The sequence below is a fragment of the Croceicoccus sediminis genome, assembly GCF_007570835.1.
Lineage (GTDB): Bacteria > Pseudomonadota > Alphaproteobacteria > Sphingomonadales > Sphingomonadaceae > Croceicoccus > Croceicoccus sediminis.
This window is the reverse complement of the sequence record NZ_SUNC01000002.1, coordinates 1-57,170: the sequence shown is the minus strand read 5'-3', so window position 1 is coordinate 57,170 and position 57,170 is coordinate 1. Positions and strand designations below refer to the sequence as shown.

Sequence of the window (57,170 nt, the reverse complement as noted above, 5' to 3'; positions counted from 1 at the left end):
AAGAAGGTGCGCGGTCCCCTCGGGCGGCTGGCCGGTCAGGACAGCCAGTGCATTGGTGGCGGCAACCGCCTTCGCCTCGGCGGCGGGAAGCCGCGCGTGCGCCGCGTTCAACGCCGCATCGGCATCGGCGGCGGGGCCGCGTGCGATCTCGCCGGCCTCATAGCTTTGGCGGGCGAGGCGGGCGATCGTTTCGCGCGCGGACAGGTCGGCGGCGGCAAGCGCGCTTTCGGCCTGTGCCTCGCGAAGCTGGACATAGGCGCGCACGGTTTCGGCCACGACGCGCAGGCGCGCCTCGCGCGACAAGGCCTCGGCCGCGCCGACGCGATACCCCGCCGCTTCCACCGCGCGGCGCGTGCCGCCCCACAGGTCAAGCTCCCACGATGCGTCGAAGCCTGCATCGAACAGCGAGAATTCCGGTGCGAAACCCGGAAGCGCGCCCACGGGAAGCTGGCCATTTTCCGAAAGCCGCTGCCGCGTGGCCGACGCGTTGGCGGCCACTTCGGGCACGCGCCCGCCCGCTGCCGCATCAAGCCCCGCACGGGCCTGCCGCAGGCGCGCTTGTGCTTGTGCGATGTCGCGGTTTGCCGCCACCGCCTTTTCGACCAGTTCGGTCAGCACCGGATCACCCAGCGCGCGCCACCCTTCGGCCTCGATTTCGGCACTGTCGATGCCGTCCTGCGACCATGCGCCGACTTGTCCCGTGACATCGGGGCGTTCGTAATCGGGCCCGACGGTACAGGCCGACAGGGCGACAAAGGGCAGGGCAAGGACGAGAAGCTTGCGCAAAGGTCTACTCCATCCGCGAGCGGAACAGCGCCGATGCCGCCCAGAGCGACAGCACGGCCTGAACCGCGAGCGGCCAGGTGTTGGACAGGACGTCGGAGGCCGGCATGGCCTTGAGGAAAGTGCCTTCGGACACGACGAGGAACCATGTCGGCGGATTGAGCCAGGTGATCGCCTGAAGCCATCCGGGCATGTTGTCGACCGGGCTGGCATAGCCCGACAGGATGATCATCGGCACGGTCAGCGCGAACATGCCCAGAAAGGCCTGCTGCTGCGTCGCGGACACGACCGAGATCAGCATCCCGATGCCTGTCAGCGCCAGCAGGTAGAACACCAGCGACAGGTAGAACAGCGGCAGCGAACCCGTCAGCGGTACACCGAAGACCAGCGGGGTCAGGATCACGAACAGCGTCACGTTGAACAGGCCCACGACAATGGGGGGAAACATCTTGCCGATCAGGATTTCATGCGTGCGCAGCGGCGAGACGAGGAGCTGGTCCAGCGTGCCCAGTTCGCGTTCGCGCGCCACCGATTGCGACACGACCGCGATGGACGATACCGCCGCGATGATCGCGATCAGGGCGGGCATGACGAACCAGATGTAATCGAGGTTCGGGTTGAACCAGTTGCGTACCGTGGTGCCGCTGCCGCGCCCGTCCAGCCGGGCCGCGATGGCCGATCCGCGCGGGGTTGCCGGCGATACGTCGCCCACGATGCGCTGCATGTAACTCGACACGATCTGCGCGGCATTGGACCGCCGCCCGTCATAGACCGCGCCGAACGCGGCGGGGCGACCGGCATCGACATCGGCGGAAAATTCCGGCCCGAAGCGCAGGACCGCGATCACGTCCTGCCGGTCTATCGCCTTTTCCAGAGCCGCGTCAGAGCGCATCACGCGAACTTCGCGCACGTTGGGGCTGCCCTCGATCCGCTCCACGATCTCGCGGCTCCACTGCCCTCCGTCGAGGTCGAGTACGCCTATGCGGATGTTGGTGACTTCCATGGTCGATGCGAAGGAAAACAGGAAGAACTGGATCAGCGGCGGGGTGACCAGGATCAGCCGCGCCCGCGGATCGCGCAGGACTGCAAGCAACTCCTTGCGGAAAATGGCGCGCAGGCGCGGACCGATCAACGATTTCGGCAGGAACCGGGGCCAGCGCAGGCTCATGCGATCCTCCGCCGGGTGGAACGGACGCAAAGGCCGAACAGCACCGCGCCAAAGCCGAGCAGGATCGCCATGTTCGGCGCGAACAGGCCCCAATCGTCACCGGCGAGGAAAACGGTCTGGATTTGCGGGATCAGGTAACGTGCCGGCACGATATAGGTCAGCGCCTGGAGCAGTTTGGGCATCGAGGCGATTTCGAACACGAAGCCTGACAGCAGCATCGTGGGCAGGAACGCGGTGAGCAGGGCGACCTGGCTCGCCACGAACTGGTTCTTGAGCGCGGAAGAGATCAGCAGGCCCTGTCCCAGCGCCGGGACTAGATAGACCGCGGCGATCGCGAACAGCGCGAAGACCGACCCGCGAAACGGCACGCCGAACAGGAAGATGGCCAGTAGCGTGCAAAGCGTCATCGATACGATGCCGAGCGCGAAGTAAGGCACGATCTTGGTCAGCAGGAATTCGCCCATCCCGATGGGCGTGGCCATCAGCGCCTCCAGCGTGCCGCGTTCCCATTCGCGCGCGACGACGAGCGCGGTCAGCAGCGATCCGATCATTGTCATGACGATCGCGATGGCGCCGGGGACGAGGAAGTTGCGGCTGGCAAGGGCCGGGTTGAACCAGAACCGGGACAGAACGTCGATCGGCGGGGCTACCGCCATGCCGTGATCGCTGGCCCGCTGTGCTGCCCATGTCGCGCGCACGCCTTCAGCCTGTCCGGCCACGAAGCTGGCGGTATTGGGCAGTGCGCCATCGGTGATGACCTGTATCTCGCCCCCGCCTGCCGCGACCTCCCGCCCGAATTGCTGCGGGATGACGATGATCGCACGGATGTCGCCTGCCACCATCCGGTCGCCCAGTTCCTGCACCGATCCGGTTTCCACCACGTCGAAATAGCGCGATGCGGCAAATGTCCCGGCCAGCGAACCGGCCGCGCCGCTGTCGTCCTCCACCGCCATGCCGACCCGCGTGCTGGTCGCATCAAGGTTCACGCCATAGCCCATCAGGAACAACAGCATGACCGGCAGGACGAAGGCGATGAGGAAGGTCGATGGGTCGCGCAGGATCTGGCGCGTCTCCTTCAGCATCATCGCGGTAAAGCGCGCGGCGCGCGGATGGCGGGCCGGATCGATCATGCCGCCTCCATCTCCTCGCGCCGGGCGTCGGACTGTTCGATGAGGGCGATGAAGGCGTCTTCCATCGGGGCATCGCCAGTGCCTGCCTCCTGCTTCAGGTGATCGGGGCTGCCGGTGGCGATCTGCTCTCCGCGATAGATGAGGGCGATTTCATCGCAGTATTCGGCCTCGTCCATGAAATGCGTGGTAACCAGGACCGAGACGCCGCGTTCGACCAGCCCGTTTATGTGGCTCCAGAATTCGCGCCGCACGATGGGGTCGACGCCCGATGTCGGTTCATCGAGGAACAAGACCGGCGGACGGTGCAGCACCGCACAGGCCAGCGCCAGACGCTGCTTGTAACCGAGCGGCAGCAGACCCGAATCGCTGTCGAGATAGGGATCGAGGCGAAAAGTCTCGATCGCGCTTCCCACTGCCTCTTGCGCCTCGGAATTGTCGAGGCCGTAGGCACCGGCGAAGAAGGCCAGGTTCTGCCGCACCGACAGATCGGCGTAGAGCGAGAACTTCTGCGCCATGTAGCCCAGCGACTGCCGTGCATCGGCGCGCGCGGTGCGCAAGTCGAAGCCGTTGACCGTGCCGGTCCCCTCGCTGGGGGTGAGCAGGCCGCAGAGCATCTTGAAGGTCGTCGACTTGCCCGCACCGTTAGGGCCGAGCAGCCCGAAAACCTGCCCGCGCCCGACCGAAAAACGAATGTCATGGGCCGCGGTGAAATCGCCGAAGCGGCGGGTTAGGCCATGTGCCTCGATCGCGGGCCTGTCGCTGGCGGCAACTTCGGGATAGCGCGCGGCCAGCGCCGACGTGCCGCCCGGACCGCCGCCCAGCAGGTCGACGAAGGCGTCTTCGTATCGCGGGCGCGCCTGTCGCGGTTCGCCCGATGCGCCGATTTCCGACGCGGGCGGTGCCTTGGCCCCGTCCTTGAGCAGCAGGCGGATCGAATCGCCCTGCACCATGCCGTCGATGACGCGGTCCTTGTCCAGAGCTTCGCGCAGGACGCGGCGGCGATCGCTGGCCACCGAATAGCGCACGACGCGCCCCTCCATCCGGCCGGTCAGGTCCCCCGGCTTGCCGGAGGCGAGGATTTTACCCTCGTTCAACAGGAACACCGTGTCGCATTTCTCCGCCTCGTCCAGATAGGCGGTGGACCACAGGATGCCGATGCCTTCACCCGCAAGCTGGCTGACCATGGCCCAAAGCTCGCGCCGGGAAACCGGATCGACGCCGACACCGGGTTCGTCCAGCAAAAGCAGGCGCGGCTGGCGGATGAGCGCGCAGGCAAGGCCCAGCTTCTGCTTCATGCCGCCCGACAATTTGCCCGCAAGCCGGGTCTGGAACCTGGCGAGATCGGTAAAATCGAGCAGGGTGGAAAACCGCTCTGCCCGTTCGCCATGCGGCAAGGCGCGCAGATCGGCGTAGAGGTCGAGGTTCTCGCGCACGGTCAGATCTTCGTAGAGCCCGAACCGCTGCGGCATGTAGCCCAGCGTATTGCGGTCCTGCGCGGTGGCGGGTTTTCCGCCAACGGTGGCCTCTCCCGCGTCTGAGTCGATCAGCCCGGCAAGGATACGGATAAGCGTCGTCTTGCCCGCCCCGTCGGGACCGACCAGCCCGGTCATCTCACCCGGCGCAATGGCGATGGCCACGTCGTCGAGAGCGGGATGGTCCAGCCCGTCGAAACGTTTCGTCAGGCCATGTGCAAGAGCGACCGGATCGGTCATGTCAGTCCGCGGCAGGGCGCGCGGCGGGGATGGCGACAGTGACCGGCTGGCCCTGTCGCAGCCCGTCGTCGGGGTCGTTCACCAGCACGCGGACGCGGTAGACGAGGTCCGCGCGAAGATCCTCCGTCTGCACCGTCTTGGGCGTGAATTCCGCCGTGGGCGCGATCTGGGCGACCGTGGCGTCGTATCGCTTCGGATTGCCGGTGGCGGTCACCACGGCCTTCATGCCGGGGGAAATTCGCGACAGGTCCTCTGCCCCGACATAGGCGCGGATGCGCATGGGGCGGTCGATGGTCAGCGTCAGGACGGTTTCGCCGGGGCCGACGATGGCACCGGGTTCGCGCGCGCGGGTCAGGACGCGGCCCGCGTTGGGGGCGCGCAGGATGCCATCTTCGAGGTCGGTACGGGCGGCATCGCGGCGGGCGCGGGCGGCATCGACTTGTGCGGCGGCGGCCTGCTTGTCTTCGACCCGCGCGCCTTCGCGGGCCAGCGAGAGCGCGGCGGCGGCTGCGCGGGCGTCGGCCTGCGCGGCTTCGTAGCGGGCCTTCGTCGCGTCGAAGACCTGGCGGCTGACCGCGCCGGTTTCGACCAGCCCTTTGCGGCGTTCATAATCGTCGCGCGCACTGGCCAATGCTGCCTGTGCCTGGTTCAGCCTTGCCTGTGCCTGCGCGATTTCCTGCGGGCGGCTTCCCGCGCGGGCCTTGGCCAGTTCGGCGCGGGCAATGCCCCATTGCGCATCGGCGGCGGCAAGTGCGTCGCGCATCTGCGCCATGTCCAGCCGCGCGACGGCCTGCCCTTTCTCGACCGCTTGCCCTTCTTCGGGGCCGATCTGATCGATCCGGCCGCCGTTGCGGAACGCAAGGTCCACTTGCCGCACGTCGACATTGCCATAGAGGGTCAGGCCGCTCGGCTGGGACGCGAAAAGGCCGAAACCGCGCGTGGCGAACAAGACGACGGCCAGGACGATGACGACCGCCGCGATGACGATCTTGCGACGGTTCATGCGTGTTCTCCCGTATTCAGGCTGCGCAGGACGGCGGAAAGATGGACGCGCGCGGCGGCGGCGAGCTGGTGTTTTTCCTCCGCGCCGATCGCCTCCCACCCGCTGAACCGCATGGCCGTGGCGCGGCAGGTGCGGAACATCAGGATCTGGCCCATCAGCATGACGGCCAGCACGCGGGCGCGTTCGGGATCGATCGGCGGGTTCGCCGCGGCGACCAGCAGGCCGGCGATGCTGGTCAGCAGGGGGTTCATCACGCCCTCATAAAGAACGTCGAACGCTTCTGTCGGGGCGGCCTGTTCGCGCAGCATGAACATGGCCACGGTGTCGAGCCGCGGGTCGGTGACGATGGCGACGCCTGCTTCCAGCAAGGGGAGAAGTGCGGTCTCGATCTCTTCGCGCGGTGCACCCAGGGCGTCGAGCGCGTCGATCCCGTTTAGCACCGGCTGGATGCGTTCGCCCAGGATTTCGGCGATATGCCGTGCACAGGCGAGGTACAGGCCCTGCTTGCCGCCGAAGTGGTACGTGATCGCTGACATCGGCTTGTCGCAGGCCGATGCGATGGCGCGGGTGCTGGCCCCTTCGAACCCGGATCGCCCGAACAGGTCGATCGCAGCGTTCAACAGGTCGGCGTTCGGGGCTTCACGAGTCTCGTTCATTCGAACGAATTACGCGCATCGGATGTATTTGGGCAAGCGTGAACTGGGCATGCGGGCCCTTAAACGGGAACGGCCGGGGCACGAATGCCCCGGCCGCCCTTCCTCGTCCCAAGGAAGCCCGTGCTGTTACCAGGCGGCCTGGAAGCCAGCGCGCGCGCCAACCTCGCCGCTATCGAAGCCGATTCCCATCCCCGCGGAGAACGAAGTATTGGTCCCGACCCTGGCTGCGAAGGAGGCGGAGCCTGCGACACGCTCCTGGAAGTAGCCGAAGCCACCCGAGACGCCGAAACTCGTGCCCGGCATCAGCACCGGCGATTCCATCGCCAGCGCCATGGCCACGCCTTCCTGCGCCTTGCGCACCTCGCGGCGGTTCTGATCAGCAAGATCGAACAGCATCGAGGTTTGGCCCTGAAGGTCGACGATCGCTGCCGAATTCGAGGAAATCGAGGCGGAGTTCGCCGCGATGGCCGCGTTGTTCATGGCGATCAGCGTGGAATTGGCCTGCACGTCGTTGAAGCTGGCAAGCCCGTTCAACCCCGCGGTGGTGCTGAGCCCCAGCGTGCCGTTGTTATCGGCGGTGACGACGGCGATCGGCCCGGTCTGCGATGCCGTGCTGGCATCCAGCGATGCGATCACGACCTGTCCGTCGTTCGTGGCCGTGGCCCCGTTGCCGATGGCGACGGAGTTGGTGCCCGATGCGACCGCCTGGTTGCCCAGCGCGACGGAAGTATCGCCAGAGGCGACAGCCGCCTCGCCGACGGCGACGGAGCGAACGCCCGATGCCGTGGCGAGGTGGCCCAGCGCGGTCGCACGTTCGGCGGAAGCGGAGGACTTCCAGCCATATGCGGTCGCGCCGGGGCCCATTGCCTGGGCCTGCCCGCCGACGGCAGTGGTCGATGGTCCGGTGGCGATCGTCTGCAGGCCGTTATCTCCATCGCGGTTGCCGCCGATGGCGATCGAGTCCCCACCCTCGGCATAGGCGGTGTTGCCAATCGCGATGGAATTCGTGCCGGACGCCACCGAATCTTCGCCGCCGGCAAAGCTCTGGTCACCCGTTGCCGCGGCCTGGTGGCCGACGGCGGTTGCCATCATTCCGGTTGCCTCGGCCTGCCAGCCGAATGCGGACGATCCGGGGTTCATGGCAACGGATTCGCCGCCGATGGCCGTGGTCGAATTGCCCATGGCCATCGCGCTGTCGCCAACGGCCAGCGCGTCGATGCCGTTGGCAATCGATTCGTTGCCGATGGCGGTCGCAAAATCGGTCTGCGCATCGGCATTCTCACCCACGGCAAGCGAGCGTTCGCCCGTCGCGGTGGCGAGGTGCCCGAGGGCTGTAGCGCGAGTTCCGGTGGCCTGCGATTGCCAGCCAATCGCGGTCGCGCCCGGCATCGTCGCATCGGATTCCCCGCCGACGGCGACGGTCGAGGGAGCCGTCGCCGTGGCGGGGTCGGTGCCGGCATCATCGCCGCCAATGGCGACTGCGTCCGTGCCGGTCGCCGTTGCTCCACTGCCGACGGCGGTTGCCCCGGCAGCGGTACCGGTGCTGGCGTCCGTGCCGCACTCGGTGGATTCGGTTAGCGGATCATCGTTCTGGTCATTGCACTGCGGGGTGTCATCGGCATGCGCAGCAGCAGCAAGGCCGAGAGTCGCGGTCGAGGCCATGAGGGCCATCGCAATCCGTGTCGTACGAGTATTCATGCGGGTTTCCTTCCTTCGTGGACGAGAAACCGCAGACGGCATCGTTCGCGAGTGAGGCGGGAAACAGACGCATCACGATACTTGTAGCCATGTCCTTCCCCCGTATTCGCTCGCAAGCGATGGTATCGCTGCGGGAAGCCCGTTGCCGGGCGACGGGGGCAGTTACGAAGGCAGGGTGTGATCGGATGCACAGCGGGCGCGAAAAAACTTCGCTAGCCGCGCGCGTGGCAAAAATAATACCCTTTTTTCAGTAATTTAATCTGATAAAAATTATACGCTGTCGAGCGGTCCGGCCACGATGATCGGCAATGTCGGTGCCGCGTGGGGTGCCCCGGTGCTGTTTTCGTACGTCACGGCCAGAAGCGCGCCGGCCCGCAGCAGGTCGGCTTCCTCGCCCGTCAGGTCGCGTTCGAACCGGCCGTCCTGCGGGATCAGGCCCAGCGAGACGGGGGCCCCACCTTCGGGAATGACCCAAAGTTCGGGCGACTTGCCCTGTTCGGGGGCAAGGCCCGCGGCGGTCAGCGCCAGGCGGCGGCCCTCGGGATCGATCAGGCTGGCCAGACGGATCGCGGCATCTTCGGACGCGAGCTGCGCGACGAGCTGGCCTTCGCTGGATGCGACCTGCGTCTCGGTCGGCATCGGAACGGGGACAGGAACCGTGGCAGGCGTCGCGACATAGAGCGCGATGGCCGCCGCCGCCGCGCCAAGTCCGGCCAGCGCGACCCCGATGCTCCACGGAGCAGGGCCGCGCCTGATCGACACGACATTGTCGCCGGTATCGGCGGTGCCTTCCAGCCGCGCGTCGATGGCGGGCCAGACGCTATCCGAAGGTTCGACCGGCGTGACCTGTTCGGCCCACGTGCCGATGCGGTCTTCCCACCACTGGACCTCGCGCACGAATTCGGGGTCGGACAGCAGCCTGCGCCGCGCCTCGGCCAGTTCGTCGCCTTCCAGCACGCGCAGGGCATATTCGCCCGCCAGCATGGATTCGCCCTCGGTGTCGGCCGGATCAGCCACTCAGACATCCCTTCAGGCTTTCCAGCCCGCGCCTGATCCAGCTTTTCATCGTGCCCAGCGGCACGCCAAGTCGGGTGGCGAGTTCGGAATGGGTTAGCCCGTCGAAAAAGGCCATGCGGATCGAACGGCGATGATTGCCCTGCAGCCCTTCGAGGCAATCCTGCACGCGTGCCGCGTCTTCCTTGTCGCAGAGCATTTCGTCGGCCAATGCGCCGTCGTCCTCGATCTCCGGCAGGTCTTCGTCGGCAACCTCGGTCTTGCGCCCGGCACTGCGGCGGGCATCGATCGCGGCATTGCGGGCGATAGTGCAAAGCCAGGTGATCGGGCTGGCGCGGTCGGGGTCGAAGCGACCGGCGCGGCGCCATACCTTGAGGTAGACGTCCTGCAACACGTCTTCGGCGGATTCGCGATCCCGTTCGATCCGGATGATGACGCCCAGCAGCTTTGCCGATGTCATGGAATAGACGGTTTCAAGCGCGACACGGTCCCCGCGTCCGACAAGGCGCAGCGCCCTGACCAGTTCCTGCCGCTTCTGCTGCGGCGCGGAAGTGCTTGTCGTGTTCATCTCCGCGGGCAAAGCTAACCGCAAGAGCTTAACATTACGAGTATAATTGCGCGGGCCTGCCAGAATTGCGGGAAATTCCATACGGCGAAGACGCTTGGGAACACCATTGCATGCTTTACCCGAAAGAGCCCGTCGCCTAGGGGCAGAGGCGCCGCCCGGTGCCCGATTTTGCGGTACGTCGCCGGGAAGATCAGGCCGCTGATCCAAGCGAATGGCAGACGGCAAAACGCGATAGCTGGAATTACGTGATGAAGTCGCAAGACGACGAAACCGTGCAACCCGCCGACAAGGCGCGCTGGATATTCCATTGCGGCATGAAGGGGCTCTGCCCCCGTTGCGGCAAGGGAAAGATGTTCCGCAAATGGCTCAAGCTTCAGGATACCTGCCCGGCGTGCGGTCTCGACTATGCCTTTGCTTCGCCCGATGACGGTCCGGCCTTCTTCTCGCTGTGCATCGTCGCCTTTCCGCTGACGCTTTTCGCGGTCTGGGTCCAGGCAGCTTTCGAGCCGCCTTTCTGGGTGCACCTGGTGACGTCTTTGCCCTTGCTTGTGATCGGTTGCATCTGGCCGCTTCAGTACATCAAGGGCTGGCTGGTCGCGTCGCAATACGTGAACAAGGCGCAGGAAGCCGGGACGGAAAAACTCTGGGCCGAACTCAACGAACGCGAAGCGCAGACGCGAAAGAAGGACGACCGCTGACGGTCCGGGGCCGAGCATGGCCCCGCCCTGTCCGTTTCGCCTGCTCTATCGAACGAGTGCAGGCACAGGGGGGTGGGACGGCGCGACCATCCTTCAGAAAATCACTTCAAATCAGTGCTTTAAGAAGGAAAGTGGCGGAGACGGAGGTGGCAAGTAGGCCGATGCAACCAGTTGTGGTTTAACGGAAATGCGAGGCGTTTCGAGGGCTATTTACCACAATTGTTCCCCGACTTCGCTGAACCGCGATTTGAGCCTCTGACTTTGAGTAACTCTAGGCTCAGTGTCACGAATTTTTGGAAACGTATAATATGTCCCGAACGGGAAAGTGCACCTTTCAAAGCCGCCTTTTGAATGGTAAATGTCCCTTTCGGGAAAAATATCTTGAATTTGATCGACTATCTGCATATATTTCCCGATCGGGAAAGGAAGTGCTCATGCTCGATGTTGCTGCTATCGGCCAAATCATTCGCGAAGAACGCAAGGAGCTTGGTCTGCGACAGGACGGGTTGGCCGCTGCAAGCGGCGTCGGTTTGCGCTTCCTCGTCGAATTGGAGCGAGGGAAACCCACCGTCCAAATGGGCAAAGTGCTCAATGTTCTCGCCGCACTTGGTTGTGAATTGCAAATCAAGCGGCCTGACGGGATCGAGATAGCGGGTCGAGCGGTCGCGCCCAAGAAGGATGAGGCGGAGTGACGCTGCCAATTCTGGATACGCTTGTGGTCTGGTGGGACGAGCGCAAGGCAGGCGAACTCTCGATCGACAAAGGTGGCGCGATGCATTTTGCATATGCGCCTGACTGGCTGGCTGACGAAACGGCCCCGGCGCTTTCCCATGCGATGCCCAAGCAGCAAGAGCTATTTAAAGACCATGCTTGCAAAGCAGTCTTTGGTGGACTCCTACCCGAGGAAACCCAGCGCACGGCTATCGCTCGCGCGCTTGGAGTTTCGCCCGACAATCCCTTTCGGCTGCTTGAAGCATTGGGTGGAGATGTTGCCGGTGCTCTTGCATTCCTGCCCAAAGACGAAGAACCGCTCCAGGACCACTCCGAGACCACTCCGGAACCACTCCAAGAGAACGAACTGGCCGAATTGCTGGGCAGACTGCCTGCTGTTCCCATGCTGGCAGGTGAGGGCGGCGCGAGGCTCAGCCTTGCAGGAGCGCAGAGCAAACTGCCCGTGGTGGTCACCGCAGATGGAGGCATTGCGATACCTCGTCTTGGCGAGCCATCCACGCATCTGATCAAGCCTGAACCCGATCGCTTTGCCGGATTGGCTGCAAATGAGGCCTTCTGCCTCGCACTAGCGCGCGCCGTGGGCATTGATGCTGCCCACGCAGAGTGGCGCGAGGTGGCGGGCAAGCCGTTGCTGCTGGTCGAACGCTATGACCGGATGTGGATCGAGGGAAAAACGAAACGCCTGCATCAGGAAGACTTTGCACAAGCGCTTGGCGTACCTTCGAACCGGAAATACGCGGCAGAGGGTGGGCCGACTTTTCGCGATAGCTTCGCTCTGTTGCGCAGTGCTGCGACGCGGCCAGCGCGCGAGGTGTTGAAGCTCGCCGACGCCGCGATCTTCAATCTCATCATCGGCAACGCCGATGCCCACGCAAAGAACTATAGTCTGCTGCGCCGGGAAAACGGCGAGGTGGTGCTTGCCCCGCTTTACGACCTTGTCGCCACGCATATGTGGAAGGAGCTGTCGCCAAAGCTCGCAATGCGATTTGGCCGCGCAGCGACCTTGGAGGAGTTTGATCGGGAAGCTACGGCGCGCTTCGCGGCGGAGTCGGGGTTGGGCGGGCCATATATCAAGAAAAGGGTATCTGAAATCGCGGCAAGTGTTGGAGTGAACATTGATGCAGGACTGACAATACCTGGGTTGACTTGCTCAGATGGGGTCGAGGAACTTGAAAACGTAATTGCGCGGCGGGCGAGCAAAGTGGAATTGCTGCTGTGATTGAGAACCCCATTGGCTCCGTTAACGCAATAGTGCCAGGTCGCAGTGCGCAATCGCCCCTCTCGGAAGGAACCTGAGGCCATGGTGCGATCCAACAAGAAATCTAGCAAAGCCAAATTGCCAAAGCCTCTCAGAGAGAAATTGGCGTTTTGTCACGAGCACCCTGAGTGTGTGATGTTCCTCGACATCGAAACCACCGGCTTGAGTCACTATTACGATGAAATCACTGTCGTGGGCTGGGCACTGAACCAGAAATCTGGAACCTACATTAAAGGGGGTGATCCTAAGCCAATGCTTGCGGCGATCGAGCGGGCAGTGGCAATTGTGACGTTCAACGGAATTCGATTTGATGCGAAGTTTCTTGTACAGGAATTTCCCAAAATTAGGATCCCGGAAACGCATATAGACCTGATGTATCTCTGCCGCCGCGTGGGCCTGAAAGGTGGGCAGAAAGCAATCGAGCAGGAGTTGGGCGTCAATTTTCGAGATGACATCGAAGGAGTCGATGGCTTTGCGGCGGTACTACTCTGGCATAGATATCTGAGGGGCGAGCTGGTCGCACTGCGCACTTTGCTCACCTATAATAGAGCAGATATCGCTGCGATGGGAGCGCTATTCGACGATGCACTGAGTAGGCTAGGCTTTGAAGCCGATCTTCTAAGCGAGCCAATTAATTTCGTAGATTGGTCTGCCCCCTCGGATCGGCTTGTTCTGCCCGACTTAACAAGGGTGTCCAAAAGTAAAACGCCAAGGGCACCTACCTTTCGTGAGCTCTTTAGCGGGTCCAAAGCTGAGTATGCTAGCGTTGTAGGCATTGATCTTACCGGCTCAGAAAAGCGGCCATCAGGCTGGTGCAATCTCGTCGGTCGCCATGCGGAAACAAAAGTATTATCGAGCGACGAGCAGATCATCGCGGATACTATTGCTGCCAAACCTGAGCTTATTTCGATTGATTCACCTCTTTGCCTTCCGACCGGTCGCCTGACTGTCTTTGACGATGATCCTGGTCGCGATCAATTCGGGATCATGAGGGTTTGCGAGCGGGAACTCAAACGCAGAGGTGTCAACGTATATCCCTGTCTTCTTCCGAGCATGCAGAAGCTAACAGCGCGAGGCATCAAGCTAGCAAACGAATTCCGCAAGCTCGGGTTGCCAGTAATCGAGAGCTATCCTGGCGCAGCTCAGGACATCATGAGAATTCCTCGGAAGGGAGCCGGTGAAGAGTGGCTCAAACTTGGTTTGAGCGAGTTTGGGGTCAAGGGGCGCTACGAGCGTGAAAGAGTCACTCATGACGAACTGGATGCGATTACATCTGCGCTTGTCGGCACATTTCACTTTGCTGGCTTGTCTGAGGCGTTGGGTACTGAGACTGAAGCTCCATTGATAATCCCCCGCCTTCAGTGCGAAGCTACGCCTTTGGTAATTGGGGTAAGTGGCCCGATCGCAGCAGGGAAGACAACGCTAGCAAAGGGTCTGGAAGTGCTCGGGTTCGCGTATACCCGTTTCAGTCGGGTAATCGATGACCTGTTGCTGGAGCAAGGCCTTCCTCTTGATCGCAAGCACCGACAGCAGATGGGGGCCGAGATCAATCGCACTGGACGTCAACGTGAATTGGCTGAGAGGACTATTGATAGGGTCGCAGCGGCTGAACGGATTGTGGTGGACGGATTGAGGTTCCCGGAGGACCATGCCTTCTTGAAGGAGCAATTTGGGTACCGCTTTCTCCACATTTTCGTCGATGCTGAGGAGGAAAGCAGGCGAAGCCGTTACTCCCAGCGAGATGAGGAGAGTCCACCCGTTAGTCGATCAGCATTCGAAGAGGCTTCTGCATCGGCGGTTGAGCAGAAAGTTTCGGATATGCGACCGCTCGCAAATCACACGATCTTCAACAATGGACGCGAGCAAGATATGCTCTTAAACGTAGATCGAGTGCTCAAGGCTTGGGAAGCGGAGATATAGATGCCAGTATCCATTGTCGTTGGTGGCCAGTTTGGCTCAGAGGGCAAGGGTAAAGTATCTCTTGAACTAGTGAGAATGACGAATGCACCGCGGATCGCCGTGGTAAGGGTTGGCGGCCCGAATTCCGGCCATACGGCATATGATCGTTCGGGTCAGAAATTTGCACTGAGGCAATTGCCTGCGGGTGCCATCGATCGCAATGTGGATGTCGTATTTCCAGCTGGATCTTTCATCGATCTTGACGTGCTTCATTATGAGATCGAGCTTCTGGAATACCCACGCGATCGAATTTTCATAAGCCCATATGCGAATATTATCACTCCTGAGCAAAAGGCTTGGGAAGCCAATGCAGACTTGGTTTCGGGTATTGGATCAACCGGGAGTGGCGTTGGCGCAGCTATTATGGCTTCGGTCGCTCGCGAGGCGGCAAACTTCCCTCTTCAAAGGCAAGACGCTCAACACTGCGCGCCCTTGGAACAGTATCTCTGCGACACGACGGCGAAGATGCGTCATTGGTTGAACGATAACGCTCGTATTGTGATCGAAGGTACGCAAGGATTTGGCTTATCCCTTTATGATGGCGGATACTGGCCTAAAGCGACTTCGCGCTGCACGACCGCTGCTTCGGCTCTCACAGAAACAGGGCTTAGCCCCATCGATGTCGATAGCGTTGTGCTCGTGATAAGATCGTTCCCTATTCGTGTCGCGGGAATGTCCGGCCCATTGCCCAATGAGACGACTTGGGAGCGCATCGCAAAATCACTAGCGGCCGAACAAAATATTCGCGAATATACGACAGTTACGAAGAAACTTCGCCGAGTTGGAAAGTTTGATCCCGAGATAGTTAAGTCAGCGATAGCCGCTAATAATCCCAATTTGATAGTGTTAAATCATATGGATTATGTCGCCTCAAACGGTCGAGCGTTCGTCCAGGAAATCGAGGAAGAAATTGGCCGAGAAATCGACTACATGGGGTTCTCTGCAGAAAGCATGGTCTCGAAGAACAGTGCGTTCGTCTAAGAAAGCAGACCCCGAAAGCTTCAAAACTCATGCGCAAGATGGCGCAGCAACTTTGACTTCGGACCAGGCTGCGATACTCGCTGAAAATTGGCATCAAGGAAATGTTGAAGCCGAGATTTACGACCGGATTCGAGCGATCCCGTTCACTTTGTTGGCCTCTCAGCACATCCAAGAAATCGTGTTTGCGACAGGCGCCGTTGCGCCGTTCTCTGAGAAAGGGGATAGGCAATCACGATTAAAAAAGGCTGCCTACGAAGGCCGGATCGGTAGCTGTGCTTATGAATACAGAAACAACAAGGTCTTTCGATTCCGCGGGCGTGAATTTCGAATACCCTTCGCTAAAGAACAATGCTCTCTTGAAAAGATCTTTGACGCTAAATCAGACAAAGGCTTACTCGTTCCTAAGAATGGAATCGTTTTTGTAGAGACTGATCTTGAATTTAGGCTCCCAGATTTTCTGGCGCTTCGCTTTAATTTGCAGATCAAACATGTCCACAGAGGGCTTTTGCTTGGTACCGGGCCCCTGGTTGACCCAGGGTTTTTCGGTAAGCTCTGCATTCCTCTGCATAACCTTACCGACGAAGACTACTTCATTGGGAAAGATGACGGCTTGATTTGGGTTGAATTCACGAAGACATCGATTCCTGCCGGAGAAAGAGATCCCGCGCGTCCTCCGCTGGACCAAGGCCATTTTTATAAAGATATTAAAGAGTTTATCGAGAAGGCGGCCTACCGGCATCCAGGTGAGAAGATTGCAATTCGAAGCTCGTTACCTAGTATGTTCGATCAAGCTAGCCGATCTGCGAAGAAGGCCGAGAGTTCAGCGAAGATCGCTGCCGGCGTGAACGTCCTAGCGGCCCTGGCAGCCGTTGTAGGCCTTGGCTCGCTATTGTTCACAGCAGCAAACTTCTTGTCATCCACCTCGGGGAGGGCACAAGGCCAGCTTGAAAGCCTATCCGATGAGGTGGCTACTCTCAAAGACCAGAATGAAGCGCTTGTTGAGCGATTTGAGGCATATGAACGTAGAGAAGCGATGCGGAGCGAACCGCAACCATCGAACTCTACAGATCAAGTGAGGCGCCCTGGTTCTTAAGCCAAAACTTTCTATCCCGATAATTTGGCAGCACCTTATCGACCTCGTTCCAGAACGCATCGGAATGGTCACGATGACGTAAGTGACAGAGCTCGTGAACCACAATGTAGTCAATGACGGTTTGCGGGGCCATCAGCGTCTTCCAGTGAAAATTGAGCGTCCCTCCTGCACCGCATGAAGCCCAGTGATATCCTAGCTCCTTCACCGCGATTTCGCCTGGGGAAACACCAACTCTTGGCGCAAAGTGGGCAACTCTCTCGCCAAAGACTCTTCTCCCCTTCTCGATGTAGAAGTCCCGAAAGGCCTTTCGCGCGCCCGCTTCCCCGGCCTCTTCGACAAACCTCTCACAAATCTCCCATCGGCCATTCTTCAGAACGAGTGGGCTCTTGGCGTTATCGACAAACTTGAGCCGATATGAGCGGCCAAGGTAGGCGAACCCCTGCCCCTGGGCGATGGGTCTTATTCTTTTGCTAGAATTCAAGCTTTCCCATTCGGCAAGCGATCGATGCACCCAAAGTGCGCGATCAGCGACTGCCTGGAGAAGCTTCCCATCGTCGATTTCGTTTGGCGCGCGCACTATAACGTCGCCGGACCGCTCGATCACGATATCGGCTGTCTTCCTGTCGCTCCGAATAAGAGTGAACTCGATGTCTTGTGCGCACATCTTCATGATCGGAGCAATTCTGCATGCCGCTTCTCGGCAAGTTTAGTTAGCTCAACAGCGATCCTTTGATGGTTATCTTGTACAGGCGCTATTCCGGACACCATGACCTCCGTATCAATGTCTGCTCTTAATCGGCGGACCTGGTCGGGCTTTCTCCAGAAATCGACGATCGTGATCGCCTCTCGAGTAATTTCGACGATGCGCGCCGCCAGTGCATCGAGAAGAACCGCGTCCTCGTTGGAGAGCGTCACACCGTCGCCGATCAGGTCGAAAAGGTTTGCCCGGAACACCTGGACTTCGGGCGGCTGCTCGGTACCTTCTTCGCCTCGACCGGCCCTAATTTCTGCCCGCAGCTCTTCGTAGTGTTCCGCGAGGGCTTTCCAGTCGTCACCATGCTTAGCGATAAGAGTGTCGAGCTTTTCGCTCATTCGCTTATAGAATGCAGGGTCTTCGTCGAAGTGAATGGTGCAGTGTTTGCGGATGGCGTGCTCCATCTCACTCGCCTTCGCCCGCGTACTAGTCCCGGCATGCCCGGTGACATGATCGACAAACTCTGGATCAAGCAGTTCGATTGGCGGAATTTGCGGATCGATACCCAGCTCGATGAGATGGTGGTTGATCAGCGCCGCAACCTTCTCGCCGACCCCTGCGAAATTGATAGAGTCATCCTTGTAGCGCTCTTTCGCCATGCGCATCAGATAGCCAAACCGTCTGGCCGGACCACGATATTCATGTGCCGCCGAACCCGGTAGGATCAGGTCGAGACTCATGAGAAATTTCTTGAGGAATACCTCAAAGTCGGCCCGCGCCTTGATGTTCTCCAGCGCATCGACCGCCTTGTGAATGACGGCGGCCTCTTCGTCAGTTCCAGCCAGTGACGCTGTCAGAAACCGCTCGATCTCGTTGACGCCCAGACCCTGAAAATGCTGGAGCAAACGGCGGTAGCGCTCTTCCAGGATCGGCAACTCCGAACTGATATTCTGCAAACCGGCCTGCAGGTCTTCCAGCTCTTCGTCCGCGTAAATCTTGAGGGCGTCGGTCAGGTGATTAGCGAGGCCGATATAGTCGACAATGAAGCCGCGTCGCTTGCCATAAGTCACACGGTTTACGCGGGCGATGGCCTGGAGCAGGTTGTGCTCCTTCAGCTTCTTGTCGATATACATGACCTGCTCGATCGGAGCGTCGAAGCCAGTTAGCAACATGTCGCATACAACAAGAAACGCGATGCCCGTATTGGTCTTGTCGTAGTCGTCCAAATCAAAAGGCTTGCAGAAGTTCTCAACGGCGTTTGCCGCCTTCGCTTCCTTGCGCGCATTGGTGATTTCGGCGGACTCATTGGTGCCGTCAGACGAAATGACGACAGCCACCTTCAGGAATGCGATGCGTTTAATCGTTTCCTCATCGGGTTTAGCTTTCGCCCGCTCTTCCTCCAGCCGCTTCTTCAAGGCTTCGCGCAAGGCCTTTTGATACCGCACGGCGGCGAGTTTGGAGTGGCACACGACTTGCGCCTTGAAGCCATTGGGCAGGATATTGTCGACGTAGTGGTTGACGATATCGCGAGCGATGGCCTCGATCCGGCCCTCCGCTTCAAGGATATCGCCGGTTGCGCCATACTTCTTCTTGATCGCCAGCAATTCCCCTGGCGTGCGATCCGCGAACAGATCCTCGAAAGCCTCATCGAACTCGGCTTTGTCGCGCAGAGCCGTGTTGGCGGTGCGGCCTTCGTAAAGGATCTTGAGCGTCGCCCCGTCCTCGACCGCGTCCATCAGTTTGTAGGTATCGATATACTCGCCGAAGCGTTTGACGGTCTTCCTGCCTGCATGGCGATCGGTTATCAGCGGCGTACCGGTGAAGGCCACGCGTGCGGCGTTCGGGAATGCCTCGAACAGATTGTCGCCCATATCGCTGCCCTGCGTGCGGTGGGCTTCGTCGACCATGATGAGGATACGGTCTGACTCGTTGACGGTGCCAAAGCTTTCGGCGCTTGGCGGCGGGGCGTAGCGGCCCAGCTTCTCGCGCAGACCGTCCGAAAGATCTTCCTTCGCTTCCAAGAATTTGTGGACCATCACCATGTTAATGTCGGAGGCGGGCGAGGCGAGTTGATCGCGCACATCGACGCGGCTTTCGATCACATTGACCTTGCCACCGATCAGGCGAGCGGTGGCGGAGAGCTGGCCCTCCAGATCGGCCCGGTCGACCACCATCAGGATCTTGAAGTCGTTGAGGTCGCTGGAGGCGCGCAGCATCCGCCCCACGAAGACCATGGTGAGCGACTTGCCCGAGCCCTGCGTGTGCCAGACGACGCCGCTGCGCTCTTCGCGTGTCTGACCCTCGCGCAGCCGTTCGACGATCTTCCGCGCCGCGCGGTGTTGCTGATAACGGGCGAGCACCTTGATCCGCTTGCCATTGGGCAGGTCCATGAAGGCGGAGCAGGTGCGCAGCATGTCGAGCAGGGCGTGGGGATTGAGCAGGCCTTGCGCCAGTTCCTCCTGCGCTCGCACCACGCCCAGCGGCGGATTGATCTTTGCATATTGCTCCGGCCAGATATTGTGCCAGCTGTAAAAGTGTTCAGGCGCACTGGTGATTGATCCGAATTCCGCCGCCTCGCCGCAGGTTCGCACAACCGCGAGGTTGGTGTAAAACAGCTTCGGTTCGCCTTCGCGCAGGCCAGCCGCTTCGGTTTCGGGCCGCGCGCCGCGATAGCGTTGCAGCTGGACGAAGGCCTCGTGCATCGGGTTGGCGGTGTTGGCATCGCCGATCTTGCCCTCGATCACCACCAGCGGCAGGCCGTTCACGAACAGCACCACATCGGGAATGATGAAGCCCTTGACGCAGCCCGGCGTGTCGACGCGGAACTGGTTGATCGCGTGGAAGGTGTTGCGGGCGGGATCGGCGAAATCGATCAGGCGGACGGTCGGGTCTTCCTCACCCGTCACCTCGTTGCGGTCGACCTGCGTCTTGAACAAAAGCGTCTGCACCGCCTCGTTCGCTTCCAGCAGGCTGCGATTGGGCTGGCGGTAGATTTCGTCGATCAGCATGTCGAGCTGCCGGTCGGTCAGCCATTCTTCACCGTCCTTGGTGCGGTTGAGCGCGCGGATCGACTGGCGGAAGATATCCGGCAGATGCAGCTGGCGGAAACTGGCGCGCAGCGATTTCGCCGGGTCGCTGGGAATACCACTACCCTGGTCGATCGCTGTCCAGCCCAGCCTTTCGAGCTGGTCCAGGAGCGGCTTTTCGACATGGGCATATTCGCTCATGCTGGCTCCTTCTCCAGCAGTGGCTCCACCGAGACTGTGCCGGTTAGCAAATCTTGCATGAGGCCTGATTTTTGGAGACGGAGTTTTTCCAGCTGTTTCTCAGTGTGAAGAATCTGACAGTCAATTTCGCCAAGTTGGCCAATTATTTGGCCCTGTTCTTGCGTCTCAGGAAGCGGCAAAATGAACTTTCGAAAATGCTCCAAATGAATGTGCTTGAGGCCGGACCCGGCGGAAAGATAGCCCATCTGTTTGTGGTAGAAATGGGTGTTGAAGAACTCCCTTAGAAAGCTTGGTGAGAGTGATGACGGGATCGGCCGAAGCAATGCAACAGACACAAAAATGCTGAACTCAACAGTGTCTTTTTCAACCAGCCGAGCAATCCCTAGTGTCCCATCTTTCGAAACCAGCACGTCGCCGAGTCTTGGATCGGCTCTGCGCAAGAAGATCCGGTGATCAGATAGCGAAATGTAATTTCCTCGGTCTGTTGCGATTCCTCGACCCGCCGTCAGGCTCTTGACCGTGACAAACGGAATGCCCTGCTCCACGTAAGTTGGGGTGTGGTGGACGCCATCCACAATCTTGGTTGTTAGGTCTCGCAATTGACCCGTCCTCCAATCAGTGGGGAGCCAACCAATTTCAGTTTCGTGGTAGAGGTGCGGTGCTTCTTCGCGGGGTGGGCGCAGTTCGCCGTTTTCGTCCACGCCGCGCGTGAACAGGTCCTGCATCAAACCGGCGCGCAGCCGCTCCTGCTTCGCAATCAACGCCTCCGTCGCCTCGATCTGGGTATCCAAGAGCTTCAGCACTCTGGCGATCAGTGACTGCGCCTTGAGATCATTTGGAATGGCTAGCGTTACGGCTCTAATGAAGTCAGAATTCAAGCCAGGTTGTGCAGATCCGGTGATCCTGCGCGAAATCTGTTGCTGGGCGATGCCATCCAGCATCGAGTAGAACAAGAAATCAGGGTGAATCTCATCGAGAATCGGCCGTAAGATAAAAACGTGCTCGTTCACCCAAGCCCGCTCGAATTCACCTGCGTATTGCGCGACCTTCCCTGTCTGGGCACCATCCTTGTTTATCAGGGTGTCACCGGTTTGAAGGCGACCTTTCTTCATCAATCGGGCGTATTCTGGTGCGATGCGGTTCACATTCGAATAGGTCATTCTCCCAGACGAATGGATGTTCTCACCTCCCAGACTAGGGACACCTTCAGTTTCTGAGCTCACGCCGCCTGAGGGTCGCTTCCCTGACTCAAGAGGGTGAATTAGTTCTTTGAGGAAGGCTTCTCGAAATTCAGACATACCCAAGCGCCTTCAAATACCCGTCCAGCTCACTCGCCGCGCTGGCGCGCTGGTTCTCGATATCGCGCAGCGTCACCGCATATTTGTCGTGTAGATTCTCGATGGCGGCTGTCACCGCGCGGCGGTCCGCCTCAAGATAGTGGCGATAGGTGTCCTGCACGATCCGGTGGAACCGCTTGAGGATTTCATCGCGCGCTTCCTCGCGGCTGATCTTCGCGCGCGCCTGTTCGACCAGATCGTCCTTCTTTTTCTCCGCCGTGCGAAGCTCCGCTTTCAGTGACTTCGCCTCATCCTCCAGCGCCTTATGCGCGGCGAGCCGGTGGGCAATCTCGGCGAGCCGCTCAACAATGTCGCCGCCCTCACTGGCCAGCTTTTCAAGCGGTATCGTTAGGAAGGGATCGACCTCAGCATCCTTCGCGACGCTAAGCGTGCGCCGCGCATCGCCAATGTCCGGAGCAAACTGCGTACCGCCAAGTTTCACGTCAGCTTTGCCCCAGCAATCGGGCCACGCATCGCGCCGGTCGATATCCGCCTTGATCGGGGCCACAGCAGCCTTCGCTTCCTTGGTCAGCGGCTTGATCTGCGCCTTGAGACCCTTCTCCTCTTCCTTGAGTGAGGAGACGATTTCGCTGCCCAGCACGCCGGTGTCGTCCTCGTCCTCGAAATCCTCATCATCGGCAGCGGTGAAAAGCGCACCCAGCTCATCAATCCGCGCGCGCTTTGCCGCCATTTCCTCGATCAGCTCCGGAAACTGGCTTTGCAGGATATCATCATCCGGGATCAGCTCCGGCCCCCAGCCGCTGGCGGCAATGGACTTCAGATCGACCTTCAGCCCGTCGATCGCCTTGGCCATCGCGCCCCGCAACTGGAAATCATTGAGCAACGTCTGGTCGCCAAACGCGTTATCGATCGAAGCGACCAGCGCGCGGCGCACGGCATAGACATTGCCGCCGCTCTGTTTCCCATCGCCCGGCTCGATTTGCTGAATTGTGGGCAGGTTCTCAAACCACCATGTGTTCAGCCGCTCCATGAATGCCGCATGCGTCGAGGTGACGCCTTCGTGCTCACGGACCAGTCCGGCAATGTCCCTCCGCGTGCCGATAGCATCAGCAAAGTCGCAATACTTTGGTTCATCGGAACGGGGCGCAAAGCAGTCCGCTCGCAAACCGGAATAGTTGCGCCAGAACCGCTCCAGCACATCGACCTCCGCCGTCGGAACGCCGCCATGGATATGCGCGCGAACGTCCTGCGGTTCGGGCGGCGGCGCATTGTCGACATAGCGGCGGATGTTGCAGTTGTAGTCCTCTCCCCGAATCTCACTGCGCGGCACCACGCGGGCATAGCCAGGCTCGTCTTTGCGTGCACGATAGACGTGGACGATCTTCGCCATGTCTTCCGGGCGCAGGAAGTTCTGCGCTTTGCCTTCGCGGTATTCCCGGTCGGCATTGATGAACAGGACATCGTCCCGCTCGGCAGCGCGTTCCTTGTTCATTACGAGCAGGCAGGCAGGAATGCCCGTGCCGTAAAACAACGATGACGGCAGGCCGATCACCGCATCCAGCCAACCCTTGTCGATGAAGTGTTTGCGCGCTTCTTTCTCTTCTCCGCCACGGAACAGAACGCCATGCGGCATCACACTCGCCATTCGGCCTTTCGCATTGAGCACGGAAAGCATGTGCTGGACGAACATCATGTCCGCCTTCTTGCCCTTCTCAGGCATCCAGACGGAGAAGCGTCCGGGTGCTTCCATGTCCTTTTTGCTGTAGTTCTGGCTGAACGGCGGGTTGGCGAGGATGCGATCAAACCGCATCAGTTCGCCGTCCTTGTCGCGGTGCTGCGGGTGCTGGATGGTGTCATCCTGCCGGATATCCGCCGACTGGATATCGTGCAGGATCATGTTCATTTTGCAGATCGACCAGGTGGTGCCGATCTTTTCCTGCCCGGCCAGGGTAAGGTCATGGGGATCGCCCCCGGTATCGCGAATGTAATCCCGCGACTGGATCAGCATCCCGCCTGAACCAACCGTTGGATCATAGACCGACATGCCTGGTTTCGGGTCGACGATTTCGACCATGGTGCGCACGACATCAGCGGGCGTGTAGAACTCACCTGCTTTCTTACCAGCGGAATCGGCGAAGTACTTGATGAGGTATTCATAGGCGGCACCGAGCAGGTCAGGAAATTCAAAGTTCTCGTCGCGCAGGGGGATCTTCTCGAAGACCTGGATGAAGTCGACGAGCGTGTCGTCGCTCAGGGATCGCTGACCAATCTTGCGGTTGAAATTGATGTGCTCGAGCACGTCCTCGAGCTGATCCTTGTTGTGCCGCTCAAGTTCACCGAGCGCGGTATTCAGGCCGTTGCCGACATCTTCTTTCAAGTGCCGAACAGTTTCCCAGCGCGCTTCTGACGGCACGAAGAAAATATACTGATCCGGGTTGTTGAGCGCGGCCTCCAGCCGATCACCATCAAGCCCGCGAGCACGAAGATCCTTCGCCAGCTTTTCACGCTGCTGATCGAACAAGTCACTGCACCTTTTCAGGAACAGCACCCCGAAGATGTATTCTTTGTATTCAGAGGCATCCATGTTCCCGCGAAGCTCGTCGCAGGCTTTGAACAATAGGCCCGTAAGTTGTGACAGTGTTAGTTTGATCATCGCCGATCTATGGCATGGCGAAGACTGGCTGGCTATGCTCTAATGCCTGAATTCAATCGCCATTCCCGCTCACGTATCCGTTCGGCAGGAAGTGAATTTCTCTTCAGTCTGAAACCGCCCAAGAGACTGGTCGAGCAGGGTGATCGTCGGAAATTGGAGGGCACACCGTACCCGGAGATCCGGTGTTTGGAAGTCGAGGATTTCTGCGGGTTTCGCAGCCATTTGACCATCTGTCGCCAAGTAGTGTCATCTGATGTCACTTCTCGATCCGCAACTCACATGTGAGTTGCTCGGCGCTAAGCTATTAATCTGACGTCGAAAAATAGCGTTTTCCTACAGGGTGGTCGCTGCCGTAGACTGATGTCAGTCGAGAGGGGTCATTGGGCCGAAGAGGGGCGGCCAAACGTCAGGTGACGCCGTGCGATTTGCCCTTCAATGCTATGTCGACGAAGACCTTCATGCCCTTGTCAAAGCCGCTGCTGATGCAGCGCACATGAGCGTCAGCCAGTGGCTGAAACTCACTGTCATCGAGGCTCTCGAGCAGCCCCAGGACGAGGCGTTCCGAGATCAGGTTCTGGCCGATTTGCTGTTCACCAAGATCGCGCTCGATGGTTGGCTCCGAACCCACAAGGATAAGGAGCTGCGGGACCGCGTGGTGGTCGCTTACCAACGACGCATTCGCGAATATCGCGAACGCAAGGCCGCCACGCGTGCGGGGCGCTGAGCGATGCTTTCGGTTGCCAATGTGCGCTCTGCAGGCGGTGCCGCCAACTACTTCGCCAACGACAATTATTACACCAAGGCGGACGCTGATCGGTCCGGCATCTGGGTCGGTAAGGGTGCCGAAAGGTTGGGTCTTTCAGGCACGGTCGATGACAAAGCGTTTGAGGCAATCTTGCGCGGCGAACTTCCCAATGGCGAACGTATCGGTCACCAGGGTCAGTATCACCGCGCCGGGACAGATCTGACCTTTTCGCTGCCCAAAAGCTGGTCACTGTTGGCGCTGATCGGCAAGGATCAGCGGATCATTGACGCGTACCGTTCGGCGGTCGTCGAAACGCTCCAATGGGCAGAGAAGAACGCCGCGCAATTTCGCATCGAGAAGAGCGGCAAAGAACGGCTGCATGCCAGCGATAACCTGACCGTTGCCCTGTTCCAGCACGACACCAACCGCAACCAGGAACCGAACCTGCACTTCCACGCCGTCGTCGCCAATATGACGCAGGACAAGAATGGCAAGTGGAGGGCGCTGCGCAACGACAAGCTGTGGCAGCACAATACGCTGCTCAATGCCATGGCAATGGCACGGTTCCGGATCGAGGTAGAGAAGCTTGGCTACCGGATCGGCACATTCGGAAAGCACGGAAACTTCGAAGCCAAGGGTGTAGACCGTGACGCGGTGATGGCCTTCTCGACGCGGCGTCAGGAGGTCCTCGAAGCCCGACGCGGCGGCGGGCTCGAGGCGGGTCTGGTGGCGACGCTGGCGACCCGGCAGGCCAAGCAAAGCGATGTCGATCGCGGTGCCTTGATGAGCCAATGGGAGGGGCAGGCTTGGGATCAGAGGCTCGACCTTGAAGGCATGGTGCGCGACGCCAAGCTGCGTTCGCAAGAGCTGGCTGTTGCGGCTGCCAAGCGGGCAAATGATCGCCCCACTTTACTTGAACGGGGCAAGGCAATGATCGCCAGCGTCGCCGAGCGAATGGGCATCAAGGAGGGCGATCCGCTGATTCCCAAGCGGCTTCATATGAAAGGCCGCGAAGAAATTGCGACGGCTCACGCAGTTGCATCGGCGGTACGGCATTTGTCCGAACGAGAGGCGGCGTTCACGGCAAACGATCTTGCCAAGGCATCGCTTGATTTCGGCCTGCCGACAACGATGAAGTTGGTCGAAAGACGGATCGCTCAACTTGCGCAGCAGGGCGCGCTGTTGCGCGGGAGTGGCGCGCAGAAAGGGTGGCTGACTACATCCAATGCCTTGGCGCTTGAGACCCGCATGCTGGCCGAGATCGATAAGGGGAACGGCGCAGCTCATCCTATCCTCGACGCGCAGACCGCAGGACCGTATCTGCAAGCGTCGGCAGCTATCAACTATGGTATGAAACTCAACGCCGGTCAGGAAGCGGCGGGCCGGTTGATCCTCTCGTCAACCAATCGCGTTGTAGCCATCCAGGGTGTGGCAGGGGCAGGTAAATCAAGCGTGCTTCGGCCACTCAATCAGCTACTGGAAGAGCATGGCAAGAGAGTCATCGGCTTGGGTGTTCAGAACACACTGGTGCGCATGCTGGAGAAGGATACCGGCATCCCGTCGATGACCCTGCATCGCTTTCTCGGGCAAAATCGTAAGCTCCTTGATGGCTCGGCGGGCAAAGCGGAGATGGCCACCGCGCGCGAGGAATTTCGCGACACTGTTGTTGTTCTTGATGAAGCCTCAATGGTTTCTACCCGAGACCAGGACCGCCTGATCCGGTTTGCCAATCTACTGAAGGTCGATCGCCTCGTGCTCATGGGCGACGAAAAGCAACTGGGAGCTGTCGAAGCGGGCAAGCCCTTTGCTCTGGCGCAGCGCGCAGGGACCGCAACGGCGCGCATGGACCACAATCTTCGTGCGCGCTCCGATACCCTCAAGATGGCGCAGCAGGCGGCCCAGTCAGGCAAGACCAGCGATGCCCTCGAACATCTCAAGGATCATATCGTCGAGGTCCAGGAGAACAGCGCAATCGTTGCAGCGGAACGCTGGCTGTCCCTTCCGCCAGCAGAGCGCGAACGCACATCGATCTTTGCGGCAGGTCGTCGTTTGCGCTCCGAGATAAATGCCGCGGTTCAAACCGGGCTCGCCGCCAATGGCGAAATCGGACCAGCAAGCGCACAGCTTACAGTTCTATCCCGTGTAAACGCGACACGCGAGGAATTGCGCTACGCGCGCAATTACGCGCCGGGCATGGTGCTTGAAGTGGCAAGCCGCCAATCGCGCCATGGGCTCGGACGCGGAAGCCATGAGGTCGCCGCTGTTGATACCGAGAAGGGTGTTGTTACGCTTCGCGATGAGCGAGGGCATTTGCGCCGCTTCGTGCCAGCAAGGTTGTCGGCGAAGGGCAGCGACCAAGCATTGCAGCTGTTCGAGAAGAAGGATCTCGATTTCTATACCGGGGATGCCATCCGTTGGACGGCGAGCGACCACAAGCGCGGAATGATAAATGCCGACAGGGCTACCGTCGCCGCGATCGATCAGGGCGGGGTGACGGTCACGAGTTCCAGCGGCATGGAGCATAGACTGAAGCCGAACGATCCGATGCTGAAGCGGATCGACCTCGCCTACGCGCTCAACGCCCATATGGCGCAGGGTCTCACAGCAGATAAAGGCATTGCCGTGCTCGACAGCCGCGAGAGGCGCCTGCTCTCTCAGCGCAATTTCCTCGTCACGATCACGCGATTGCGGGACGAACTCACGCTGATTGTCGACAACCGGGACAAAGTTGGTCGTGGTATTTCGACCAATCTGGGCGACAAGACATCAGCCGCTGAAATTACTGAGAGACTTGGCCTAGCGGGAGCCAAGGGACAGCGCGCGGGTCAGATCCAAGCGGCCAACCAGGAACCGCAGGTTGAACGAAAAAAGGCACCTGAGCTGACCAAGGAGCGGATCAAGCCGTTCGAGATTGGCTTGTAGCGAAAGGGCATGAAATGGGCCGACAGGAGACTGTCTGGTTCCGGTGGTCGGGTAGTTGAAAGTGGTCATTTGGCCATCGGTCTGACACCGCACCAGCGTTTCACCTTATGTCTCCAGAATTTCTTATTACTACATAAGCCAGCATCCGCTAAACAGCGGAAAAATCATGTGAAGCGGGGGGTAATGAAAAATCCGATCGAAGCAGTGCGTAGGCGTCATGCCTTGGCGGGGAGAGCATGTGCCTTCCTGACAACGGGAGCGCTTGTCACCGGGGCAGGCGCTCTTGCGGGTTCGCTGTCGTTTTTCATTACGGATACGTTCACTCTCAGCATGGGTGGCGCTGCGCTTGCGCTAGGTTCGGCGGGCGGAGCCGCCTCACTCGTCCGGCGCAAAGCTGAAAGTCGCATGGAGCGATTTGGGGTAGCCGAGCTTGTCGTGCAAAAGTTGCTCCATGCCAGCTCCTCGGCAGAGATACTGGATCTGCGTGCCGATCTCGATGCGCAGGCGATAGACGAACCCGCCGTGGTCTATTTGCTGAGCCTGCGCGATCGCGAAATTTCGAAACACCTCTCTAGCGTCAAGGACCGCGAAGTGCGGCTCGAACGCGAGGCTGCGGTCAGGCATCTTTGCGCACAGGCGGGAGGCAGACTGAACAAGCAGATCGAGGCGCTGCGCGAGGACGATCCCTTCCTGCGTGCGAAACGGACCTTGCGCAATGCGATCCGATCCATCGGCGAACAGAAAACGGCAGCGCAAAGGCAGATAGACGAGGCCATAGAGAAGAGCTTCCTTAAATGGCGCAAGCAGTGGTCGCGCCCGGACTTTGCCGAAGTCGATGTGAAGATCGCAGAGCTCGAAGACGCCTTGCGTACGCTTGAACAGTCACCGCAATTCCGGCAGGCCGATCAACGTTTCGCAGAGCTTGCCGTTCTGGTCGAGAGGCGGGCGCGAGACGTCGAAACCATTGCGCTGACCGCCATCCCGCAGTCGCGCGAAGAAGCTTTCGATAGCGACTGGGTAGTCAGGAACGCCCTCTATGTTTCGGCGCTGTCCGTGCCGGTGTCGGCTTGGGGTGATTTGTCGCAAACGTCCGACATCTTCGCGACCCTGCGCGATGTGAATGGCAATTACGAAGGCATCAGCGATGCGGACATCTGGCTCGACACGCTGATGATGCCTGGCGAGCAATTGGCTGGATTGGTTGCCTTAACGAAGGGCGCCTATTTTGAAGAGCTTGTCCAAGCAGACTTCGGCGGGGTGCGCTTCGAGCATTTCAACCACCCGGACACGGACATCGTGATCGACGGGATCGAATACCAGATTAAGGCGACCGACAGCGCCAGCTATATCGACAGCGTGGCGGACCATATCCCGACCATTGTTACCTCGGAAAAAGCGGAAATTACGGGCTCGATCGACGGGGGCTACACCAACGAAGCTCTAACCGATGGCGTCGAGCTGGCCCTCGGCGGACCGATCATCGATTTCAGCGATACCGCACTGGATGCGGTGTTTGCAGGCCTCGGATTCATCAGCATCGTCGGGCTGGTCAAAGGCATTGCGCGCGGTTCAAGAATCTATCGGGAAACGGGCGATGCGGTTGAGGGACTGGCAAGCGGCGTGGGCGTTACGTTCGAGGAATCGGTCTGGGCCGTCATCAACTCTGTCGAGCTTGTTACCCGCGGCGCGCTGGCCGTCGGGACATCAAAGCCCGCGCGCTATCTGGGGGGGAAACTAGGTAGCGCGTGGAGAGCGGCAAAACGCAGGTATGCCGGCGAGTGGGAAGACGGGGATGGGTTGGGAACGTGGCAGCCCAGCGATCAATCGGCCCGCTGAACCACAGTGCAGTCAGCGACTTCATGCCGCTGTGCCGTGTTGGAATTTCGCGGCGAGACTGCGAGCATGTTCGATCGTCTCGCCGACCACAGCTGACCGCTTTCGGGAGACGGAAGGAAGCCCTCTGATGGCGGATACTGGGCGCAAAGCCGTCGTGCCCACCAGAGCGCTTCTTTATCTTCCAAGGCAGAAATCTGACCACTCGCGCATCAGCTCTCGCCGCTTGTCCAGATAGTTGGTACGCCGATAGGCGGCCTCCACTTTGTTGCTGACCGTATGGGCTAGTGCCGCTTCCGCCACCTCGCCGGGATAGCTAGTCTTCTCTGCTGCCCAATCTCGGAACGCAGATCGAAAGCCATGCACCGTGAAGGGTAGCTTCGCGTAACGCAGGATCTTGAGCAGCGTCATGTCGGACATCTGGCGCAAGACGTTGCGACCGGGGAAGACCAGATCGCTGCATTCTGCGTAGTAAGGTCTGGCACGTTCGAGCACGTCGATTGCCGAATCGGTCAGCGGGACCACATGTTCCTTGCCGACCTTCATCCGCTCCGCAGGGACAGTCCAGAGTTTTGCGTCCAGATTGATCTCCGCCCATTTAGCACCCCGCACTTCGCCTGATCGAGAGGCAGTCAGGATCAGGAACTCAAGCGCGAGCCGTGCGACACTCGTTCGCTTGTGCAGATGCTTCAAGAAAGTTGGGACATCCTGATAGGGCATCGCAGCGAAATGGCCGTCCTGCTTCGGCTGTCGTGGCAGTGCGCGGCTCAGCGAGCGCATTGGCGCTTCGGTCGCGCGCATTCCGTTTGCGTATGCCCAATCCAGCACAACGCCTATCCGCTGCTTTACCCTGCGAGCCGTCTCTGGCTTTTCCAGCCAGAAATCGAGAAGCACTTCACGGATGAGCGGTCCCTCGATGTCATTTACGAGCCGGTCGCCGAGCTTGGGAAAAGCATAGGTTTCGAGTGTATTGATCCACTGATCCTGATGTTTGCCGTTTTTCCAGGTTGCTTTCTGCTCGGTGTGGACCTTCTCTGCAGCGGCTTTGAACGTGAGGATTTCGATTTTCTGGCGCTTGCGCTCTTCAATCGGATCAATGCCTCGCTGAATATCGCGGCGCATGTCGATCGCGAGTTCGCGGGCTTCAGCCAATGTAACTAAGTCTAGTGGCCCTAGGCCGATGTCCCTTCGGCGCCCGTTTATGGTCGCCCGCAGCACCCAATACCCCTTTTTTGGGGCGGTGAGCAGCAGCGATAGGCCATCGCCATCCATGTAGCGGCCCGGTTTAGTGAGAGCTCGAATCTGAGCAGCGGAAAGTTTTCCCATAGCCATCCATCCTGGTTCTCTTCCCACATCTGCTCCCACAATGGTGGGTAGAAAGTGTGGGAACGGTTAGAACAAAATAAGAACTAGAGATTCCGATGCAAGTCCGAAAAACCGCAGAATTCTGCGGCTTTCAGGGACTTTCTGGGATCTCTTGGGATGGTATAGGTGGCGGAGACGGAGGGATTCGAACCCTCGATACCCCGATAGAGGTATGGCTCCTTAGCAGGGAGCTGGTTTCAGCCACTCACCCACGTCTCCGCATGCGCTGATGGGGTTTGTGCCCCGGCGCTGAAGCGCGGCCTATAGCGGCGGCGATCCGGGCCATCAAGGGGCCTGTCGCATTTGATGAAAATCGTGGCGATTTGGCTGTGTCCGGACTCGTTTCACCGCACATTCGATTCGATTCACCGCCCATTCATTGCCGGAACGCTCTCTGTCGATTCAAGCCAAGGCCCGCAGGGGCATCGCTTGTCTTGCGCCCGGGCCGGGGGCGTCTTGCCGGGCGGCACGAGAATCGGACAGGGAAAGACCATGACGCGCATCACCAGAACCACTCGCGGCTTCGGCTGGGCCGTCGCGCTTGCTGCCATGGCGGGCCTTGCGGCCAGTCCGGCAAATGCGCAGATGCAGACCATCGACCCCGATACCGCCATCGACGGCGACCTGGCGCAGGAGCCGGTGCCCGGTTCGGCCGAAAGCGCGGAATTGCCGCCGGTCAGCGGCGATCCCTATGCCGCCGCCTATGGCAGCGAAGTTCCCCCTGCGACAGGCAGCTATCCGGTCGATCCGAGCGATCCCTATGAAGAACCCGTGGCCCCCGGTCCGGTGCCGGCAAGCCCAGCCGCGCCCGCACAGCCAGTTGCTCCTGTGCAGACGGCACAGGATAGCCAGACCTACCAGGAAGACGACCTGATCGGCGCGGCCGAAGGCGTGTTCGGCAAGGGTGCGGAAGGTCTTGCCGGCCTGATCCGCGACATCCTGAAGAAACAGGGCCAGCCCAACGCCTATATCGTCGGGCGCGAGGCGGGCGGCGCGATCGGCATCGGCGTGCGGTACGGTTCGGGCACGCTGCACCACAAGGTGGAGGGCGAGCGCAAGGTTTACTGGACGGGTCCGTCGATCGGTTTCGATGCGGGCGCGAACGCGGGTTCGACTTTCGTGCTGGTCTACAACCTGTGGGATTCGCAGGAGCTGTACGAGCGCTATCCCGCCGGTGAAGGTCAGGCCTATCTGGTGGGCGGTTTCAACGCCAGCTACATGCGCAAGGGCGATGTCGTGCTGATCCCGATCCGCGTGGGTGCGGGTCTCAGGCTGGGCATCAACGCGGGCTACATGAAGTTTTCGGAAAAGCAGCGCTGGCTGCCGTTCTGACCGCGAAAACTGGCGATTCCTGCCAATAGGGCGAGTTTGACCCGCGTGGGGCTTGCCCCCGCGCGCCTGCGTGGGCATGGAGCGCGCGCCGCGACTCCATTGGTGGAGGTAAGGCGCGGCGCGATCACAGCAGGACGACACAAGATGCTCGCTAACCTTCCCGCCCAGCCCGCCGATGCGCTGCTCGCGCTGATCAAGCTTTATGCCGCCGACGAACGTGCGGACAAGATCGACCTCGGCGTCGGCGTCTACCGCACCGGCGATGGCGGGACCCCGGTTTTCGGCGCGATCAAGGGTGCGGAAAAGAAACTGCTCGATACGCAGGATTCCAAGGCCTACCTCGGCCCTGAAGGCGATATGGGTTTTGTCGACGCGCTCAAGCCTTTCATCTTCGGCAAGGGCTTTGCCAAGATGGACCAGATCGACGGGATGCAGACGCCGGGCGGCACCGGCGGCGTTCGCCTTGCCGTGGGCCTTGCCAAGAAGGCAGGCATCCAGCGCGTCATCATGGGCACGCCCAGCTGGCCCAACCACGCGCAGATCATGAAGGATCTGGAACTCGATACGCAGGCCTTTAATCACGCGGCAAACGGCGTCGTCGACATGGACGCGCTGAAGGCGGCGATCGCGGGGGCCGGTCCCAACGACGCGATCCTGCTGCACGGATGCTGCCACAACCCCACCGGCATCGACTATTCGGTCGAACAGTGGGACGAGATCGCATCCGCGCTGAAGGAAAAGGGCCTGCTGCCGATCCTCGACCTTGCCTACCAGGGTCTTGGCGACGGGATGGAAGAGGATGCGCAGGGCGTGCGCATCGTGATGGACGCGGTCCCCGAGGCGCTGCTGGCCTATTCGTGCGACAAGAACTTCGGCCTCTATCGTGACCGCGTCGGCGCGGTTTACGTCATGGCGGACAAGGACGCGCTGCCCGCGATCATGTCGAACGGTGCTTCGCTGGCTCGCGCCAACTGGTCGATGCCGCCCGATCACGGCGCGGCTGCGGTTCGCGTCATCCTGGAAGACGAAGCCCTGACCGCGCAGTGGCTGGACGAGCTTGACCAGATGCGCACCCGCATGCGCCAGGTCCGCGACAGGCTGGCCGCCGCCGGCACCGCGGGCAGCGTCGACATGACGCCCTATGGCACGCAGAACGGGTTGTTCGCGATGCTGCCGCTGTCGAAAGAGCAGATCCAGGCCCTTCGCGACGATCACGCGATCTACATGGCGGGTTCGGGCCGCATCAACGTGGCGGGCCTGACGACAGGCAATATCGAAAAGTTCATCGACGCGGTCGCCGCGGTCAGCGCCTGACGCAAAAAGGGTCTGCGCGCTCCCTCAGGTGGCGCGCAGATCGTTCATCCGTTTCAGGTAACGGGCCAGCACGTCGATCTCCAGGTTGACGGCATCGCCTTTCTTCAAGGTGCCCAGCGTCGTCACTTCGGCGGTGTGGGGAATGATGTTGAGCGAAAACCGCGCCGATCCGTCGGCAAGGTCTTCCACCGCGTTCACCGTCAGCGAAACGCCGTCGACAGTGATAGAACCTTTTGTGGCGATATAGGGCGCGATGGCGGCCGGTGCGTCGATTTCGACGTGCAGCGATCCACCGCGTTCTTCCAGAACAGCGACGCGGCCCACGGCATCGACGTGGCCGGTCACGATGTGTCCGCCCAGTTCGTCGCCCAGTTTCAGCGCAGGTTCCAGGTTCACTTTCGCACTCGAAGCCCACTGCTGCGGTGCGGTCTTGCTGATCGTCTCGTCGCTGACGTCGACCGCGAACCACGCGTCACCGGCCTGTCCGCCGCGTTCCACCACCGTCAGGCACACGCCCGAACAGGCGATCGACGCGCCGATGGCAATCTTTGCCGGATCGAACGGGCAGGCGATGGTGAGGCGGGTGTCGGTACTGCCCTTGTCGGGGCGGTCGACGGCGGCAACGGTGCCGATGGCGGTGACGATTCCAGTGAACATGACGCCCTGCTAGCGGGTGCGGGCAAAGACTTCCAGCGTGTCCGTGCCGAAGCTGCGCCGATCGATCCGGTGCCAGCGTCCATGCGCCTGCGGCAGCGAGGCAAGACCGATGTCCGCGATGCCTTGCATACCGCCCCCGATCACGATCGGCGCACGGTAGATCAAAAGGCGATCGACCGCATCTACGGCAAGAAAGGCCGCTGCGGTCTGCGCCCCGCCTTCGACGAAGAGATATTGAGCAGGGGCCAGCGGCGAAAGGTCCGCCGGATCGCGCAGTGCCTTCCACCCTGTCGGCGCATCGCCGCGTGTCAGCACCCAGCGTTCCGGACTGCGCGCCGCAAGACCTGGCAGCCGCACGTCGAGGCGCGGATCGTCGGCCCGCATCGTGCCGCCGCCGACAAGGATCGCGTCATGCCGTGCGCGTTCCAGATGAGTATGCGCGCGGGCGGCAGGGCCGGTGATCCATTGGCTCTCGCCATTGGCCAGCGCGATGCACCCGTCGAGCGAGAGGGCGAGCTTCAACGTCACGAAGGGGCGCGAGTGTGCTGCGCGCGTGAGGTATCCGGCCAGCGATGCGGCACAACCCTCGTGCTCCGCCTCGACCACCGCGATGCCGGCCTCGCGCAGCATGGCATTGCCGCTGCCCGCCGTGCGCGGATCGGGATCGTGCGCGCCGACGACGACGCGGGCGATGCCCGCTTCGCGCAAGAGGCCCGCACAGCAGGGGCCGCGCGCACTGTCATGGGCGCATGGTTCCAGTGTGACATAGGCCGTCGCGCCATCCGCGTCGGGGCCCGCAGCGGCCAGGGCCATCGCCTCGGCATGAGGGCGGCCGCCCGGCTGGGTCCAGCCGCGCGCGATTACGCGGCCGTCTTTCACCAGGATACAGCCGACGGCGGGATTGGGTCGGGACAGCGGGCGCCCCCGCTCTGCCAGGCGGGCGGCGGCGGATAACCAGCGCAAGTCCGCGCCATTCGCCGCAAGCGCCTTCAATTCTGGCGTGCTTCCATTTCGGCAAGAGCGCGCTGACGCGCCTCTTCCTCGGCCTTGGCCTGTGCGGCGCGTTCAGCTTCGCCCTCCGCGCGGGCGGCTTCGACGTCGATGCCCGATGCCCGTCCGATGGCTTCATAGATCTCGCGCTTCTTCGCCTCGCGCGCTTCGAGTTCGGCCCTGCGGCGATCCTTCTCTTCCTGATTCGCGACGTTCGAGGCCATGATCTCCTCGTCCGAACGATTGGGATCGAGCGTGGAGATCCACGTGATCTCGGGCGCGCGCGGCTCTATGCGGTGTTCTTCCTGGAACATGATCGAAAAGATCGAACCGGTCGCGACCAGCGCGACGAGCGCGATGCGCCAACGATAGGGGTTCTCTTCCATCCAGACCTGCTTGAAGTCGCGGATCGCGCGCAGCGGGTTGAACAGCGTGAAGAAACGGGAAAAGGCGGATGTCTGGGCCATTTGCGGCTCAATAAGGGTTTCTGCCTGAATGTTCCACTAATTACCCGAACGGCGCGTGAAGCGAACGACCGTGCCGTTTCAGCCAGCGGTCGGCCACGCCGATGTCGTGTTCGTAGATCTCACCCAGAAAGGCATGGAAGGCGGGCGAGTGGTCGAAATGCACAAGATGCGCGACTTCGTGCGCGACGACCGAACGGCGCACGTGATCGGGGGCCATGACCAGCCGCCAGTTAACCCGGATCGTGCCGCGCGACGAACACGAACCCCAGCGCCGCTGTGCCCGGCTTAACCGGATTTCGGGCGCGGCGATGCCCGCAGCCTCGCAATAAAAGGCAAGGTCGGCGCGCATCAGGGCGATGGCTTCGCCTTCCAGCCAGCGTTGAACCCGGCCTGCCACGTTTTCGAACGGGCCGCCCAGTTGCAGCATGTCGCCCACGATGGCCGGTCGGCGCGGCAGGTCGGCGCGCCAGGTGATGACGAGTTCGCGCCCCCGGAACGATAGTGCCGAACCACTCCCGATCGTCTCGCGCTCGGGCATATTGCCAAGCTGCGCCGCGATCCATGAGGTGCGCGATGCGGCGAACAGGCGCGCTTCGCCGAAGGGGGCCCAGCGCGGGATGGACACGCGCGCCTCGCTCCCATCAGGGGCAAGGCGCAAGGTCATTCGGCGGGCCGTGGGATGGCGGCGGATGCGCAATGTAAGCTGGCGCCCATCGGGCAGGGTGAGAGTGGACAGGTCCTCGCTCGGCACGGCGGTCTTGCGCTTCAGGAACGCTTCGAGCCCGCGCCGCGCCCTGCTCGTCATGGCAGGTCGGCCCCACCGTCTTCATCAATATCGGCGTCGTCGATGCGTACGGCCTCGTACCCCTCGATCTGGACGTGGTTCTCGATCGCGTCGACCTCGTCCTCGCTGATCACGCGGCCCGCGACCGAGATACCGGCTTGCACGACCGTCTCGCGGTCGCCGCTGACGAGGTAGTGCCAGTCGTAAAGCGGCTTGCCCTCTGCCCGCAGGCGATAGGCGCAGGTTTGGGGCAGCCAAGGCAAACGGCCCGCATTTTCGCGGGTCATCTGCTGGCAGTCGGGTACTTTCGCCTTGCGATTGGGATAGTCGGTGCACCGCGCAGTGCATGTGTCGAGAAGCGTGCAGGAAACGTCGGTGTCGTAGATTTCGCCGGTGTCCGCGTCCTCAAGCTTGACGAGGCAGCACTGCCCGCAACCGTCGCACAAGGCTTCCCACTCCGCTTCGTCCAGCGTGCCTAGCGGACGTTCCCAGAACGGGGGTGTCACTTCACCCATTTCGCCAGTTCTTCGGCCACGGCAGGCCCGCCCATGTCGGTCGGCAACAGGGCCACCGGCTCGCCATCGGGATCGAACAGCACGGTCTGGTTGGTGTGATTGACAAGATAGCCGCCGCCTTCGGAAGGCTCGCCGATCTCGTAATAGACGACGAACTTTTTCGCCGCCGCGTCGATGGCTTCCTGCGTGCCGGTAAGGCCGACCATGCGCGGGTGGAAGTTTGCTGCGAATTCGCCGACCACTTCAGGCGTGTCGCGCTTGGGATCGACCGTCACGAATATCGGCGTGACGTTCTTGCCCAGTTCGGGATTGTCCTTTTCGAACTGGCGCAGGCCCTGGCCGATGGCCGCGGCATCGACCGGGCAGACGTCGGGGCAGAAGGTGTAGCCGAAATAGACGATGCGCCACTGCCCGTCGAAATCGGACCAGCTGACCGGCTGTCCGTCCTTGCCGACAAGCGTGAAATCGCCGCCGATCGATGCGCCTTCCAGCGGCGGTTCGATTTCGGGCGCGCTGCTGCCCCCTTGCGGTCCGCATGCGGCCAGAAGCACCGCGGCGGCGAGCGGGAGGACGCGAAAGAGCGATTTGTTCATGTTGTATCGGGGCATAGCGGGCCGGTTCATGTCCTGCTAAGAGGCTGGACGCAAGAGCCATGGGATAGATGGACACGTCGAACCCAGGGGCTGACACGATGAAAGAGGGTCTTCAATTGTTTCGCACGATAATGCGGACGGGCGCATTGGCCATGGCGGGCCTCGGCCTTGCCGTCGCTGCCCCTGCCTCCGCGCAGTTTTCCGACGGTTACCGCTTTCTGGAAGCGGTGAAGAAGCGCGATGGCGACAAGGTGACGGAATATCTTTCCGAACCGGGCTCAACCCTCGTCAACGCGCGCAACATTTCCACCGGCGAATCCGGGCTGCACATCGTGGTCGAACGCCGCGATCTGGTGTGGGTGAAGTTCCTCCTGCAAAAAGGCGCGAACCCGAACATTCGCGACAACAACGGTGTAACCCCGCTCGAACTGGCCGCATCGCTGCGCTTTATCGAGGGGATGGAAGCCCTTGCCGAGGCGGGCGCGCAAGTCGATGAAACCAATTCGACCGGCGAAACCCCGCTGATGCTGGCCGCGCACTTGCGCGATGCCGACATGGCGAAGATCCTGCTGGAAAACGGGGCGAACCCGGACAAGGCCGACAATTCGGGTCGCAGCGCGCGCGACTATGCCGTGCGCGACGGGCGCAACAGCCCGGTCCTCGCCGCGATCGAGGCCGCCGACGGCGAGAACGGGGACGGGGGCACATACGGCCCCGACATGCGTTAGACCGACATGGAAAAGCCCGACTACGCATCGATGACGCTGGACGAAATGGCGCAGGCCCTGGCTCCGGCCGTGGCCGATGCCGCCGTGTTCGACGGCTGGACGGACAAGGCGGTGGCGTCCGCTGCCGAGTTCGAAGGGCTGGACCCCGATGTCGCGCGGCTCGCCTATCCGGGCGGTCCGATGGACATGATCGAGGCGTGGATTTCCGCCACCGACCGCGCGATGGCCGAGGCTTTGCCGGCGGACATGATCGCGCAGATGGGCTTTTCGCAGCGGATCCGCTCGCTCGTCGTTTTCCGCATCGAACAGGCCGCGCAAAAGCGCGAGGCGCTGCGCCGCGCGCTCGTTGTCATGGCGATGCCGCAAAACGCGGTCCGCACCGCAAAGCTGAGCTGGCGCACCGCGGACCTGATGTGGCGCATGGCGGGCGATACCGCGACCGACTTCAACCACTATTCCAAGCGCGCGATCCTGGCCTCTATCTATGCTGCGACGCTGACCGTGCTGGTCGACGACGACAGCGCGGGCCAGGCCGACACTTACTCCTTCCTCGACCGGCGGCTGGAAGACGTGGCGCGCTTTGGCAAGGCCAAGGCCCGCTTCACCGGGGGCGACCGCGAACACTTCAGCCTTGCCCGCATGTTGGGGCGCCTGCGTTACCCCGCGCGCTGAGGCGAATTTGATTCAGGTCAATTATTGAGAATGAGTTGCAAAGTCGTCTGACTTGTGCGACCCGCCCGATTCTCATGACTGCACATGCCGAGATGTCGCTGGCCGACAGGCCGCTTGGAAACGCCGTCCGCGTCGTCGCGGTCGATTGGGCCGTTCTGGACGAGGGCGAGGCCCGCCGATTGCGCGCGCTAGGCATCGACAGCGGGGCGGTCCTCAAGATCGCGCATCGCGGCATCTTTTCGGGTCGTGATCCGATCGCGATTGAAATCGGCCGCATGACCGTCGCCCTGCGCCGCGCCCATGCGCTGGCCATTACGGTCGTCGATGCGCCCGACGAAGGCGTGCATCCCTCGGGACACACCGCTTCGGAGTACGCGAAGTGAGCCGCGCGCCGCGCACGATCGCACTGGTCGGCAATCCCAACGCGGGCAAGAGCGCGCTGTTCAACGCCCTGACCGGCGCACGCCAGAAGATTGCGAACTATCCGGGCGTGACGGTGGAGCGCAAGGCGGGGCGCATGACATTTGCCAGCGGCGAGCCGGCCGAACTGATCGACCTGCCCGGTTCCTATTCGTTCGAACCGTCCAGCCCCGACGAGGCCGTGACCCGCGATGTCGTCATGGGCCACCAGGAAGGTCAGCGCCGTCCCGACGCGCTGATCGTCGTGGTCGATGCCAACAACCTCGAACAGCATCTGGTTTTCGCGCAGGAAGTCATCGCGCTGGGCATGCCGACGGTCCTCGCGCTCAACATGCTGGACCTTGCCGCGCGTGACGGGCTCGTGCTCGATCCCAAGGCCCTGGAAGAATCGCTGGGCGTTCCGGTGATCGAAACCGTCGCCGTGCGGCGCAAGGGCTTGACCGAACTGACCGCAGAAGTCGCGAAAGTCACCGAAGAGGGCGCGCACGAACCGACCCTGCCCACCCATGTCGACATCGTCGAACGCCGCGTCAGCGCGCGGGCCATGGCCAAGGGTGCGATCATTTCGGAAACGAAGCAGCGCCGTCTGCACCGCGGGTTGGACAAGGTCCTGCTGCATCCGTGGATCGGGCCGGTCGTGCTCTTCGCGCTGCTGTTCATCGTGTTCCAGGCCGTTTTCGCCTGGGCGGCGCCCTTTGCCGATGCGCTCGAAGGGGTCGTGGCCGCCCTGTCCGACGCGGTCGTCACCAATTTCCCGGCGGGCCTCTTGCGCGACGCCGTGACCGAGGGGCTTCTGGCAGGCGTCGGTTCGGTAGTCGTCTTCCTGCCGCAGATCATCATCCTGTTCTTCTTCATCCTGGTGATGGAGGCGACCGGATACATGGCCCGCGCGGCATACCTGATGGACCGCATGATGGCGTCCGTGGGCCTGTCGGGCCGCAGCTTCATCCCGCTGCTGTCCAGCTTTGCCTGCGCCATTCCCGGCATCATGGCGACGCGTTCGATCACCGATCCCAAGGACCGGCTGACCACGATCCTGATCGCGCCGCTGATGACATGTTCGGCGCGCCTGCCGGTCTATGCCGTCATCATCGCCGCGTTCATTCCCGCGCAGACCGTCGGGCCGGGCATCGGGCTTCAGGGGCTGGTCCTTTTCGCGCTTTACGTCGCAGGGATAGTCGGGGCCATGCTGGTCGCCTTCGTCCTGCGCCGCAGCGTGACGCAAGGGGCGGCGTCGGGCTTCATCATGGAACTGCCGCGTTATCAGTGGCCGCGTGCACGCGACATCGCCATCGGCCTGTGGCAGCGCGGCTACATCTTCCTGCGCCGCGCGGGCACGATCATCTTTACCGTTACCATCGTCCTGTGGCTGCTGTTGTCCTTCCCCCAGGCAGAACCGGGCGAGAACCAGGTCGACGCCTCCATCGCGGGCAAACTGGCCAATGGCCTTGCCGTCGTGGTCGAACCGATCGGCTTCAACCGCGACATGGCCCTGTCGCTGATCCCGGCAATGGCCGCGCGCGAAGTTGCCGTGTCCTCGCTGGCCACCACATATGCCGTGGCGAGCGACGACGAGGACGAAACGGCAGAGGCGCTGGGCACGCGGCTGGCCGCCGACTGGACCTTGCCGATGGCGCTGTCGTTCCTGGCTTGGTTTGTCTTCGCGCCGCAGTGCCTGTCGACCATCGCCGTGGCCAAGCGTGAGACGAACGGCTGGAAATGGCCCATCGTCATGCTGCTCTACCTGTTCGCGCTGGCCTATATCGCGGCAGGTGCAACGTTCTGGATCGCGACCGCCGCCGGGCTCTGACGCCAGAGGCCTGTCGATAAGCCCGCACAATCCGCCCCGCTGCCATTGGCGCGGGCGCGGGGGCGGTCCTATATCCTTCACCCAGAATCACTTCGGGCGCGGCCAATCCGGCGTTGCGCCCTTCATCCCATCGAAGGCGGAGAGAACATGGCGGGCTCACTCAACAAGGTCATGCTGATCGGCAACCTCGGCGCGGACCCGGAAATCCGCAGCTTCCAGAACGGCGGCAAAGTGGCCAACCTGCGCATCGCGACGAGCGAGACGTGGAAGGACCGCAACACCGGCGAGCGGCAGGAGAGGACCGAGTGGCACACCGTCGCGATCTTCTCCGAGGGTCTGGTCGGCGTGGTCGAACGTTTCCTGCGCAAGGGCAGCAAGGTCTACATCGAAGGCCAGCTGCAGACCCGCAAGTGGCAGGACCAGCAGGGCAATGACCGGTACAGCACCGAAGTCGTGCTGCGCGGCATGAACGGTACGCTCACCATGCTCGACGGCGCGTCGGGCGGCGGTGGCGGCAACCGCGGCGGTGGCGGCGGTGATTGGGGCGGCGGCTCGGGCGGTTCGTCCGGCGGCGGCTGGAACCAGGGCGCGGGCGCCGGTGCTGCGGGCGCAGCCGGTGGCGGCTGGAATCAGGGCGGCGGATCGTCGGGCAGTTCGGGTTCATCGGGTGGCTCGGGCGGCGGCTACGACGATCTCGACGACGATATTCCGTTCTGAGGGCACGGCCCGTTCCGTTCGGGCGGATTGCACACTGAATGACTGACGGCATCGTCCATCTGGGGCCGGTCGCGCTTGCTGCGGACCGGCTTCTTGCCGTTGTCCTGATGCTGGCGTTCCTGTTCGCGATGGACAGGATCGCCGTGCGGACGGGCCGGGCCGATGCCGGCGCCGTGGGGGCGACACTGCTGGTCGGTATCGTCGCCGCGCGGGCGGCCTATGTCATCAGGCACTGGTCGGCGTATTCCGACGACTGGTTCGATATCTTCGCGTTCTGGCAGGGCGGCTTTGTCGCGTGGGCGGGTTTCGTCGCGGCGGCGCTGTTTCTGGTGTGGCGATTGCGGCGGGGCCGCGCGCTGGTCATGGCACAGGCCGCGCTGGCGATTTGCGCTGCGGCGTGGTTTGCGGGGGCAGCGGCGTTAAGGCCTGCGCCCTATCCGATGCCCGACCTGCCCGTGCTGACGACGTTGGACGGCAGGCCGTTCGACACTTCCACGCTAAAGGGTCGGCCCTATGTCGTGAACCTCTGGGCGACCTGGTGTGGGCCCTGCCGCCGGGAAATGCCCATGTTGACCCATGAAGCCGCTCGCAGCGAAGTGCCGGTCCTGCTGGTCAATCAGCGCGAGGATGCCGCATCGGTCGCGTCTTTCATCAAGGAAGCGGGGTTTCGGCCCGGCGGCGTCGTCCTCGATCCTGCCGGCGCGCTCGGCCGTGAGCTGGGCAATGGCACCATCCCCACCACCGTCTTCGTCGACGCAGCGGGGCAAGTGGTAACGACCCACGTTGGCGAGATTTCACGCGCCGCGTTCCGTGATGAAATCGCCGCGATCAGCGACTAGGGCGTCAGTCGCCCGCCTCCACGATCGTTTCCATCACCACGAAGGACGACGTGCTGGACACGTTGGGCAGGGTGGAGATCCGCTCGCCCAACACCTGGCGATAACTGGCGATGTCCTTGGTGCGGACTTTCAGCAGGAAATCGAAATTGCCCGCGATCATGTGGCATTCCTCCACCTGCTCCACCTGCAGCACGGCCTTGCGGAATTCGCGCATCGACTTGTCGCCGGTGTCGAGCAGTTTGACTTCGGCAAAGGCGATCTGGGCCAGTCCCAGTTTGACCGGATCGACCACCGCGCGGAAACCGCGAATGTACCCCTCGTCCATCAACCGCTTCATGCGCAGCTGGCACGGGGTTTTCGACAGGCCGACCCGCCGCGCCAGTTCGGTGACGGTCAAGCGGCCGTCGGTCTGCAATTCTTCGATGATGCGACGGTCCAGTCGGTCGATCGGACCTTGGGATTCGGGATATTTAGGCATTTCGAACAGTTGAACCCCTATAAAAAGGCACGAACCGGAGTGTGTTATGCCACTCTTTAGTGCCTTTTCCTATCTGCTCGATGATACCTTGCAGGTTCACACTGACGAGAAGGCCCGCCCGTGGACTTTCACCATCCTTTCGCTTCTTTCGCTCCCCCGGTTCAGCCGGCAACCCGCCTGCGCAAGGTGATCACGGCGGCCTATCGCCGATCCGAACCGGACTGTGTCGTACCGCTTATCGCGGCGGCAGAGCTGCCCGACGATTTGCGCGCGCCGGTGCGCGACCTGACCGAAAATCTGGTGAAGGCCCTTCGCAAGAAAGGCCAGCGCGGCGGGGTCGAGGGGCTGGTCAAGGAATACTCGCTGTCCAGCCACGAAGGCGTTGCGCTGATGTGCCTTGCCGAAGCGCTGCTGCGCATTCCCGATGCCGAAACGCGAGACGCGCTGATCCGCGACAAGATCGCCAATGGCGATTGGCAGTCGCACCTGGGGCAGGGCCGTCCTCTGTTCGTGAACGCGGCGACATGGGGCCTTGTCGTTACGCGCAAGCTGGTGTCGAGCGTCAACGACAAGTCGCTGGCCACCGCGCTGACCCGCGTGATCGCGCGTGCGGGCGAACCGGTCATCCGGCAGGGCGTCGACATCGCGATGGAGCTGATGGGCGAACAGTTCGTCACCGGAGAGACGATCCGGGAAGCGCTGAAGCGCGCCCGCGTCTATGAAACGAAGGGCTTTTCCTACAGCTACGACATGCTGGGCGAAGCGGCGACGACCGCGGCGGACGCGGACCGGTATTATGCCGACTACGAACGCGCGATCCACGCCATCGGCAAGGCATCGGATGGGCGCGGTATCCACAAGGGGCCGGGCATTTCGATCAAGCTGTCCGCGCTGTTCCCCCGCTATGTCCGCGCACAGGCGCACCGGGTGATGGCCGAACTGACGCCCAAGGTGCTGGAACTGGCAAAGCTCGCCAAATCCTACGACATCGGGCTCAACATCGATGCCGAAGAAGCGGACCGTCTCGAACTCTCGCTCGACATCGTCGAAGCGCTGGCGATGAACGAGGATCTGGCCGGATGGGACGGGCTGGGCTTCGTCGTGCAGGCCTATGGCAAGCGTTGCCCGTTCGTCATCGACTGGATCGTCGACCTCGCCCGCCGCGCTGATCGCCGCATCATGGTCCGGCTGGTCAAGGGGGCGTACTGGGACAGCGAGATCAAGCGCGCGCAAGTCGAAGGGCTGGAGGATTTTCCCGTCTTCACGCGCAAGGTGCACACCGACGTGTCCTATCTTGCCTGCGCGAAAAAGCTGCTGGACAATCGCGACGCGGTCTTCCCGCAGTTCGCGACGCACAATGCCCAGACGCTGGCCGCGATCTATCACCTGGCCGGGCCGGATTTCAAAGTCGGCGATTGGGAATACCAGTGCCTGCACGGCATGGGCGAACCGCTTTACGAAGAAGTCGTCGCCGCGGCCAAGCTGAACCGCCCGTGCCGCATCTATGCCCCTGTCGGCACGCACGAAACGTTGCTCGCCTATCTGGTGCGCAGGTTGCTGGAAAACGGTGCGAACTCCAGCTTCGTGCACCGCATCTGGGACAACGACGTCTCGGTCGCCGACCTTGCGACCGATCCTGTGGAGCAGGCCAAGACGATCGTTCCGCGCGGCGCTCCGCATGACGAGATCGACAATCCGCGCGACCTTTACCCCGACCGCCGCAATTCGCGCGGGATCGACCTGTCGAACGAATTCGCGCTCGCCGCGCTGTCGGACAAGTTGCAGGAATCGGGACGCGAAATGCCGGTGGCCGGGCCGATGGTTCCCGGCCTTGGGGTAGAGCGCAAGCGGATGCCGGTGCGCAATCCCGCCGATCTTCAGGAAGTCGTCGGCTATTGCGCCTTCGCCGTCGAACGCGACGTGCGCCACGCCGCGCGCGAAGCGGCCAAGGGCAGTGCAGCATGGGCAGCCACCCCGGTCAGCGAACGCGCGGCCTGCCTTGAACGCGCAGCCGACATGATGGAAGCGGACATGGAACGGCTCATGGGCCTGACCATGCGCGAGGCGGGCAAGAGCGCGTCGAACGCCATCGCCGAAGTGCGTGAGGCCGTGGACTTCCTGCGTTATTACGCGCTGCAGGCGCGCGAAACGCTGTCAGATAGCGAGCCGCTTGGCCCCATCGTATGCATCAGCCCGTGGAACTTCCCGCTGGCGATCTTCGTCGGACAGGCCGTTGCCGCGTTGGTCGCGGGCAATACCGTCCTTGCCAAACCCGCCGAGGAAACCCCGCTGATCGCGGCAGAGGCCGTGCGCCTGCTGCACCGTGCGGGCATCCCCGAAAGCGCGCTGCTGTTCCTGCCCGGCGCAGGCGATGTCGGCGCGGCAATGGTCGCTGCACCCGAGGTCGAGGGCGTGATGTTCACCGGGTCGACCGAAGTGGCCAAGCTGATCGAGAAGGAACTGGCCACGCGGCTTTCGCGCCATGGCGCGCCGATCCCGCTGATCGCGGAAACCGGCGGGCAGAACGCGATGGTCGTGGACAGCTCGGCACTGGCCGAACAGGTCGTCGCCGACGTGATCGGCAGCGCCTTCGACAGCGCCGGACAGCGGTGTTCGGCGCTGCGCGTGCTGTGTCTTCAGGAAGAGATCGCGGACCGACAGCTGAAGATGCTGAAAGGCGCGCTCAATGAACTGAGCATCGGCAATACCGAAATGCTGCTGACCGATGTCGGCCCCGTCATCACGCAGGAAGCGCGCGAGATGATCGACGGACACGTGGCCCGCATGGAAGAGGCCGGATGCACCGTCGAGCGCGTCAACCTGCCGCCCGAAACCGAACGCGGCACGTTCGTCGCCCCCACGATCATCGAGATCGCCTCGATCGACTGGCTGGGCCGCGAGGTTTTCGGCCCTGTGCTCCACGTCGTTCGCTACAAGCGCAAGGACCTGATGAAGCTGATCGATTCAATCAACGAGACGGGATACGGCTTGACTTTCGGCCTGCACACGCGGCTCGATGAAACGATCCGGCAAGTGACCGACCGGATCGAGGTGGGCAACGTCTATGTCAATCGCAACACCATCGGTGCCATCGTCGGCGTGCAGCCCTTTGGCGGGTGCGGGCTTTCGGGCACAGGTCCGAAGGCGGGCGGGCCGCTTTACCTTGGCCGCCTGGTGCGGACCGCAGCGAAAGTCGCGCTACCCGATGCGCCGGTCGAACTGCCGGGGCCGGTGGGCGAAAAGAACGTCTACGAACTGAAACCGCGCGGCGAAGTGCTCGTCGTACCCAGCACGCGTGAGGGGCTGGCAAAGCAGCTCGTCACCGTGGCTTCGGCTGGCGACAGCGCCGCGATCCTGGCGGGCGAACATTTGCGCGACGTGGTGGTGCCCGACGGTCTTTCGGTCCGCTGGCTCGACGTGCTGCCCGACGATTGCCATTGGGGTGCGGCCCTGATCGAGACGCCGGACACCGACATATTGGGCAATATCGCCGCGATGGGCGGTCAGATCCCGCTTTTGCAAGCGCCGGGGCCCGACGGCGACTATCACCGCGAATGGCTGATGGAGGAAGTCGCGACTTCGACCAACACCACGGCGGCGGGCGGCAACGCCAGCCTGATGGCGCTGGCGTAAGGCGGCAGGGTCAGGTCTTGAGCCCCTTCAGCGCGGCGAAGGGGTTCTCCTTCTCCGGCTCTTCAAGGCCGACCTCGGTGCGGATGCGGTCCGCTTCGGGGCCGGTCGCGAAGGGATCGATGGCCAGCGCCAGGCTCTGCGCCACGGCCTCGCCGATGTCGAAACGGTCGCCCGTATAAGTGATCTCGTCGCAATCGCTGGCGTCCAGCTCGATTTCCTCGTCCGGCTCGCCATCGCCGGTTTCGGGCACGAACTGGAACAACAGCGGTTCGTCCGCCGTGGCGGGCAGGTCATCACCCGAAATCGCGCAGGACTGCACGAACGATGCCTGCAGGCGGCCGCTGGCGGTGACGATCATGCCGTCCTTTTCCAGCGCCAGCTTCGCCTCCAGCGATTCGACGCTGACAAGGCCGAACCGCTCGGCCAGCCGGTCCCGCTCCGCCGCGTCGGCGATGACTTCGACCTCGCGGCCCTGCGCCTGCCCCACGGCGACCCAGCGCGAAAGTTCGGACACCTCGTGGGTCATCGCGCAATCTCCCCGGCCAGCAGCTTGTCCAGCGGCGTTGCGGCGATGTCGGCGTAAAGCGCGCGCAGCCCTTCGGCCAGCGGCAGGGCGCTTTCCTCGCCCTCGTTACGCGTGACATTGCGGTCGGCGGCTTCGGCAAGGTCGGCGTCGCTGCCGTCGAGGCCTTCCTTGTAGGCCCCGATCCGTCCGCCAAGCGCGGACACCAGCTTGCCCATCGACTTGCCGACGACCAGATCGCCCACGCCCGCTTCGCGCAGCTGGCCGTCCATGTCGTCGATGAACAGCTCGGTCAGCCGGGCCGCGGCCTCGACGTCGCCTTCCTCGTTCAGGCGGATGATGACAAGCGCAGTCACCGCGGTGACCATGTCGAAACGGCCCTCGACACTGTCGGCAACGCCGCTCGACGCGTACCAGTGTTCCTCGCGCGCGATTTCTACGATGCGGTGCCACAGCTTGGTCAGGTCGCCTTCGCGCGGTCCCCCGAATATCCGGTCCAGCAGTCGCAACATCGAAACGCTCCATCCACAAAGCCGCGCCGGGGCGGCCCATTCATCCAAGATTAAACCCGCAAGGGCCAAGCGCCAAGCGCTCTAACCCGAAGCGAAGGGTCCACTTAGTCGACAAAGACGGGACCCTGTGCCTTGTGCGCGTGGCGCACTGTCACTAAGGCTTCGTGCGAAGATATAGGCACACCGTGCGATTGGCGAAAGGCGCGTAGGAACACAATGGCGACGAACCGCAGCGAAAAGACTGTTTCCGTGCTGAAGGTCGCGGCCTTCGCGGCTTTGACGCCGATGCTGCTGGCGGGCTGCACCTCGATCAAGGATCGTCGTGGCTATGTCATGGACCAGGCGCTGACCACCGCTATTACGCCGGGTCTGGACAATCGTCAGTCGGTCGAAGGTACCCTGGGCCAGCCCAGCTTCGCCAGCCAGTTCGGCGATCCGGTCTGGTACTACGTGTCCAGCACCACCGAACAGCGCGTTTTCGGTCAGCCCGAAATCGAAGGGCACGAAGTGCTGAAGGTCGCTTTCGATTCGGCCGGTAACGTCGCCTCGGTGACGACGGCGGGCGTGGACGACGTGCGCGACATCAACCCCGATGGCGACAAGACGCCGACGCTGGGCCGTGACCGTGGCTTCTTGGAAGACCTGTTCGGCAACATCGGCGCGGTCGGTGCGGGCGGCCTGGGCGGCGGTGCCGGCGGGGGAACGAACGGCAGCTGAGACAGGCTGAGCGCCGCTCGATATTGAACGGCGCGCCCGCGATCCCATATCGCGGCCATGGACGGAAACATGCAGGCCCACGGCCTTACACCGTGGCACGGTACCACCATCATCGGCGTGAAGCGCGGCGGCAAGACCGTCGTTGCCGGTGATGGACAGGTTTCTATGGGCAACACCGTGATGAAGCCCAACGCACGCAAGGTGCGCCGTATCGGCGAAGGCGGCAAGGTCGTCGCCGGGTTCGCCGGCGCCACTGCCGACGCCTTCACCTTGTTCGACCGGCTGGAAAAGAAGCTGGAGCAATATCGCGGTCAGCTGATGCGCGCCGCGGTCGAACTGGCCAAGGACTGGCGCACCGACAAGTATCTTCGCAATCTTGAGGCGTTGATGATCGTGGCGGACAAGGACGTCCTCTTGGTCATCACCGGCAATGGCGACGTGCTGGAACCCGAAGGCGGCATCACGGCCATTGGTTCGGGCGGCAACTACGCCCTGTCCGCCGCCCGTGCGCTGGTCGATTACGAGGAAGACCCCGAGACGATCGCGCGCAAGGCGATGAAGGTCGCCGCCGACATCTGCGTCTTCACGAACGACAACGTGACGCTCGAAGCCGTCGAATCCTGATCGAAAAGAAACCCATGAAGAACCTGACCCCCAAGGCCATCGTCGCCGCATTGGACGAACATATCGTCGGCCAGAAGGACGCCAAGCGCGCCGTTGCCGTTGCCCTGCGCAACCGCTGGCGCCGTCAGCGCCTGAAGGACGAACTGCGCGACGAGGTCACGCCCAAGAACATCCTGATGATCGGCCCCACCGGCTGCGGCAAGACCGAGATCAGCCGCCGCCTAGCCAAGCTGGCCGACGCGCCTTTCGTGAAAGTCGAAGCGACCAAGTTCACCGAAGTCGGCTATGTCGGCCGCGACGTCGAACAGATCGCCCGCGACCTTGCCGAAGAGGCGATCCGCCTTGAAAAGGACCGCCGCCGCGAGGCCGTTCGCGAAGCGGCCAGTGCCGCCGCGATGAAGCGCCTGCTCGACGCGCTCGTCGGTGATTCGGCCAGCGAGGCGACGCGCGAAAGCTTTCGCCAGCGGGTGGTCGACAACCACCTCAACGACAAGGAGATCGAGATCGAGGTGGAGGATACGCCCAATACCTCGATGGAAATCCCCGGCATGGGCGGCAATGTCGGCATGATCAACTTGTCCGACATGATGGGCAAGGCGTTCGGCGGCGCCAAGATGAAGCGCCGCAAGCTGACCGTGGCGCAGGCCTGGGACAAGCTGGTCGACGAGGAATCCGAAAAGCGCATGGACCAGGACGACGTCGCCCGCGTCGCGCTGCAGAATGCAGAGCACAACGGCATCGTCTTCCTGGACGAGATCGACAAGATCGCCGTGTCCGACGTGCGCGGCGGATCGGTTTCGCGCGAAGGCGTGCAGCGCGACCTGCTGCCGCTGATCGAGGGTACGACGGTGGCCACCAAGTATGGCCCGATGAAGACCGACCACATCCTCTTCATCGCATCGGGCGCGTTCCACGTGTCGAAGCCCAGCGACATGCTGCCCGAATTGCAGGGCCGCTTGCCGATCCGCGTCGAACTGCGCGCGCTGACCGAAGAGGATTTCATCCGCATCCTGTCGGAAACGCGGGCGAACCTTGTCGAGCAGTACAAGGCGCTGATCGCGACTGAGGAAGTCACGCTCGATTTCCAGCCTGACGCGATCCGGGAAATCGCCGCGACCGCTGCGCAAGTGAACGAGAGCGTCGAAAACATCGGCGCGCGCCGCCTTCAGACAGTGATGGAAAAGCTGCTGGAAGAAGTCAGCTTCGATGCCGAGGAACGCACCGGCACGACCGTCACGATCGACAAGGAATACGTGCGCGACAAGCTGGGCGAACTGGCCGGCGACGCGGACCTGTCGAAGTATATTCTGTGATCATAGCGGTGCCGGCGGAAGGACCGCTGCCGGCACCGTCATGCTGCGCTGATCCACAGCTGCAGCATGGTTTCACGCCGAACCGTTTTTCGGTTGCGACGTAGTCAAGCCGCAGACTCGCTCCTGTGCAAAAGTAATGTTATCCAATGCGTAACGCGGCTCTCTGGACTCGAGTCGCGCAGCATACGGGACGATGCTTACATGGACGGACGCAATGGTCAGGTCGGTTCGATTCTGTCCGAAGCAAGGCTTCGGCAGGGGCTTACCCTTGCCGACATAGCGTCCAGCACGAAGGTTTCGACACGCTATCTCGAAGCGCTCGAACATGATGCGTTTTCCGAACTTCCCAGCAAGATTCACGCAATTGGCTTTGCGCGGGCATTCGCCAATTGCGTGTGCCTTGATGCCGATGAAATCGTCGACACGGTCAGGGCGCGGCTCAATCCCGGCGGGGAGAGCCAGGGCGCATCGGCGCTGCGTCATGAACGCAAGCGGCGCGGCCGCCCCGTCGCCAACATGATCGGCGCGGCGCGGTCTTTCCTCTCGCTCTGACGCGAGAGTTTTTCAGTTCATTTGCAAATCCGCTGACGCGAGGATCCGCACCGACCCTTCTGGTCGCGAAACGATCAGTGCGGGGCGAGGCCGATCTCCACGCCGGTCTTGTCGGTCAGCGCGAACTTGTCGACCAGGTCGGCGCTGGCGGTGTTCAGCCCGACGACCTGCACGCTGCGCCCGTGGCGGCGCATACGCTCCACCACCTTGTCCAGCGCGCCGACGGCCGAGATGTCCCAGAAGTGCGCTCGGGTGACGTCGATGACGACGTGCATCGCCGCGTCCTCGTACTGGCTTTCGGGGCCAAGCGCCTTTTCGAACCGGTCGACCGAGGCGAAGAAGATCTGGCCTTCGACCTTGTAGACCGCCTTTTCGCCATCGCGCACACGCTCCACCCAGAACATGCGCTGCACTTTGCCGGCGAAGAAGATGCCCGACAGCAGCACGCCCGAGAGGACGCCGATCGAAAGGTCGTGCGTCGCAACGACCATGAACACCGTTGTTAGCATGACGACCGAGGACGGCCACGGATGCTTGCGAAGGTTGGGGATCGAGTTCCACGAGAAGGTGCCGATCGAGACCATGATCATGACGGCGACCAGCGCGGGCATCGGGATCTGTCCGACGAACGGACCCAGCGCCGCCAGCAGCACCAGCAGCGTAAGGCCCGCCGTCATCGTCGAAAGCCGGGTGCGTCCGCCGCTTGTCACGTTGATGACCGACTGCCCGATCATCGCGCAGCCGCCCATGCCGCCGACCAGCGAGGCGCCGATATTGGCCGCACCCTGGCCCCAACATTCGCGGCGCTTGTTGGAATCGGTGTGCGTCATGTCGTCCACGATCTGCGCCGTCAGCAGCGATTCGAGCAGGCCGACCGCCGCCATCGCCGCCGAATAGGGCGCGATGATCTGCAGCGTTTCCCACGTCAGCGGAACGTTGGGCAGGACGAGGCTTGGCAAGCCCTGCGGCAGGTCACCCATGTCGCCCACGGTAAAGACCGGCAGGCCCAGCGGGATCGAGATCGCCGAAAGCACGATGATCGCGACCAGCGGCGAAGGCACTGCCTTGGTCACGCGCGGCAGCAGGTAGATGATCGCAAGGCCGCCCAGCACCATGGCATAAGTATGCCAGGTCACATTGGTCAGCTGCGGCAGCTGCGCCATGAAAATCAGGATGGCGAGTGCGTTCACGAAACCCGTGATGACCGAGCGCGAGACGAACTGCATCAGGAGGTCAAGCCGCAGGATAGAGGCGATTATCTGGAACAGGCCCATCAGGATCGTCGCGGCGAACAGGTATTCCACCCCGTGATCGCGCACCAGCGGCACGACCAGCACCGCAACTGCCGCCGTCGCCGCCGAGATCATCCCCGGACGCCCGCCGGTGAACGAGATGATGATTGCAATCGCGACCGAGGCATAGAGCCCGACTCGCGGATCGACGCCCGCGATGATCGAGAAGCCGATCGCCTCCGGAATGAGGGCGAGGGCGACGACGATACCGGCAAGGACGTCGGCACGGACGTTCGAGAACCAGTCGCGCTTCAACGCTCCGGGCTGGGTCATGATCGGGCTTTCCACTATGTCTTCTCTAGGAGGGGCGGGCGCGTCCCGCCTTCATGTTGCGCCTGCGAACTGCCCTTTTGCCCGCTCATTTGCAACCCTTGCAGGCCTTCGGGCGAATTGCGTGTCCTTGGCGGACGGGGTGGAGTAGCCTCCCCTGCCGGCCCCGAGTCGGTGGAGTTTGGGGGTAAACCATATGAAGAAGATCACCTGTATCGCCGCAGTCCTCGCACTGGCCGCGTGTAACGACGCGCCGAGTGAAGCACCCGTCGCCGAAGAGACGATGGCGGCCGAACCGACCGAGGCGGCATCGATGGCAGTCGATGGCAATCCGTCCGCCGGCAAGTACAAGGTCACCGGCGCCGACGGCGCGACCTGGGATTACGAAGTTCTCGAGGACGGGACCTATACCGTCACGGGTAGCGACGGAACGACCGTTACCGGCACCTGGACCGAGGCAACGCCCGGCGCATGGTGCGAAACGCCCGAAGGCGGCGAAGAAGCCTGCTATACCGAGACGATGAACGAAGACGGCACTTGGACGGCGACCAGCAATACCGATCCGGAAAACGTCGCGACGGTCGAACGCGTCGAAAGCTGAACCATTTCGCGCCGTGGGCCCGGTGGCTCACGGCGCAGTTTATTACCAAGGGATCGGAATGCTTGCAGGCGGATGCCACTGCGGGGCCGTGCGTTACGAAGTAACGGGCGAGCCGAACCACGTGTCGGTCTGCCACTGCACCGATTGCCGCCGCTGTGCCGGGGCGACCGGCGTGGCATGGGCGGGCTTCCCGATAGAGAACCTGTCCTTGAGCGGGGATACGGCGGTCTATTGCTCGACCCTGGGGGTGGAGCGGCGTTTCTGCCTGATCTGTGGGACGGGCCTGTTCTATACGAGCGCCGAGGCTCCGGCGCAGGTCGATATCCAGATCGCCACGCTCGACGATCCGGACGATCTGCCGCCGACGAAGCACGTGCAACTGGCCGATGCGGTCGGCTGGGAAGCGGGTCTTCACGAACTGCCCGGTCACCCGCGGTTTCCGGGTCAGGACTAGCGCCTATTCCGCCGCGTCGGACAAGTCCTCGCTCTCCGTCTGCTGGCGCGACCACATTTCGGCATAGAGCCCACCCTTGCGCAGCAGGTCGGTGTGGCTTCCGCTCTCTGCCAGCTTGCCGCCGTCGAGAACGAGAATACGGTCGGCATCGGCGACGGTCGAAAGGCGGTGCGCGATGGATAGCGTCGTCCGGTTGCGGGCAACAGCGCGCATGGTCTTCAGGATGTCCTGCTCGGTCCGGGAATCGAGCGCGCTGGTCGCTTCGTCGAACAGAATGATCTCCGGGTTCTTGAGCAGCGTGCGCGCGATGGCCACACGCTGTTTCTCGCCGCCCGAAAGCTTCAGGCCCCGCTCTCCCACTTCTGTCTCGTATCCGTCGGGCAGGCGTTCGATGAAGTCGGCGATCGCCGCGCCGCGGGCTGCGGCCTCGATCTCGCCGCGGGTCGCACCTTCGCGGCCATAGGCGATGTTGTAGCCGATCGTGTCGTTGAACAGCACCGAATCCTGCGGCACCACGCCGATATGGCGGCGCAGCGACTCCTGCGTGACGGAACGGATATCCTTGCCCGATATCAGGATGCGCCCGGCCTGCGGATCGTAGAACCGGAACAGCAGGCGCGCGATTGTAGACTTGCCCGCGCCCGAAGGGCCGACGATGGCGACGCGCTCCCCCGCTTCGACCGCGAACGTCAGGCCGTGCAGGATATCCCGCTCCTTCTCGTATCCGAAGCGGACCTTGTCGAAGACCACCGTGGCCCGGCGCATGTCGAGCGCAGGCGCATTCGGCGCGTCGGACACCTGTAGCGGCGTATCCATCAGCTTGAACATCTCGGCCATGTCGATCAGCCCCTGGCGGATCGTGCGATAGACCATGCCCAGCATGTCGAGCGGGCGGAAAAGCTGGGTGAGGTACGTGTTCACCAGCACGAGATCGCCCGTGGTCAGCCGCCCCTGGCTCCACCCCCACACGGTATAGGCCATGGCCCCGCCCATCAGCAGGTTCATGATGACCGCCTGCGCGATGTTCAGAAGGCCCAGCGAATTCTCGCTCTTCGTCGCGGCGGTCGCATAGGCGCGGGTGGCGCGTTCGTAACGCTCCTGCTCCCGGTGCTCCGCGCCGAAGTATTTCACCGTTTCATAGTTGAGCAGGCTGTCGACCGCGCGGGACAGGGCCTGTCCGTCCAGCTCGTTCATCTGCGCGCGCAGCGCCGTGCGCCACTCGGTTATCCAGCGGGTGACGAGGACATAGGCCACGACCGTCGCGGCGGTTGCGGCCACCAGCGTCCACCCGAAATTGATATAGAAGACGACCGCCACCGCGATCAGCTCGATCACGGTCGGCGCGATGTTGAACAGCAGGAAGTAAAGCATCGTGTCGATGCTCTTGGTGCCGCGCTCGATCGTCTTGGTCACTTCGCCGGTGCGGCGCGACAGGTGGAAGCTGAGCGACAGGCGGTGCAGGCGGGCAAAGACGTCGGCGGCCAGCTTCTGTGTCGCGTCCTGCGCCACGCGTTCGAAGGCGATGTTGCGAAGGTTGTTGAACAACACGCCCCCGAACCTGCCCGCGGCATAGGCGATGACTAGCGCCATGGCCGCCATCGCGGCCTGCCTGCTGGGCGTCGTCATCGCGTCGACCGCCATCTTGTAGGCGAAGGGCAGGGCAAGCGTCGTCGCCTTGGCGATCAGCACCATGACCATGGCGATGACGATCCGGCGGCGCAGGGGCGTGTTCCCCTTGGGCCAGAGATAGGGAAGGAACCGCTTCATCACCCGCCAGTCGGCGGAGGTATCGAGCGTCTTTGTCGTGGCGTGATCGGGCGGCATCGCCCCTTATCTAGGGCACGTGCGCTGCATTGCCATATGAAGCGGCATATAAGGCCGCATATAAGAGCGGGCGATCAGCCCTGGTCTTCGTCCAGTTCGAAGGCGATCTGGCGGCGGCGGAAATCGACGGCAATCCGCTTGAACAGGCTGAGGTGGTTCATGCCCAGCAGGATGGCCGGTCGCTCGGTCAGGCCCAGTTCCTCGAAGACCGAAGTGTCGGCGATGGCGATCAGGGAATCGTCGATCACGACACGGTCTATCTCCAGCTTGCCGGCATTGATGATGTCGACCTTGCGCGTATTGCCCAGCACGTCGGTGATGCTCGTACGCGCGACGACGGGCCGATCGGGATAGTAACGATCGCGCAATGCGCGGTTGCCGACGGTGAAGCTGGCGCCGGTGTCGATCACGATGTCGATGCTGCGCCCGTCCAGATAGGCGCGCCGCACGATAAGGCGCTTGTCCTTTCGGTGGGCGCGCACGATAATCTCGTTGTTGCCCGCACGCATCATGCCCTTGGACGGGGCGACGGTGATCTCGTTCTTGTCGAAGTCGAGGGTGATCCGCTGATCGCGCAGGGAATCGATCCCGATGATGCCGGCGGCACCGATGTCCCATTCGTTGATGACCGCCGCATCGAGATCGCGAATCCGCGTTTTGCCCACGACCAGTTCGTCGAGCAGTACGCTGCCGGCATCGCTTTGCCCGGCAATGCTGATCACCTTCTTCTGCCGGTCCGACACCAAGCCGAGCTGTTTCGCGACCCGGCCGGAGATAACGGTCCACTCTGAACCGGTATCGACAAGGAAGTCGAACGGGCCGTGCTTTCCGATCCCGACGGTCAGGGTAATCCGGTCATCACGTTCCTGTGCGCTCAGTGTTTCGGGCGCTATCTCCTCCTCGTAAGGAAGAGGCGGCGTAACGTCCTGCGCGGCGAACTCCTGTGCGGCCACGGGGCCGGCAAGAGTTGTACCTAGAATCAGGCAGATGACACGGACGAGGGCTTTCATGGCTCTTTCTCCCGCATCGAGACTACGCCTGATTATTGTAAATTGCCATCATCACGGCCCAAGGTGACGGCCGAAGGAGGTTTCAGGCCGCCCCTGTCGCGGGCGACGGCATGCCGGGATCAACTTTTTTGGGGGCTTAAGTGGCGGAAATCAGGGCTTTTTGGGATCGGTTCGGATCGAATTGAAATAAAATTGCAAAAAGGCGTTGACCGACTCAGGTACCTGCCCATATACGGCCCTCACCGACGGGGACGACGCTTTAACGGCTCGCTTTCATCGGTCGCCAACTTAGCTGGACGACATAGTCCCCCGGAAGGAAGTTTCGGGGAACGATAGTTG

50 protein-coding genes and 1 tRNA gene (1 of these 51 running past the window's edge) are annotated in these 57,170 nt (G+C 62.1%); 24 read left to right on the top strand and 27 right to left on the bottom strand.

Translation table 11 applies throughout. The features are described 5' to 3' along the window. The 9 genes from FAX90_RS08405 to FAX90_RS08365 form a co-directional block, all read right to left on the bottom strand. Positions 1-786 carry the 5' portion of an efflux transporter outer membrane subunit gene (locus FAX90_RS08405; protein ID WP_240704804.1) on the bottom strand. 639 nt of this gene lie to the left of the window's left edge, so 786 of the gene's 1,425 nt are visible here — the first part of the coding sequence; it begins with the start codon at positions 784-786; the stop codon falls past the left edge of the window. A gap of 4 nt (positions 787-790) precedes the next feature. Next, positions 791-1,951: an ABC transporter permease gene (locus FAX90_RS08400; RefSeq protein WP_144096960.1), complete on the bottom strand. Its 1,161-nt coding sequence runs from the start codon at positions 1,949-1,951 to the stop codon at positions 791-793. Beyond that, a complete protein-coding gene (locus FAX90_RS08395) occupies positions 1,948-3,081 on the bottom strand; it encodes an ABC transporter permease (RefSeq protein WP_144096959.1) in 1,134 nt (377 codons plus the stop codon). The genes FAX90_RS08400 and FAX90_RS08395 overlap by 4 nt, the downstream gene beginning before the upstream one ends. Next, the gene (locus FAX90_RS08390) at positions 3,078-4,793 is read right to left on the bottom strand and encodes an ATP-binding cassette domain-containing protein (RefSeq protein WP_144096958.1); all 1,716 of its coding nucleotides are present in this window, start codon (positions 4,791-4,793) and stop codon (positions 3,078-3,080) included. The genes FAX90_RS08395 and FAX90_RS08390 overlap by 4 nt, the downstream gene beginning before the upstream one ends. A 1-nt stretch (position 4,794) precedes the next feature. Then, positions 4,795-5,796 (bottom strand): HlyD family secretion protein, encoded by a 1,002-nt coding sequence (locus tag FAX90_RS08385; protein WP_144096957.1) that lies wholly within the window; start codon positions 5,794-5,796, stop codon positions 4,795-4,797. Next, complete coding sequence (locus FAX90_RS08380) at positions 5,793-6,452, bottom strand: CerR family C-terminal domain-containing protein (protein WP_144096956.1); 660 nt, start codon at positions 6,450-6,452, stop codon at positions 5,793-5,795. The genes FAX90_RS08385 and FAX90_RS08380 overlap by 4 nt, the downstream gene beginning before the upstream one ends. 126 nt (positions 6,453-6,578) lie before the next feature. Next, complete coding sequence (locus FAX90_RS08375; RefSeq protein ID WP_170234917.1) at positions 6,579-8,150, bottom strand: hypothetical protein; 1,572 nt, start codon at positions 8,148-8,150, stop codon at positions 6,579-6,581. A 270-nt stretch (positions 8,151-8,420) separates the two neighbouring features. Then, positions 8,421-9,167 carry an anti-sigma factor gene (locus FAX90_RS08370; protein WP_144096954.1) on the bottom strand — a complete coding sequence of 249 codons (747 nt, stop codon included), beginning with the start codon at positions 9,165-9,167 and terminating at the stop codon, positions 8,421-8,423. After that, positions 9,160-9,732: a sigma-70 family RNA polymerase sigma factor gene (locus FAX90_RS08365; protein WP_144096953.1), complete on the bottom strand. Its 573-nt coding sequence runs from the start codon at positions 9,730-9,732 to the stop codon at positions 9,160-9,162. The genes FAX90_RS08370 and FAX90_RS08365 overlap by 8 nt, the downstream gene beginning before the upstream one ends. A gap of 248 nt (positions 9,733-9,980) precedes the next feature. On the opposite strand from FAX90_RS08365, the gene FAX90_RS08360 reads away from it, so the two are divergent. The 6 genes from FAX90_RS08360 to FAX90_RS08335 all read left to right on the top strand — a co-directional run bounded on the left by FAX90_RS08360 (position 9,981) and on the right by FAX90_RS08335 (position 16,453). Continuing rightward, complete coding sequence (locus FAX90_RS08360) at positions 9,981-10,430, top strand: DUF983 domain-containing protein (RefSeq protein WP_144096952.1); 450 nt, start codon at positions 9,981-9,983, stop codon at positions 10,428-10,430. A 434-nt stretch (positions 10,431-10,864) separates the two neighbouring features. Then, entirely contained in the window at positions 10,865-11,122 is a 258-nt protein-coding gene (locus FAX90_RS08355; RefSeq protein WP_144096951.1) for a type II toxin-antitoxin system Y4mF family antitoxin, read from the top strand. Further along, positions 11,119-12,381, top strand: a complete 1,263-nt coding sequence (locus FAX90_RS08350) for a type II toxin-antitoxin system HipA family toxin (protein ID WP_144096950.1) — start codon at positions 11,119-11,121, stop codon at positions 12,379-12,381. Before FAX90_RS08355 ends, FAX90_RS08350 begins: the two co-directional genes overlap by 4 nt. An 81-nt stretch (positions 12,382-12,462) precedes the next feature. Continuing rightward, complete coding sequence (locus FAX90_RS08345; protein ID WP_144096949.1) at positions 12,463-14,340, top strand: ribonuclease H-like domain-containing protein; 1,878 nt, start codon at positions 12,463-12,465, stop codon at positions 14,338-14,340. Then, entirely contained in the window at positions 14,341-15,360 is a 1,020-nt protein-coding gene (locus FAX90_RS08340; RefSeq protein ID WP_144096948.1) for an adenylosuccinate synthetase, read from the top strand. Next, positions 15,347-16,453, top strand: coding sequence for a dCTP deaminase/dUTPase family protein (locus tag FAX90_RS08335; RefSeq protein ID WP_144096947.1), 1,107 nt, complete (start codon positions 15,347-15,349; stop codon positions 16,451-16,453). Before FAX90_RS08340 ends, FAX90_RS08335 begins: the two co-directional genes overlap by 14 nt. On the opposite strand, the gene FAX90_RS08330 is transcribed toward FAX90_RS08335, so the two are convergent. Genes FAX90_RS08330 through FAX90_RS08315 form a run of 4 tightly spaced genes read right to left on the bottom strand, consistent with a single transcriptional unit; the run spans position 16,422 to position 24,325 of the window. After that, positions 16,422-17,123, bottom strand: a complete 702-nt coding sequence (locus FAX90_RS08330; protein WP_144096946.1) for a M48 family metallopeptidase — start codon at positions 17,121-17,123, stop codon at positions 16,422-16,424. The genes FAX90_RS08335 and FAX90_RS08330 overlap by 32 nt on opposite strands. Further along, positions 17,120-20,374: a type I restriction endonuclease subunit R gene (locus FAX90_RS08325; RefSeq protein WP_144096945.1), complete on the bottom strand. Its 3,255-nt coding sequence runs from the start codon at positions 20,372-20,374 to the stop codon at positions 17,120-17,122. The genes FAX90_RS08330 and FAX90_RS08325 overlap by 4 nt, the downstream gene beginning before the upstream one ends. Beyond that, positions 20,371-21,672 (bottom strand): restriction endonuclease subunit S, encoded by a 1,302-nt coding sequence (locus FAX90_RS08320; protein ID WP_144096944.1) that lies wholly within the window; start codon positions 21,670-21,672, stop codon positions 20,371-20,373. The genes FAX90_RS08325 and FAX90_RS08320 overlap by 4 nt, the downstream gene beginning before the upstream one ends. Next, positions 21,665-24,325, bottom strand: coding sequence for a type I restriction-modification system subunit M (locus FAX90_RS08315; RefSeq protein WP_144096943.1), 2,661 nt, complete (start codon positions 24,323-24,325; stop codon positions 21,665-21,667). The genes FAX90_RS08320 and FAX90_RS08315 overlap by 8 nt, the downstream gene beginning before the upstream one ends. A gap of 493 nt (positions 24,326-24,818) precedes the next feature. Between FAX90_RS08315 and FAX90_RS08310 the strand changes: the two genes are divergently transcribed. From FAX90_RS08310 to FAX90_RS08300, 3 genes are all read left to right on the top strand, one after another. Then, on the top strand, positions 24,819-25,049 hold the full coding sequence (locus FAX90_RS08310) for a hypothetical protein (protein ID WP_063612448.1): 231 nt from the start codon (positions 24,819-24,821) through the stop codon (positions 25,047-25,049). A gap of 3 nt (positions 25,050-25,052) precedes the next feature. Next, positions 25,053-27,992 carry a MobF family relaxase gene (gene mobF, locus FAX90_RS08305; RefSeq protein WP_144096942.1) on the top strand — a complete coding sequence of 980 codons (2,940 nt, stop codon included), beginning with the start codon at positions 25,053-25,055 and terminating at the stop codon, positions 27,990-27,992. A 183-nt stretch (positions 27,993-28,175) separates the two neighbouring features. After that, positions 28,176-29,828 carry an AAA family ATPase gene (locus FAX90_RS08300; RefSeq protein WP_144096941.1) on the top strand — a complete coding sequence of 551 codons (1,653 nt, stop codon included), beginning with the start codon at positions 28,176-28,178 and terminating at the stop codon, positions 29,826-29,828. Positions 29,829-30,002: 174 nt separating this feature from the next. Here the strand turns inward: FAX90_RS08300 and FAX90_RS08295 are convergent, their stop codons facing one another. Next, on the bottom strand, positions 30,003-31,151 hold the full coding sequence (locus FAX90_RS08295; RefSeq protein WP_170234915.1) for a tyrosine-type recombinase/integrase: 1,149 nt from the start codon (positions 31,149-31,151) through the stop codon (positions 30,003-30,005). A gap of 166 nt (positions 31,152-31,317) precedes the next feature. Then, positions 31,318-31,409 (bottom strand) — tRNA-Ser (locus FAX90_RS08290). Between the two features lie 273 nt (positions 31,410-31,682). Here FAX90_RS08290 and FAX90_RS08285 point away from each other — a divergent pair. Further along, positions 31,683-32,522: a DUF1134 domain-containing protein gene (locus tag FAX90_RS08285; RefSeq protein WP_144096940.1), complete on the top strand. Its 840-nt coding sequence runs from the start codon at positions 31,683-31,685 to the stop codon at positions 32,520-32,522. Between the two features lie 144 nt (positions 32,523-32,666). Next, positions 32,667-33,836 (top strand): amino acid aminotransferase, encoded by a 1,170-nt coding sequence (locus FAX90_RS08280; RefSeq protein WP_144096939.1) that lies wholly within the window; start codon positions 32,667-32,669, stop codon positions 33,834-33,836. Between the two features lie 24 nt (positions 33,837-33,860). Here the strand turns inward: FAX90_RS08280 and FAX90_RS08275 are convergent, their stop codons facing one another. Genes FAX90_RS08275 through FAX90_RS08250 form a run of 6 tightly spaced genes read right to left on the bottom strand, consistent with a single transcriptional unit; the run spans position 33,861 to position 37,842 of the window. Further along, positions 33,861-34,493 (bottom strand): riboflavin synthase, encoded by a 633-nt coding sequence (locus FAX90_RS08275; protein WP_144096938.1) that lies wholly within the window; start codon positions 34,491-34,493, stop codon positions 33,861-33,863. Between the two features lie 9 nt (positions 34,494-34,502). Beyond that, positions 34,503-35,486: a bifunctional diaminohydroxyphosphoribosylaminopyrimidine deaminase/5-amino-6-(5-phosphoribosylamino)uracil reductase RibD gene (gene ribD, locus FAX90_RS08270; protein WP_205700653.1), complete on the bottom strand. Its 984-nt coding sequence runs from the start codon at positions 35,484-35,486 to the stop codon at positions 34,503-34,505. Beyond that, positions 35,483-35,950 (bottom strand): hypothetical protein, encoded by a 468-nt coding sequence (locus tag FAX90_RS08265; protein ID WP_144096937.1) that lies wholly within the window; start codon positions 35,948-35,950, stop codon positions 35,483-35,485. Before FAX90_RS08265 ends, ribD begins: the two co-directional genes overlap by 4 nt. Before the next feature lie 40 nt (positions 35,951-35,990). Further along, on the bottom strand, positions 35,991-36,755 hold the full coding sequence (locus tag FAX90_RS08260) for a M48 family metallopeptidase (protein ID WP_144096936.1): 765 nt from the start codon (positions 36,753-36,755) through the stop codon (positions 35,991-35,993). Further along, positions 36,752-37,249 carry a YcgN family cysteine cluster protein gene (locus FAX90_RS08255; protein ID WP_144096935.1) on the bottom strand — a complete coding sequence of 166 codons (498 nt, stop codon included), beginning with the start codon at positions 37,247-37,249 and terminating at the stop codon, positions 36,752-36,754. The genes FAX90_RS08260 and FAX90_RS08255 overlap by 4 nt, the downstream gene beginning before the upstream one ends. Further along, complete coding sequence (locus tag FAX90_RS08250; RefSeq protein ID WP_144096934.1) at positions 37,237-37,842, bottom strand: SCO family protein; 606 nt, start codon at positions 37,840-37,842, stop codon at positions 37,237-37,239. Before FAX90_RS08250 ends, FAX90_RS08255 begins: the two co-directional genes overlap by 13 nt. A 98-nt stretch (positions 37,843-37,940) precedes the next feature. Here FAX90_RS08250 and FAX90_RS08245 point away from each other — a divergent pair, with 98 nt between their 5' ends. The 6 genes from FAX90_RS08245 (at position 37,941) to FAX90_RS08220 (ending at position 43,028) form a co-directional block, all read left to right on the top strand. Continuing rightward, positions 37,941-38,570, top strand: a complete 630-nt coding sequence (locus FAX90_RS08245) for an ankyrin repeat domain-containing protein (RefSeq protein ID WP_240704803.1) — start codon at positions 37,941-37,943, stop codon at positions 38,568-38,570. Positions 38,571-38,576: 6 nt separating this feature from the next. After that, positions 38,577-39,242: a COQ9 family protein gene (locus FAX90_RS08240; RefSeq protein WP_240704802.1), complete on the top strand. Its 666-nt coding sequence runs from the start codon at positions 38,577-38,579 to the stop codon at positions 39,240-39,242. Positions 39,243-39,316: 74 nt separating this feature from the next. Further along, complete coding sequence (locus FAX90_RS08235) at positions 39,317-39,625, top strand: FeoA family protein (protein ID WP_338080269.1); 309 nt, start codon at positions 39,317-39,319, stop codon at positions 39,623-39,625. Continuing rightward, positions 39,622-41,472, top strand: coding sequence for a ferrous iron transporter B (feoB, locus tag FAX90_RS08230; protein WP_144096933.1), 1,851 nt, complete (start codon positions 39,622-39,624; stop codon positions 41,470-41,472). Before FAX90_RS08235 ends, feoB begins: the two co-directional genes overlap by 4 nt. Positions 41,473-41,619: 147 nt before the next feature. Continuing rightward, a complete protein-coding gene (gene ssb, locus FAX90_RS08225) occupies positions 41,620-42,189 on the top strand; it encodes a single-stranded DNA-binding protein (protein WP_144096932.1) in 570 nt (189 codons plus the stop codon). 38 nt (positions 42,190-42,227) lie between these two features. Continuing rightward, entirely contained in the window at positions 42,228-43,028 is an 801-nt protein-coding gene (locus FAX90_RS08220) for a TlpA disulfide reductase family protein (protein WP_144096931.1), read from the top strand. Between the two features lie 4 nt (positions 43,029-43,032). On the opposite strand, the gene FAX90_RS08215 is transcribed toward FAX90_RS08220, so the two are convergent. After that, positions 43,033-43,506, bottom strand: a complete 474-nt coding sequence (locus tag FAX90_RS08215; RefSeq protein ID WP_144096930.1) for an Lrp/AsnC family transcriptional regulator — start codon at positions 43,504-43,506, stop codon at positions 43,033-43,035. A 120-nt stretch (positions 43,507-43,626) separates the two neighbouring features. Here FAX90_RS08215 and putA point away from each other — a divergent pair, with 120 nt between their 5' ends. After that, positions 43,627-47,139: a bifunctional proline dehydrogenase/L-glutamate gamma-semialdehyde dehydrogenase PutA gene (gene putA, locus FAX90_RS08210; protein ID WP_144096929.1), complete on the top strand. Its 3,513-nt coding sequence runs from the start codon at positions 43,627-43,629 to the stop codon at positions 47,137-47,139. A gap of 10 nt (positions 47,140-47,149) precedes the next feature. Here the strand turns inward: putA and FAX90_RS08205 are convergent, their stop codons facing one another. Then, the gene (locus FAX90_RS08205; RefSeq protein WP_144096928.1) at positions 47,150-47,665 is read right to left on the bottom strand and encodes a YceD family protein; all 516 of its coding nucleotides are present in this window, start codon (positions 47,663-47,665) and stop codon (positions 47,150-47,152) included. Then, positions 47,662-48,174 carry a ubiquinol-cytochrome C chaperone family protein gene (locus tag FAX90_RS08200; RefSeq protein WP_144096927.1) on the bottom strand — a complete coding sequence of 171 codons (513 nt, stop codon included), beginning with the start codon at positions 48,172-48,174 and terminating at the stop codon, positions 47,662-47,664. The genes FAX90_RS08205 and FAX90_RS08200 overlap by 4 nt, the downstream gene beginning before the upstream one ends. Before the next feature lie 216 nt (positions 48,175-48,390). On the opposite strand from FAX90_RS08200, the gene FAX90_RS08195 reads away from it, so the two are divergent. From FAX90_RS08195 to FAX90_RS08180, 4 genes are all read left to right on the top strand, one after another. Next, entirely contained in the window at positions 48,391-48,891 is a 501-nt protein-coding gene (locus tag FAX90_RS08195) for an outer membrane protein assembly factor BamE (protein ID WP_240704801.1), read from the top strand. 57 nt (positions 48,892-48,948) lie between these two features. Next, positions 48,949-49,515 (top strand): ATP-dependent protease subunit HslV, encoded by a 567-nt coding sequence (hslV, locus tag FAX90_RS08190; RefSeq protein WP_144096926.1) that lies wholly within the window; start codon positions 48,949-48,951, stop codon positions 49,513-49,515. Positions 49,516-49,529: 14 nt separating this feature from the next. Further along, positions 49,530-50,828: an ATP-dependent protease ATPase subunit HslU gene (gene hslU, locus FAX90_RS08185; RefSeq protein ID WP_144096925.1), complete on the top strand. Its 1,299-nt coding sequence runs from the start codon at positions 49,530-49,532 to the stop codon at positions 50,826-50,828. 201 nt (positions 50,829-51,029) lie between these two features. Then, positions 51,030-51,380, top strand: coding sequence for a helix-turn-helix domain-containing protein (locus tag FAX90_RS08180; protein ID WP_170234914.1), 351 nt, complete (start codon positions 51,030-51,032; stop codon positions 51,378-51,380). A gap of 74 nt (positions 51,381-51,454) precedes the next feature. Here the strand turns inward: FAX90_RS08180 and FAX90_RS08175 are convergent, their stop codons facing one another. Beyond that, positions 51,455-52,945: a SulP family inorganic anion transporter gene (locus FAX90_RS08175; protein ID WP_144096923.1), complete on the bottom strand. Its 1,491-nt coding sequence runs from the start codon at positions 52,943-52,945 to the stop codon at positions 51,455-51,457. Positions 52,946-53,138: 193 nt separating this feature from the next. Here FAX90_RS08175 and FAX90_RS08170 point away from each other — a divergent pair, with 193 nt between their 5' ends. Together FAX90_RS08170 and FAX90_RS08165 are read left to right on the top strand one after the other, a co-directional pair. After that, positions 53,139-53,543 (top strand): hypothetical protein, encoded by a 405-nt coding sequence (locus tag FAX90_RS08170; RefSeq protein WP_144096922.1) that lies wholly within the window; start codon positions 53,139-53,141, stop codon positions 53,541-53,543. Between the two features lie 58 nt (positions 53,544-53,601). Continuing rightward, on the top strand, positions 53,602-53,997 hold the full coding sequence (locus FAX90_RS08165; RefSeq protein WP_144096921.1) for a GFA family protein: 396 nt from the start codon (positions 53,602-53,604) through the stop codon (positions 53,995-53,997). A 3-nt stretch (positions 53,998-54,000) separates the two neighbouring features. On the opposite strand, the gene FAX90_RS08160 is transcribed toward FAX90_RS08165, so the two are convergent. Then, the gene (locus FAX90_RS08160) at positions 54,001-55,821 is read right to left on the bottom strand and encodes an ABCB family ABC transporter ATP-binding protein/permease (protein ID WP_144096920.1); all 1,821 of its coding nucleotides are present in this window, start codon (positions 55,819-55,821) and stop codon (positions 54,001-54,003) included. A gap of 74 nt (positions 55,822-55,895) precedes the next feature. Continuing rightward, on the bottom strand, positions 55,896-56,831 hold the full coding sequence (locus FAX90_RS08155) for an aspartyl protease family protein (protein WP_144096919.1): 936 nt from the start codon (positions 56,829-56,831) through the stop codon (positions 55,896-55,898). Positions 56,832-57,170 lie beyond the last annotated feature (339 nt).

What these genes read in the sequence shown, in the direction of transcription:
- FAX90_RS08170 (WP_144096922.1), top strand. Translation starts at nt 53,139, where the DNA reads ATGAAGAAGATCACCTGTATCGCCGCAGTCCTCGCACTGGCCGCGTGT.
- FAX90_RS08160 (WP_144096920.1), bottom strand. Translation starts at nt 55,821, where the DNA reads ATGCCGCCCGATCACGCCACGACAAAGACGCTCGATACCTCCGCCGAC.
- hslU (WP_144096925.1), top strand. Translation starts at nt 49,530, where the DNA reads ATGAAGAACCTGACCCCCAAGGCCATCGTCGCCGCATTGGACGAACAT.
- FAX90_RS08200 (WP_144096927.1), bottom strand. Translation starts at nt 48,174, where the DNA reads ATGTTGCGACTGCTGGACCGGATATTCGGGGGACCGCGCGAAGGCGAC.
- FAX90_RS08175 (WP_144096923.1), bottom strand. Translation starts at nt 52,945, where the DNA reads ATGACCCAGCCCGGAGCGTTGAAGCGCGACTGGTTCTCGAACGTCCGT.
- FAX90_RS08275 (WP_144096938.1), bottom strand. Translation starts at nt 34,493, where the DNA reads ATGTTCACTGGAATCGTCACCGCCATCGGCACCGTTGCCGCCGTCGAC.
- FAX90_RS08355 (WP_144096951.1), top strand. Translation starts at nt 10,865, where the DNA reads ATGCTCGATGTTGCTGCTATCGGCCAAATCATTCGCGAAGAACGCAAG.
- FAX90_RS08400 (WP_144096960.1), bottom strand. Translation starts at nt 1,951, where the DNA reads ATGAGCCTGCGCTGGCCCCGGTTCCTGCCGAAATCGTTGATCGGTCCG.
- FAX90_RS08325 (WP_144096945.1), bottom strand. Translation starts at nt 20,374, where the DNA reads ATGAGCGAATATGCCCATGTCGAAAAGCCGCTCCTGGACCAGCTCGAA.
- FAX90_RS08235 (WP_338080269.1), top strand. Translation starts at nt 39,317, where the DNA reads ATGACTGCACATGCCGAGATGTCGCTGGCCGACAGGCCGCTTGGAAAC.
- FAX90_RS08280 (WP_144096939.1), top strand. Translation starts at nt 32,667, where the DNA reads ATGCTCGCTAACCTTCCCGCCCAGCCCGCCGATGCGCTGCTCGCGCTG.
- FAX90_RS08250 (WP_144096934.1), bottom strand. Translation starts at nt 37,842, where the DNA reads ATGAACAAATCGCTCTTTCGCGTCCTCCCGCTCGCCGCCGCGGTGCTT.
- FAX90_RS08245 (WP_240704803.1), top strand. Translation starts at nt 37,941, where the DNA reads ATGAAAGAGGGTCTTCAATTGTTTCGCACGATAATGCGGACGGGCGCA.
- FAX90_RS08195 (WP_240704801.1), top strand. Translation starts at nt 48,391, where the DNA reads ATGGCGACGAACCGCAGCGAAAAGACTGTTTCCGTGCTGAAGGTCGCG.
- hslV (WP_144096926.1), top strand. Translation starts at nt 48,949, where the DNA reads ATGGACGGAAACATGCAGGCCCACGGCCTTACACCGTGGCACGGTACC.
- FAX90_RS08380 (WP_144096956.1), bottom strand. Translation starts at nt 6,452, where the DNA reads ATGAACGAGACTCGTGAAGCCCCGAACGCCGACCTGTTGAACGCTGCG.
- FAX90_RS08295 (WP_170234915.1), bottom strand. Translation starts at nt 31,151, where the DNA reads ATGGGAAAACTTTCCGCTGCTCAGATTCGAGCTCTCACTAAACCGGGC.
- FAX90_RS08260 (WP_144096936.1), bottom strand. Translation starts at nt 36,755, where the DNA reads ATGACGAGCAGGGCGCGGCGCGGGCTCGAAGCGTTCCTGAAGCGCAAG.
- FAX90_RS08385 (WP_144096957.1), bottom strand. Translation starts at nt 5,796, where the DNA reads ATGAACCGTCGCAAGATCGTCATCGCGGCGGTCGTCATCGTCCTGGCC.
- ssb (WP_144096932.1), top strand. Translation starts at nt 41,620, where the DNA reads ATGGCGGGCTCACTCAACAAGGTCATGCTGATCGGCAACCTCGGCGCG.
- FAX90_RS08215 (WP_144096930.1), bottom strand. Translation starts at nt 43,506, where the DNA reads ATGCCTAAATATCCCGAATCCCAAGGTCCGATCGACCGACTGGACCGT.
- FAX90_RS08315 (WP_144096943.1), bottom strand. Translation starts at nt 24,325, where the DNA reads ATGATCAAACTAACACTGTCACAACTTACGGGCCTATTGTTCAAAGCC.
- FAX90_RS08205 (WP_144096928.1), bottom strand. Translation starts at nt 47,665, where the DNA reads ATGACCCACGAGGTGTCCGAACTTTCGCGCTGGGTCGCCGTGGGGCAG.
- mobF (WP_144096942.1), top strand. Translation starts at nt 25,053, where the DNA reads ATGCTTTCGGTTGCCAATGTGCGCTCTGCAGGCGGTGCCGCCAACTAC.
- FAX90_RS08345 (WP_144096949.1), top strand. Translation starts at nt 12,463, where the DNA reads ATGGTGCGATCCAACAAGAAATCTAGCAAAGCCAAATTGCCAAAGCCT.
- FAX90_RS08240 (WP_240704802.1), top strand. Translation starts at nt 38,577, where the DNA reads ATGGAAAAGCCCGACTACGCATCGATGACGCTGGACGAAATGGCGCAG.
- FAX90_RS08390 (WP_144096958.1), bottom strand. Translation starts at nt 4,793, where the DNA reads ATGACCGATCCGGTCGCTCTTGCACATGGCCTGACGAAACGTTTCGAC.
- FAX90_RS08285 (WP_144096940.1), top strand. Translation starts at nt 31,683, where the DNA reads ATGACGCGCATCACCAGAACCACTCGCGGCTTCGGCTGGGCCGTCGCG.
- FAX90_RS08365 (WP_144096953.1), bottom strand. Translation starts at nt 9,732, where the DNA reads ATGAACACGACAAGCACTTCCGCGCCGCAGCAGAAGCGGCAGGAACTG.
- FAX90_RS08310 (WP_063612448.1), top strand. Translation starts at nt 24,819, where the DNA reads ATGAGCGTCAGCCAGTGGCTGAAACTCACTGTCATCGAGGCTCTCGAG.
- FAX90_RS08265 (WP_144096937.1), bottom strand. Translation starts at nt 35,950, where the DNA reads ATGGCCCAGACATCCGCCTTTTCCCGTTTCTTCACGCTGTTCAACCCG.
- FAX90_RS08300 (WP_144096941.1), top strand. Translation starts at nt 28,176, where the DNA reads ATGAAAAATCCGATCGAAGCAGTGCGTAGGCGTCATGCCTTGGCGGGG.
- FAX90_RS08330 (WP_144096946.1), bottom strand. Translation starts at nt 17,123, where the DNA reads ATGAAGATGTGCGCACAAGACATCGAGTTCACTCTTATTCGGAGCGAC.
- FAX90_RS08165 (WP_144096921.1), top strand. Translation starts at nt 53,602, where the DNA reads ATGCTTGCAGGCGGATGCCACTGCGGGGCCGTGCGTTACGAAGTAACG.
- FAX90_RS08180 (WP_170234914.1), top strand. Translation starts at nt 51,030, where the DNA reads ATGGACGGACGCAATGGTCAGGTCGGTTCGATTCTGTCCGAAGCAAGG.
- FAX90_RS08360 (WP_144096952.1), top strand. Translation starts at nt 9,981, where the DNA reads ATGAAGTCGCAAGACGACGAAACCGTGCAACCCGCCGACAAGGCGCGC.
- FAX90_RS08340 (WP_144096948.1), top strand. Translation starts at nt 14,341, where the DNA reads ATGCCAGTATCCATTGTCGTTGGTGGCCAGTTTGGCTCAGAGGGCAAG.
- FAX90_RS08395 (WP_144096959.1), bottom strand. Translation starts at nt 3,081, where the DNA reads ATGATCGATCCGGCCCGCCATCCGCGCGCCGCGCGCTTTACCGCGATG.
- FAX90_RS08220 (WP_144096931.1), top strand. Translation starts at nt 42,228, where the DNA reads ATGACTGACGGCATCGTCCATCTGGGGCCGGTCGCGCTTGCTGCGGAC.
- FAX90_RS08320 (WP_144096944.1), bottom strand. Translation starts at nt 21,672, where the DNA reads ATGTCTGAATTTCGAGAAGCCTTCCTCAAAGAACTAATTCACCCTCTT.
- FAX90_RS08155 (WP_144096919.1), bottom strand. Translation starts at nt 56,831, where the DNA reads ATGAAAGCCCTCGTCCGTGTCATCTGCCTGATTCTAGGTACAACTCTT.
- FAX90_RS08375 (WP_170234917.1), bottom strand. Translation starts at nt 8,150, where the DNA reads ATGAATACTCGTACGACACGGATTGCGATGGCCCTCATGGCCTCGACC.
- FAX90_RS08255 (WP_144096935.1), bottom strand. Translation starts at nt 37,249, where the DNA reads ATGGGTGAAGTGACACCCCCGTTCTGGGAACGTCCGCTAGGCACGCTG.